Source organism: Paenibacillus sp. Paensp111, assembly GCF_059492195.1.
On sequence record NZ_CP168527.1, the window covers coordinates 752501 to 810171 of the forward strand.

Below are 57671 nucleotides of genomic sequence, written 5' to 3' on the forward strand. Positions count from 1 at the left end.
ATCCCTCCGAGACGGATCCCGAGTAGTGCGGGGCACGTGAAACCCCGTATGAATCCAGCAGGACCATCTGCTAAGGCTAAATACTCCCTAGCGACCGATAGTGAAGCAGTACCGTGAGGGAAAGGTGAAAAGCACCCCGGAAGGGGAGTGAAAGAGATCCTGAAACCGTGTGCTTACAAGAAGTCAGAGCCCTCTATATGGGTGATGGCGTGCCTTTTGTAGAATGAACCGGCGAGTTACGTTCCCGTGCAAGGTTAAGGTGAAGAGCCGTAGCCGCAGCGAAAGCGAGTCTGAATAGGGCGACTTATAGTACGTGGACGTAGACCCGAAACCGTGTGATCTACCCCTGTCCAGGGTGAAGGTGCGGTAACACGCACTGGAGGCCCGAACCCACGTATGTTGAAAAATGCGGGGATGAGGTGGGGGTAGCGGAGAAATTCCAATCGAACTCGGAGATAGCTGGTTCTCCCCGAAATAGCTTTAGGGCTAGCCTCGGAATTAAGAGTTGTGGAGGTAGAGCACTGATTGGGTGCGGGGCCCGCCAAGGGTTACCAAGCTCAGTCAAACTCCGAATGCCATAAACTTGTATCCGGGAGTCAGACAGTGAGTGCTAAGATCCATTGTCAAAAGGGAAACAGCCCAGACCATCAGCTAAGGTCCCCAAGTGTGTGTTAAGTGGGAAAGGATGTGGAGTTGCACAGACAACCAGGATGTTGGCTTAGAAGCAGCCACCATTTAAAGAGTGCGTAATAGCTCACTGGTCGAGTGACTCTGCGCCGAAAATGTAACGGGGCTAAACACACCACCGAAGCTATGGCTTGATGCATTGCATCAGGGGTAGGGGAGCGTTGTATGTAGGTTGAAGGTGTACCGTAAGGAGCGCTGGACAGCATACAAGTGAGAATGCCGGTATGAGTAACGAAAAGATCAGTGAGAATCTGATCCGCCGAAAGCCTAAGGGTTCCTGAGGAAGGTTCGTCCGCTCAGGGTAAGTCGGGACCTAAGGCGAGGCCGAAAGGCGTAGTCGAAGGACAACAGGTTGAAATTCCTGTACCACCGTAATCCGTTATGAGCGATGGGGTGACGCAGTAGGGTAGTGACGCGGACTGATGGATGTCCGTCTAAGCAGTGAGGCTGGTGTGTAGGCAAATCCGCACACCGTAAGGCTGGGCTGTGATGGGGAGCGAAAATTATAGTAGCGAAGGTCATGATCTCACACTGCCAAGAAAAGCCTCTAGTCAGGAGAAGGTGCCCGTACCGCAAACCGACACAGGTAGGCGAGAAGAGAATTCTAAGGCGCGCGGAAGAACTCTCGTTAAGGAACTCGGCAAAATGACCCCGTAACTTCGGGAGAAGGGGTGCCCCGGTAGTGTGAATAGCACGAGGGGGCCGCAGTGAAAAGGCCCAAGCGACTGTTTAGCAAAAACACAGGTCTGTGCGAAGCCGCAAGGCGAAGTATACGGGCTGACGCCTGCCCGGTGCTGGAAGGTTAAGGGGAGTGGTTAGGGGTAACCCGAAGCTATGAACCGAAGCCCCAGTAAACGGCGGCCGTAACTATAACGGTCCTAAGGTAGCGAAATTCCTTGTCAGGTAAATTCTGACCCGCACGAATGGCGTAACGACTTGGGCGCTGTCTCAACGAGAGATCCGGTGAAATTTTAATACCTGTGAAGATGCAGGTTACCCGCGACAAGACGGAAAGACCCCATGGAGCTTTACTGCAGCTTGATATTGGACTTTGATACGATTTGTACAGGATAGGTGGGAGCCTAAGAAGCAGGAGCGCCAGCTTCTGTGGAGGCAACGTTGGGATACCACCCTGATCGTATCGGAGTTCTAACCTGGTACCGTAATCCGGTATGGGGACAGTGTCAGGTGGGCAGTTTGACTGGGGCGGTCGCCTCCTAAAGAGTAACGGAGGCGCCCCAAGGTTCCCTCAGAATGGTTGGAAATCATTCGAAGAGTGCAAAGGCATAAGGGAGCTTGACTGCGAGACTGACAAGTCGAGCAGGGACGAAAGTCGGGCTTAGTGATCCGGTGGTACCGCATGGAAGGGCCATCGCTCAACGGATAAAAGCTACCCTGGGGATAACAGGCTTATCTCCCCCAAGAGTCCACATCGACGGGGAGGTTTGGCACCTCGATGTCGGCTCATCGCATCCTGGGGCTGAAGTAGGTCCCAAGGGTTGGGCTGTTCGCCCATTAAAGCGGTACGCGAGCTGGGTTCAGAACGTCGTGAGACAGTTCGGTCCCTATCTGTCGTGGGCGTAGGAAATTTGAGAGGAGCTGTCCTTAGTACGAGAGGACCGGGATGGACGCACCGCTGGTGCACCAGTTGTTCCGCCAGGAGCATAGCTGGGTAGCTAAGTGCGGAAGGGATAAGCGCTGAAAGCATCTAAGCGTGAAGCCCCCCTCAAGATGAGATTTCCCAATTAGTAAGACCCCTTGAAGACGACGAGGTAGATAGGCTGGGGGTGGAAGTGCAGCAATGCATGGAGCTGACCAGTACTAATCGGTCGAGGGCTTATCCAACAAGCTCGGAAGGACGCAGTCCAAGAAGAGCATACGCAGATTCGTTTCGTATCTAGTTTTCAGGCGATCAAGCCTGAAGAGAAATCCGTTTGGTGGCGATGGCGGAGGGGTTCCACGCGTACCCATCCCGAACACGACCGTTAAGCCCTCCAGCGCCAATGGTACTTGGACCGCAGGGTCCTGGGAGAGTAGGACGCCGCCAAGCAATTACAAAAAAGCACTGCCTCATAGGCAGTGCTTTTTTGTACCCACAAGAGTACCCACAAGAGTACCCACAAGAGTACCCACAAGAGTACCCACAAGAGTACCCACAAGAGTACCCACAAGAGTACCCACAAGAGTACCCACAAGAGTACCCACAAGAGTACCCACAAGAGTACCCACAAGAGTACCCACAAGAGTACCCACAAGAGTACCCACAAGAGTACCCACAAGAGTACCCACAAGAGGGTGAAATATCAACAAAGCAAGGCAAGAACTGTTAGTAACTGAATAACTTAGTTTGTTTCCATACCAAGAAATCCACAATTTATTAAGATATGAACAAAGAAAAACACCTGAGTAGAACTCAGGTGTTTTTCCAAGGGTTAGTTATCAATTAAGAGCGGCTGCGACCAAATGAACGAAGCAGCAGGCTCACGATAAATACCAGAACTACTGCACCAATCAACGCTGGAATGATGTAGAAGTCACCGATTTCAGGTCCCCAGTTACCGAGGATTAACGAACCGAGCCATGCACCAATGAAACCAGCGATAATATTACCAATTACGCCGCCTGGAATGTCTCTGCCCATAACCAGACCTGCCAACCAACCGATGATACCACCAATAATCAATGACCATAAGAATCCCATGCTTGTCAACTCCTTAATATTGATTGTTTGTTGTTGTTGATTACTATTAACCGCTCTGGCTCTGTTTAAACACCCTAAGTTACTTATTTACGAAAAATTGTTGCCAGCTTGCTTAAAGTGAACAACCAACCAGAGCAGTTAGTACGTTATCAACAGTTAATTAACTGCAGCCATCCATGCACATTCATGCATTAAGGAACTTGAGTACGTCCTCACAAATTTATCAGACAAACTCAACACTGCTTTTATTAATACCCAAGAATTTAAGAATTGATGCATATAAAGAAAGAAGCCATCCCCCATTTACTACTTTGGTAGGTGACTTCTTTAATTATTTGAATATTCTTCAATCCAAATTTTATTAGGTTCTAATGTTAGGAAAACGGGTTAGTCCAGTACTCCCCATCTTAACAGCAGTCCTGCATAAGTTAATCCTGCACCGAAGCCGAATAGAATTAGCCGGTCCCCATATTTTAGAGTTCCGTTGCGCTGTGCGAGCTGAAGGGAGAGCGGAATTGTGGCACTGGATGTATTTCCATAGTACTCGGCGCTGGTGAGGGTCTTCTGAACAGGAATGTTGGTCTTCTCACAAATCGACTCAATCATCTTAAGGTTCGCGCTGTGAGGTACGAACCAATCCACCTCATCGATCCCAACGGCAGATGCCTCGAGAAGGCGTGTGATCCCTTCAGGTACGGTACGGACAGCCCATTTGTACACTTCGCGGCCATTTTGATAAATCTTGCCTTCGCCTTCGAGCGGCATTCCTTCTATAGAGGCAGCGAGGCCAGAGCGGTAGACATGCTTTCCTCCTGATCCCTCACTTCCAAGAACAGCACCTTCAAAGCTTGGACTGTCAGCATCATATTCCACGAGAGCGGCCCCAGCACCATCTCCAAAAAGAATACAGGTATTGCGGTCCGCATAATTGGTGACCTTAGACATGGTCTCTCCAGCGATCACCAGGATCTTTCGGTGGAGTCCTGCTGTGATAAGGCCATTTGCAAGGTGCAGGCCATAGGCAAATCCCGCACAGGTTGCATTGATATCCAGAGCTCCGGCCTGCTGCAGTCCGAAATGGTTCTGAACTAGACAAGCTACACTGGGGTAGGGATAGTCGGGAGTTGTGGTGGCCACGATGACCATTTCAACATCATCAAGGGTTCCTTTATAAGAGGCTGCCAAATCTTCAACAGCACGAATACATAAGTGGGAAGTGAATTCTTCCTCCGCAGCAATTCTGCGTTCACGAATACCTGTGCGCTGTACAATCCATTCATCGTTGGTATCAACCAGCTTTTCCAAGTCCTCATTCGTCAAAATACGTTCAGGCACATAAGAGCCAATTCCGGTTATACGAGCTGCAGAAGAATTCATTGTATCACTCCTTAAATTATTCTAAACGTATTATATCACAAGGTACTAGTACCTGGTGCTATAACTTGAATAATTATTTACGACTTATGTTCATTAAACTTTCCAGTTCAATGAATCTTAGTCGCTAACGCCCATGTCGAACTCTGTTCATGCCTCCATTCGGCAGTGCTATAATAAGACATAGAAGAAAGGGGAGCACTAACTTACTATGAAGATTCTGGTACTGGCTGAGAAGCCGTCGGTAGCAAGAGAGATTGCCCGTGTTATGGGAAGTCGTGAGAAGCATAAAAGTCATTTTGAGGGACCTAAATACGTAGTAACCTGGGCGCTTGGGCATTTGGTGGGTCTGGCTGAGCCCGAGGACTATGATCATAAATTTCAAACCTGGAATTTGGAGGATCTGCCGATTCTTCCGCAGAAAATGAAGCTGAAGGTTCTCCGCGAGACGAATCATCAATTTAAGGCCGTTCAGCACTTGATGAAGCGATCGGATATCGGTGAGCTTATCGTTGCCACTGATGCTGCCCGTGAAGGCGAATTGTTGGCAAGATGGATCATGGACATGGTGAATTGGAACAAGCCGTTCAAGCGGCTGTGGATATCTTCGCAGACTGATAAGGCGATTAAGGAAGGTTTTGCTTCGCTGAGGCCAGGCAGCCAGTTCGATCGTCTATACCAGTCTGCACGTTGCCGTGCTGAGGCTGACTGGATGGTCGGTCTTAATGTAACACGGGCTTTGACTGTGAAATTTAACGCCCAGCTGTCAGCTGGACGGGTTCAGACACCTACCCTGGGAATGATTATGTACCGCGAGAATGAGATTCTGAATTTCCGCTCGGAGACTTATGGTCAGCTGCGCGTTGATCTGGGATCTTTTGAAGCGATGTGGAGGGCGCCTGGGGGCGACTCGAGGATTTTTGATGAAGAGAAGACGAATCGATTGAAGAGTAAGCTTGAAGGACGCATGGGTAAGATCACCAAGTTAACAAAAAGCGAGAAGGTTGTTCCGTATCCACTCGCGTACGACCTGACTGAGTTACAGAGGGATGCCAACCGCAGATACGGCTTCTCGGCCAAGCAGACTTCGAATGTGCTTCAGCGTCTGTATGAACAGCACAAGTTGGTGACTTATCCGCGTACAGATTCAAGGTACCTAACATCGGATATGACGGATACGCTTAAAGAGCGTCTGGAAAGTGTGGCCGTCGGGCCTTATGCGGCTATAGCAAGACCTTTACTTCGTAAAGCGCTGCCGCTGACCAAGCGCATCGTAGATGACAGCAAGGTAACCGATCACCACGCCATTATTCCTACTGAGCAGACGGTGATCCTTAGTGCGCTGACTGCAGAGGAGCGGAAGCTGTATGACCTGATTGTAAGAAGATTCATCAGTCTCTTCTATCCTGCCGCCAGATATGACCATGTGAATGTTGTGGTTGAGGTCGACAATGAACTGCTGTACGCAAAAGGCACGACGATTAAAGACCCGGGCTGGCACGCAGTCTATGATGGACAGGGGTTTGACGAGATGGATTCGGATGAGAATAACGAGAATGAGGCTGATGAATCAGACAAGGTGCTGCCAGAACTTAGGGTAGGTCAAAGCGTAGAGGTGAATCGCTGCGTGATTCAAAATGGTCGCACGCTTCCTCCCAAGCGCTATACCGAAGCGGCGCTCTTGTCCCAAATGGAGAAGCACGGACTGGGTACGCCAGCCACCCGTGCGGATATTATTGAGAAGCTGGTTAATTCCGATACGATTGACCGCCAGGGAAATGCTCTGCATCCAACCGGGAAGGGTAAACAGCTGATTGATCTGGTCTCGGCTGACCTTCGGACTCCCGATCTGACCGCGAAGTGGGAAAGTGAGCTGGAGCGAATAGCTAAGGGACAAGGTCAGCCGGAACCTTTTCTCAAAGGAATCCGGGAGATGGCAGAGCGGTTGGTGCATGAAGTCAAGGCAAGCGGAGCCTCCTACAAGCCGCACAACGTATCAAGCAGTCACTGCCCGGACTGCGGCACGCGTCTGCTCGAGAAGAAGAGTAAGCGGGGACTGATGCTGGTATGTCCTAGTGAGGACTGCGGGTATAAGCGTTCCGGAGAGAAGCGGCTGTCCAACCGGCGCTGCCCGCAATGCCACAAGAAGATGGAAATGAAAGAAGGCAAGGCCGGTCTATTCGTGCAGTGTCTGGCTTGCGGGATCACCGAGACGATGAATAAAGACAGCAAGCATGTGAATAAGCGCGAGACCCAAAAGCTGGTTAAGCAGTATGCCAAACAGGAGTCCTTGGGCTCTAATTTGGGTGAACTGTTAAAGGCTGCACTGGAACAAAAGGCAGATCAATAGCTGACTTTCTCAGGATGATCTTCACTTGACTCCCGCATAAAACGGTCTCCCCACAGGCACATTAAGGGTGGAGGTGCTTCGAATGCCAAAGCATAAATCGCGTAAAATCAACAATCAGAAGAATAACTCAAGTATCCTTGAGGAGCCCATAACGGCGCAGTTAAAGAAGCAGGAAGAGCGTGTGCCGAGCTTGAATGGGATTTCGAAACAATAAGCGTATGGCACGAATAGTTACCGAAGGGCAGTAGTTGGTGAATGATCGTAGTGGAGCAGTTATAGGATGAAAAAGAACTGAACTGAAATTAATCAATTAGCGGTAGTAATAGCAATAGTAATTAAAAGCAGAAGCAGAGCCCCCTTAATTGGGGGTTTTTTGATAATGTGCTTATTACCGGGGAATATGAGCTAAGTCGTTTGTTTTTAAATAGACATAAGTTCTATAATATAAGAAGATACAGCGTGGACTTCAGCGCGTTAGATTGGGGGACTGTGGGCCGGCATGACCTTGGCGATAGGACTATGGTTCGTGATTATTAATTTAATAGGTTATTTTGTAATGTCCGAGGATAAGAAGAAGGCAAGGCGAAGGCAGGAAAGGACACCAGAGCGAACGCTGTTCATGTTGGCTTTTATCGGGGGGGCACTAGGGGTGCTGATCGCCATGTACAGGTGCCATCATAAGACCAAGCACATCAGCTTTATCATCGGGATTCCGGCGCTGCTGTTCCTGAATGCCATTCTGTACGGGTATTTTCTCAGATAGTGTGCAGCTGGCTTTCTTATGGGAATTCATGAGGTTTCGGCAGGTATGATTAGGGTTATTTAGTTCTTATTTGGATTACATACAATAGTAGGAGAGGTGTTGTTATTATGCTGTTCAACAAAATTCTTGTTGCGTATGATGGCTCTAAATCATCTAATAAAGCTCTGGACAAGGCGATTGAGCTGGCCCAATTATCCTCGGATTCTGAGCTTGTTGTACTGCACGTGTATGATTTTCCACGGTTCTATATTGCCGAGGGCTTTGCACCTGTTCCCGATTCAGTCAATCTGGAGTTCTATCAGCTGGCTGAGAAGACATCGGATGAGGCGAAAAGCCGTCTAGCTGAGAGTGGTATTACCAACGGTAGGGTAGAATTGGCCCAGGGAGCAGCCGCGGAAGTGATTTTGGAGTATGCGGCCAAACAGGGGTTCGATGCGATCGTGATCGGCAGCCGCGGGATTGGCGGTATTCGTGAATTCGTACTCGGCAGTGTCAGTCATAATGTAGTGCAGCATGCGAGGATTCCGGTGTTGGTTGTTAAATAAGTTAGAAGAGAGTGCTGGGAACAGCATTCTCTTTTTTATATATGAGAGAGGAGGAAGCTCTCGTAAGAACGCATTATAATTTTGAAAAAGACGAACGTTCGGTTTTTACTAGTTTTTATTGTTCGTGTTTAGGTTGACAGCCCTGTGTAAGGGTTGTTAAACTAGGAGAGAAGAAGGCGCTTATGGCGCATATAAAGCTCTCGTATATCGCCGGGGATATGGCCCGGAAGTTTCTACCTGAGAACCGTTAAATTTTCAGACTACGAGGGACGTGATGGGAAAGGTCAGTACATAAGACCTTCTTTTGTTTTGTGGGTAGTGTATATGCCACAGGATGGAAGCTCTTCCTGTAACGTATCCCCGTGGTCCGGTGTCCAGAGAAAATACTTGTATTTTCGCGGATAGCCGGATTTTTGCTTAAATGTGGATCGACGCTTCATTCTATATATTACTTAAGAAAGCGGGTTGGAGCATGACAGCGCAGGTGTCAGTAATTATGGGAAGTAAGTCAGACTGGGAGACCATGTCCCACGCATGTGAAGTGTTGGACGAGCTGGGAATTCCCTATGAGAAGAAAGTGATATCGGCTCACCGTACGCCGGATTTGATGTTTGAATTCGCAGAGAACGCCGCTTCCCGCGGGGTAAAGGTCATCATTGCCGGAGCTGGCGGTGCAGCGCATCTGCCGGGCATGGTAGCCGCGAAGACGATTCTGCCGGTGATCGGCGTTCCCGTCAAATCGGCTGCCCTGAATGGACTCGACTCGCTGCTATCCATTGTGCAGATGCCGGGCGGAATTCCAGTGGCTACCGTAGCCATTGGCAAAGCTGGGGCAACCAACGCAGGCCTTCTCGCTGCCCAGATCCTTGGGGCTTTCGATACGGAAGTAGCCAGCCGGGTACAGGCTCGAAGAGACAGTATCCGCGAAGAGGTACTGGAGAGCGGCAGACATCTGGGAGAGAACGAATAATGAGTGAAATCAAGGTGATTGCGCCAGGTTCCACAATTGGGATTCTCGGTGGTGGACAGCTTGGCCGGATGATGGCCCTGGCAGGGACGAACTTGGGATATCGCTTCGTGACTTTGGAGCCGACGCCTGACTCGCCCTGCGGACAGGTAACCGATCAGATTACAGCCTCCTATAGTGATAAGCTTGCGGCGAGAGAACTGGCTTCACGTTCGGATGTCATCACTTATGAATTTGAAAATGTGGATTCAGAGGTTGCAGCTCTACTTGAGGATTTATCCTATGTACCCCAGGGGAGCCGCTTGTTATATACAACCCAGCACAGGATTCGGGAGAAGCAAGCGATTGAAGCTGCTGGTGTTCCGGTAGCTCCATACCGGGAGATTCGAAGCGTAGAAGAATTGAGAGATGCTGTAGAGAGCTTGGGTATTCCTTCCGTATTGAAGACAGCTACAGGCGGTTACGACGGGAAGGGACAGTGGGTAATCCGTTCAGTTGAGGAAATTGCGGAGGCTTACGAGACACTAAGCAAGGCCGGTACGGAACTGGTGCTTGAGAAATTCATTCGTTTTGAGAAGGAATTATCTGTTGTGGCTGCCCGGAGTCCTCGCGGGGAGATCAAAACGTTCCCCGTTGCAGAAAATATCCATGTGGATAACATCCTGCACGCCTCTATCGTTCCGGCTCGGATCGATGACAGCATCCAGGAAGAGGCCGAGCGCCTTGCCGCCCGGATTGCAGAATCGCTTGAAGCTGTTGGGTTGCTTGCAGTGGAGTTATTTCTAACCGAGAGCGGAGAGCTCTTCGTGAATGAGCTTGCGCCAAGACCGCACAATTCAGGTCACTATACGATGGAAGCCTGCAAGACTTCACAGTTCGAGCAGCATGTCAGAGCCATTTGTAATCTGCCGCTGGGCGATACATTCCTGCTGAGCCCGGTGGTTATGGTCAATGTCCTGGGTGAGCATATGGACGAGGTCGTTCAGGGACTTATGAGCGGAGCTTGGATAGAGGGGAACGATCAGAACGCCGCCCCGGACGTGGTTCCGAAGGTTCATTTGTACGGAAAGAGCGGATCAGCAGCCAAACGGAAGATGGGACATATCAACCTCTTATGCGATAATGTGCAAGAAGGCATGAACTTTATACAGCAAACCAAAATTTGGAGGAATCAACAATCATGATCGAACGTTACAGCAGACCTGAGATGAGAGCCATTTGGACGGAAGAGAATAAATTCAAGGCTTGGCTCGAAGTTGAAATTTGTGCAGCCGAGGCTTGGGCGGAACTCGGCGTAATTCCCAAGGAAGACGTAGCGCTGCTTCGTCAAAATGCTTCTTTTGATATCGACCGGATCTATGAAATTGAGCAAGAGACACGCCATGATGTAATTGCCTTCACACGTGCGGTGTCCGAGAGCCTTGGGCAGGAGCGTAAATGGGTGCATTACGGGCTGACCTCCACAGATGTTGTGGATACCGCACTTGGATATCTGCTCAAGCAGGCCAATGAGATTCTCGAGAAGGACATTATTAATTTCATTGCGATTCTGAAAGATAAAGCCGTGGCCTACAAGGATACACCGATGATGGGACGTACGCACGGTGTGCATGCAGAGCCTACAACTTTCGGACTCAAGATGGCACTGTGGTATGAGGAAATGAAGCGGAATCTGGAGCGTTTCCGTCATGCGGCCGATAATGTACAATTCGGCAAAATCTCGGGTGCTGTCGGCACTTACGCCAACATTGACCCGTTCGTGGAGCAGTTCGTCTGCGATAAGCTTGGCACTTCTGCCGCGCCGATCTCGACACAAACGCTGCAGCGTGACCGTCACGCTGAATATATGGCCACACTGGCGCTGGTTGCTACATCGCTGGACAAATTCGCAACTGAAATTCGCGCTTTGCAGAAGAGTGAGTTCCGTGAGGTGGAGGAAGCTTTTGCGAAAGGTCAAAAGGGTTCATCGGCCATGCCGCATAAGCGCAACCCGATCGGCTGCGAGAACATCTCCGGCTTGTCGCGCGTCATCCGCGGACATATGATCACGGCCTATGAGAACGTGACCTTGTGGCATGAACGTGACATTTCCCACTCCGGTGCGGAGCGCGTGATTCTTCCGGATGCAACGATGCTGCTCAATTACATGCTCAATCGTCTCGGTAACATCATCAAGAACTTGACGGTGTTCCCTGAGAATATGAAGCGTAACATGGGCCGTACGTTCGGGGTTCCTTTCTCCGGCCGTGTATTGACCAAGCTGATCGACAAAGGCTTCAGCCGTGAAGAGGCTTATGATACTGTACAGCCCCGCGCGATGCTGGCTTGGGAGACGCAGCGTCAATTCCGCGACATTATCGAGGAGACACCTGAGATTACGGCGGTGCTGAGCAAGGAAGAGATTGAGGATGCTTTTAACCCTTCATGGCATTTGAAGCATGTGGATACGATTTTCAAAAAGCTTAGACTTATAGATTAATTAACGATCAGGGGAAGAGGAGGACGGCAAAAATGTCATCACAGGCTGTGTCCACAGCAGTGGATTATGTTGATGCACCGCTGCTCTATAAAGGAAAGGTTCGCGAGCTGTATGACTTGGGAGAGCATTACCTCATCGTAGTTACCGACCGCATCTCCGCGTTCGACTATGTACTGGACCCGCCGGTTCCGGAAAAGGGCAATGTGCTTAATCAACTGAGCGCTTACTGGTTCAAGCTGACGACCGATTTGATCCAGAATCACGTGGTGCACACGGATGTGGAGAAGCTAGGTACGGTCATTAAGAACAAGGAGCTGCTGAAGGACCGAATCATGGTCACTCTCAAAGCAGAGCGTATTGATATCGAGTGTGTGGTTCGCGGATATATTACTGGCGGCGGATGGCGCCAATACGAGCAGAACGGAGCCATCAACGGCATTTCACTGCCGGAGGGACTCCGCAAGAATGACAAGCTGCCGGAACCGATCTTCACCCCGGCTGCTAAGAACGATGTGGGCCACGATGAGGATATTCCGTTCGAGCGGATGCAGGAACTTGTCGGTGGTGAATTGGCCGAACTGCTTAAAGCGAAGAGCCTTGAGCTGTATGCCTTCGCCAGAGACTACTGCGCTGAGCGCGGCATCATTCTGGCGGACTGCAAGCTGGAGTTCGGTCTGATCGACGGGGAGCTTATCCTGATCGACGAGATCTTCACCCCGGATGCTTCCCGCTTCTGGGCGAAGGAGAACTACGCGCTCGACATCGAGATCGACAGCATGGATAAAGAGCCTGTTCGCTCTTACCTGGCCGGCACGGATTGGGACAAGAACAGCCAGCCGGCTCCGCTTCCAGCGCATGTAGTGGAGGAGACCACTCGCCGCTACCAAAACATTTATCACCGTCTCACGGATTAATCGGGCTTCGTAGGGGCCATAAAATGCACTTGTAATTTCAACATAGGAGGCAGGTCGTAACTACGGGGAATGCTTGGACTTCCGGCCGCTGTTGTCTCCAGATTTCTTGATTAATACCGCTCATAGCGGTGGAAATCCGGAGACAAAGGCGGTCGCTGGCGCTCCTGCAGTTCCAAGCTTCCCCTACGTTACTCCATCCCTATGTCACTTATTCAAGTGCCGATTATATAGCGGTCCTACGAAGCGAGCGAGTTCCTGCCGGAGAGCGTTCTCTCCGGCAGGGGTGAGAGCCAGAAAAAAAAGGTTTATTGCAGGAGCACCAAAAGCAAAGTGGGTCCCACAAGGGACGGCAAGCGGCTCCTTCACCATAGCAGCACAGGAACAGCCAAGCAGCAGTCCCCACCAAGCTTCAGGGTGTCCAGAGGTGAAAGTTTTCCAAAGGAAAACTACCTCGAAAGCATAAGCTTAGCCCTTGGGGCCCTCCCTTCTAGGGAGGGTTTGGGAGGGTAAACTGCTGGTTTGGGAGGGGAAGAAATTAAAGGAGTACAGAGGACGAAGTCCTTTGTCAAAACCTTGGTTTTATTAAAATTTTCGGGTACCCATAGGGCAAAGCCCTTGGCAGATACCCTTCCGGAGGGAATCAAGTGAAAGCAATCGTCTATGTTACCATCAAGCAAAGCGTACTCGATCCACAAGGTGTAGCCGTTCAAGGCGCACTGCATTCTGTAGGTTTTCAAGAGGTAGAAAGTCTGCGTATCGGAAAATATATCGAAATCGAGCTGAACACGGATGATCGTGCAGAAGCAGAGAAACGGGTAGCGGCTATGTGCGAGAAGCTGCTGGCGAATACCGTCGTGGAAGAATACCGTTTTGAATTGGAGGGCTAACCAACATGAGATTCGCAGTACTGGTATTTCCGGGCTCCAACTGTGATATTGACTGCTACAAGGCAGTAGAAGATACGATTGGCGAACCTGTTGATTATGTATGGCATACAGCGACCGATCTGTCGGCCTATGATTGCATCCTAGTTCCGGGCGGGTTCTCCTATGGGGACTATCTGCGCTGCGGCGCGATTTCAAGATTCGCTCCGGTCATGGCTGAAGTAGCCAAGGCTGCTGAGCAGGGCAAATATATCTTGGGAATCTGCAATGGATTCCAGATTCTTACCGAAGCCGGACTGCTACCAGGCACGCTGCGCCGGAATATGTCGCTTAAGTTCCTCTGTCATGATACCGTGCTTCGTGTGGAGAACAATGAGACTCCTTTTACAAGTGATTATGCCAAGGGTGAAGAAATTATTGTTCCGATTGCACACGGTGAGGGCAATTACTACTGTGACGAAGAGACGATGGCTAAGCTGAAGGCGAATAATCAGATTATTTTCACATATGCAAGCAACCCGAACGGGTCGCTGAATGATATTGCAGGTATTTCCAACGAGCAGGGCAACGTGGTAGGTATGATGCCTCACCCAGAGCGTGCTGTGGATAGTCTGCTTGGATCGGAAGATGGCAAAAGAATGTTTACATCCATTTTGAAGGCATGGAGGGATCGACATGACGCAGCAGTTGTCCGCTAAAGAACCGACGGCGGAGCAAATCGCCGAACAGCAAATTTACAAACAAATGGGTGTATCTGACAGCGAGTATGAGCTGATCTGCGGTTTTCTCGGCCGTAAACCGAATTATACGGAAATTGGCGTGTTCAGCGTAATGTGGTCCGAGCACTGTGCCTACAAGAATTCGAAGCCGCTGCTTCGCCGCTTCCCGGTAACAGGCCCGCGTGTCCTGATGGGACCGGGTGAAGGCGCAGGTATTGTGGATATCGGCGACAATCAGGCCGTCGTGTTCAAGATTGAAAGTCATAACCATCCATCTGCCGTTGAGCCATATCAAGGCGCAGCTACAGGCGTGGGCGGGATTATCCGTGATATTTTCTCCATGGGTGCTAGACCTGTGGCTGTTCTGAATTCTCTGCGGTTCGGTAAGCTTGAGAGCGACCGTGTAAAATACTTGTTCGAGCATGTGGTGTCCGGTATTGCGGGATACGGTAACTGTATCGGAATTCCAACCGTCGGCGGCGAAGTGATGTTCGATGACAGTTATGATGGCAATCCGCTGGTTAACGCGATGTGTGTCGGTCTGATCGACCATGACAAAATCCAGCGTGGTGTCGCCAAGGGTGTAGGTAACCCAGTGTTCTACGTAGGTCCTCCAACAGGACGTGATGGAATCCATGGTGCGACATTTGCATCCGAAGAGCTTACAGAAGAGTCTGAAGCGAAGCGTACAGCCGTGCAAGTCGGCGATCCATTCATGGAGAAGCTCGTGATGGAATCCTGTCTGGAGCTAATTGATTCCGGTATTGTACTCGGAATTCAGGACATGGGCGCAGCAGGTCTTACGTGCTCCAGTGCAGAGATGGCAAGTAAAGCCGGCAACGGACTTGAGCTGTATCTGGATCAGGTACCACAGCGTGAAGAAGGCATGACGCCTTACGAGATGATGCTGTCTGAGTCTCAAGAGCGGATGCTGTTCGTGGTAGAGCCGAAGGATGAAGCGCAGGCTCAAGAGATTTTTGACCGCTGGGGCGTAATTTGTGCCAAAGTGGGTAAAGTGACGGACGACGGACGTCTGAAATTGTTCCATCACGGCGAAGTAGTTGGCGATATGCCGGTAACTGCGCTCGTGGATGAGTGCCCGATCTACGACAAGCCATCTGCAGTTCCAGCTTATTATGAAGAGAATGCGAATGTAGATACCCTGCGTTACCCTGAAGTTACGGATCTTGGCGGAGCCTTGGAAACGGTTCTTGCTTCCCCAACTGTAGCCAGCAAAGCATGGATCTATGAGCAGTATGACTATATGGTTCGGACAAGCACTGCTGTACGTCCGGGATCTGATGCGGCCGTGGTTACAATTCGCGGTACACGCAAAGGTCTTGCAATGACTACAGACTGTAATGGACGTTATGTATATCTGGATCCGGAAGTTGGCGGACGGATCGCGGTAAGTGAGGCAGCGCGTAATATCGTATGTTCCGGTGCTGAGCCGCTGGCGATTACGGACAACCTGAACTTCGGAAGCCCGGAGAAGCCGGATATTTTCTGGCAGATGGAAAAAGCGGTTGACGGCATGGCCGAAGCCTGCCGCGTCCTGGATGCTCCGGTTATCGGCGGTAACGTCAGCCTGTATAACGAGAATGCCAAAGGTGCCATTTACCCGACTCCTGTCGTAGGAATGGTAGGTCTCGTTCATGATGTAGACCACATCACAACACAAGGATTCAAGAAAGAAGGAGATGTGATTCTTCTTCTGGGTAACACCAAGGCTGAGCTTGGCGGAAGTGAGTTCCAAAGTGCGGTTCATGGTGTGACTGAAGGGCGTCCGCCTGAACTGGATCTGACTGTGGAGCGTACCTTGCTGGATACGGTTCTTGCCGCTATTCAACAAGGACTGGTTCAGTCCGCGCATGACTTGTCTGAGGGCGGCCTTGCTGTGGCTCTTGCAGAATCCTGCATTAGCGGCGGCATCGGAGCCCAAGTCAATATAGATACTGAGCTTCGTCACGATGTGGCCTTGTTCAGTGAATCGCAGTCTCGTATCCTGCTGTCGGCAGGGCCTGAGAAGGCCGCCGAGCTTGAGAAATTTATATCGGAACGCAATGTTCCTGTTAACGTGATCGGCCGTGTGGAAGGAACAAGTCTTGTAATTGACATCAACCGCGCTTCGGCCTTGAACAAACCGGTGGAGGGCTTGAAGCAGGTCTGGGAGGAAGCTATTCCATGTCTGATGAAGTAATACCGCAAGGGTTATGGACAGGAGACTATTTTAACGAAGGCTCAGGACGGGATGGAATCTTTGATAAGCTCAAAGAGGAATGCGGCGTGTTCGGAGTCTTCGGACATCCGGATGCCGCAAGCCTGTCTTATTACGGGCTCCACGCGCTCCAGCACCGCGGAGAGGAAAGTGCCGGACTTTGTGTAACGAATGGCGGCGACTTCAACTACCACCGCGGTATGGGTCTGGTCAAGGAAGTATTCGATAAGGACCGCCTGGCTTCATTGATCGGTGACCGTTCAATCGGACACGTCCGGTATTCCACCAGCGGGGACAGTAAGCTAACAAATGCTCAGCCGCTGGTCTTCAAATACCGCGATGGGGACTTGGCTGTGGCGACGAACGGCAATATCGTCAATGCGCCGAAGATCCGCCGTGAGCTGGAGCAGAGCGGGTCGATCTTCCAGACGACAAGTGACACCGAGGTCATCGCGCATCTGATCGCTCGTTCTTCCAAGGACTTTGTCGAAGCAGCCAAAGATGCGCTTCAGCAGATTGTCGGCGGTTATGCCTTCCTGCTGATGACGAACGATAAGATGCTTGTCGCATCCGATCCGAATGGACTGCGTCCGATCTCGATGGCGCGTCTAGGGGATGCCTACTTGTTCTCCTCCGAGACTTGCGCATTTGAGACGATTGGGGCGGAGATTATCCGTGATATCGAGCCTGGCGAAATGCTCGTGCTGGACAAGAATGGACTGCGTGAGGATCGTTTTGCAGAGCCGCAGCGCAAGGCACTCTGCGCGATGGAATATATTTATTTTGCGAGACCTGACAGTGAACTGAATGGTTCTAACCTGCATTCTTCCCGCAAAAGAATGGGCCGCCGTATGGCCCAGGAATCCTTCGTGGATGCGGACGTCGTTACTGGCGTACCCGATTCGAGTATCTCGGCGGCGATTGGTTATGCGGAGCAGACGGGTATTCCTTATGAGCTTGGGCTCATTAAGAACAAGTACACCGGACGCACGTTCATCCAGCCGAGTCAGGAGCTGCGCGAGCAGGGTGTGAAGATGAAGCTTAGCGCCGTGCGCCGAGTGGTTGAAGGTATGAGAGTCGTCATGATCGATGACTCGATCGTCCGCGGGACAACATCCCGCCGGATCGTTAACCTGCTGCGTGAAGCTGGGGCAACTGAGGTGCATGTACGGATTACCTCACCGCCTTTCAAGAACCCGTGCTTCTACGGGATTGATACCCCGGACAGCAGAGAGCTGATTGCTTCATCGAAGTCGATCGAAGAGATCCGCAAGGAGATCAACGCCGACTCGCTTGAATTCATCAGCCCAGAAGGCTTGATTGAAGCCGTGGCCGGCAATAACGTGAATGATTACAAAGGCGGCCTGTGCATGGCCTGCTTCGATAACGACTACCCAACCCGTACGGATTTCAACGGAGAAGAGCAGTTTGGGTGCAGCTGCTAATATCTGCTTTGTTCTTGATTTAGCATAGATGTAAAAGTCGAAACTTCCTTTTGTTCTACAATGTTGCTGGGAGAATTGCTCTTATATTTAGAGTGGTTTCAGGCCTTCTTGTACATCCCAGCGGAGAGGACGGAATCGTCCTGAAGAAGCGCCAGCGTTCGCCTTTGCCTTCGGATTTCTACCGCTATGGCGGTTCAAATCAAGAAATCGGGAGGCAACAGCGATCGTAAGGATGATCCGTCTGCGGAGCGGGCATGAGCTTTAAAGGTTTGCCGTGATCCGTCCGCCCAGCGGGCCGTAAGGCTTTTTCCGCGTTAATACTTCACCCTCTTAACTATTAACACAAACGGCATTAATCATATAGCGAGTGTATCTATATAGAACCTTAATAAACCATAAGGAGCGTGTCCTTACGTGTCTGAAGCATACAAAAGCGCCGGCGTCGATATCGCGGCAGGCAATGAAGCAGTAGAACGGATGAAGAAACACGTCAAGCGGACTTTCCGTCCGGAAGTGATGACGGATCTTGGAGGCTTCGGCGCCTTGTTCGGTCTGAACAAGGATAAATATGAGGAGCCCGTGCTGGTATCCGGTACCGATGGAGTGGGAACCAAGCTGAAGCTTGCTTTTGCGATGGACAAGCATGATACGATCGGCATTGATGCCGTGGCGATGTGTGTGAACGACATCATTGTTCAGGGTGCGGAGCCGCTCTTTTTCCTCGATTATCTGGCATGCGACAAAGTCATTCCTGCCAAGATTGAAGCTATTGTAGCTGGTATTGCTGAAGGCTGTGCCCAGTCAGGGTGCGCACTCATCGGCGGCGAGACGGCTGAAATGCCGGGCATGTACAGTGAAGGGGAATATGACATCGCCGGGTTCACCGTAGGTGTTGTCGATAAAAGCAAAATTATTAACGGAAGATCCATTCAGGCTGGAGATACGGTGATTGGTCTTGCGTCCAGCGGTGTGCACAGCAACGGCTTCTCTCTAGTACGCAAAGTGCTGCTTGAGCAGGCCGGATACAGCTTGCAGGACAAGCTGGCTGAACTGGATGGAGCTGTTCTTGGCGACGTGCTGCTTGAGCCAACCAAGCTGTATGTGAAGCCAGTTCTTGAACTGATTCAGCAGGTTGAAGTTAAAGGCATGGCTCATATTACGGGCGGTGGCTTTATCGAGAATATCCCACGGGTGCTTCCGGAAGGCGTGAATGTCGATATCGAGCATGGATCGTGGCCGATTCTGCCGATTTTCAACCTTCTCCAAGAGAAGGGCAGTGTAAGTAACCGCGACATGTTCACCACGTTCAACATGGGAATTGGCTTGGTGATTGTAGTCGGTGCAGACCAGGCTGAGCAAGCGGTTAAGGTACTTCAAGAACAAGGTGAGAAACCTTATATTATCGGAAAAGTTACCGAGGGTGAGCAGGTCGTCACTTTCACAGGGGCTGAAGTGTAATGAGTTCCTACCGTATAGCGGTGTTTGCTTCGGGCCAAGGGACAAACTTTCAGTCCCTTGTAGATGCGGCGGGGCGCGGAGAACTGGGCAGTGCGGAGATCGCACTGCTCGTCTGCGACAAGCCTCAAGCTCCGGTGGTGAAGCGGGCAGAACAGGCGGGTGTCGAGCACTTCCTGTTCCAGCCCAAACAATATGCGAGCCGGGAAGAATACGAACGCGAGATTGCTGCTGAACTGGAAAAGCGAAGCATTGACCTCATCGTACTTGCCGGTTATATGCGTCTGCTTACCGCGGTGCTTGTCGAGCCCTATGAAGGACGAATGATTAATATTCATCCTTCACTGCTCCCTGCTTTTCCCGGGGTGAATGCGATCGGGCAGGCTTATGATTACGGCGTGAAGGTTACCGGTGCAACGGTTCACTTTGTGGATGGCGGTATGGATACAGGGGCTGTAATTGCCCAGCGAACCGTTGATATTCGTGAAGGCGAGAGTATCGAGTCTGTTGAAGAGCGGATCCACGCTGTCGAAAAGGAAATCTATCCGCAGGTAGTTCGTTTGCTCGCTGAGGGCCGGGTTAAGCTGGAAGGCCGCAAGGTGGTTTTGACCTGATTCCTGTCGAGATCGTAAGTCAATAGTTATGGATTTGGTCCAAAATGTATATTGAGCAAGAACGATGATACCAGACGTGATAAGGAATCGACGCTTTTATCGTTTTCGATATTTCCCGAGAAATATTGCCGCATATTGGAAATCAAACGCACTTGCAGATCAAGTATTCATACATGCTGTTGAAATGTGTTTAGCGCCAAATTTTCAGACAAAATGTGTTGTCAAAATAAGGAGGAGCCAATCGTGAGTATCAAAAGAGCGCTGGTCAGCGTTTCGGACAAAACAGGGATCGTGGAATTTTGCCGCGAGCTGTCTAAGCTGGGTGTAGAGATTATTTCAACAGGGGGAACCAAGAACCTCTTGGCCCAAGAAGGGGTACCGGTTATCGGAATTTCCGACGTAACAGGATTCCCCGAGATTCTGGATGGCCGTGTGAAGACTCTTCACCCTGCAGTGCACAGCGGTCTGCTGGCTGTACGTGATAGCGAAGAGCACCAGGCTCAAATGAAAGAGCTGGGTCTTGACTACATCGACATGGTTGTCGTAAACCTGTATCCATTCCAGGAGACCATTGCGAAGCCGAATGTGGAGTACGAGGATGCTATTGAGAATATTGATATCGGTGGACCAACCATGCTTCGCTCGGCAGCCAAGAACCATGCTTTCGTCAGCGTTGTCGTCGATTCTTCGGATTATGCGGGCCTGCTTGAGGAAATCCGTGCACAAGGCGACACCACTCTCGAGACACGCAAGCGGCTTGCGGCAAAAGTATTCCGTCACACGGCAGCTTACGACGCGCTGATCTCTGATTATTTGTCGAACGTAACAGGCGATCCGCTTCCAGAGCGTTTCACGGTAACTTACGAGAAGATCCAGGATCTTCGTTATGGCGAGAATCCGCACCAGAAGGCGGCTTTCTACCGCAAGCCATTGGCTGCGGCCGACACGCTTACCAGTGCTGAGCAGCTGCACGGCAAGGAGCTTTCTTACAACAACATTAACGATGCGAACGCTGCCCTTCAGATTGTAAAAGAGTTCGAAGAGCCTGCTGTTGTCGCAGTCAAGCATATGAACCCATGCGGCGTAGGAATTGGACGCAGTGTGCTGGAAGCTTTCCAAAAGGCACATGCAGCAGATCCAACCTCAATCTTCGGCGGAATCGTTGCAGCTAACCGCATCATTGATGAGGATACTGCTCTACTGCTCAAGGAGATCTTCCTCGAGATTATCCTTGCTCCAGGCTTCACCGACGAAGCACTTGAAGTATTAACGAAGAAGAAGAACATTCGTCTTCTTAAAGTAGGAGAACTGCAGTCCGGTCAGAACAGAAAGAGCCAGTTCGTGGTGACTTCGATTGACGGCGGTATGGTCGTTCAAGAGAGCGATGTTCATTCTGTGGACGCTGCTGATCTGAAGGTCGTTACGGATCGTCAGCCTACAGAAGAAGAATTGAAGCAGCTTCTGTTCGGATGGAAAGTAGTTAAGCATGTGAAGTCTAATGCGATTCTGATTGCAAAAGATAGCATGACAGTAGGTGTCGGTGCAGGGCAAATGAACCGCGTCGGCGCTGCGAAGATTGCGATTGAACAAGCGGGAGAGAAAGCCAAAGGTAGCGTACTGGCTTCGGATGCCTTCTTCCCGATGGGAGATACCGTGGAAGAAGCCGCTAAAGCCGGCATTACAGCAATCATCCAGCCGGGCGGATCGGTTAAGGACGAAGAGTCGATCAAGGCCGCGAATGAGCATGGGATTGCCATGGTATTCACAGGCGTTCGTCACTTCAAACACTAGAATAATGAACAATTAATATCAGAAATTAGCTTTATAATCATTCAACTGATTAACAATTCGGAGAGGGGGACATTCCTTGGATATATTGGTGATTGGCGGAGGCGGTCGTGAACACGCGATCTGCTGGGCGCTTGCGAAGAGCCCGAAGGCAGGTAAGATCTTCTGCGCGCCGGGAAATGCAGGAATCGGCGAGGTCGCCGAGATCGTGCCAATTCAGGTCAGCGAGTTCGATCGTCTGACGGCTTTTGCACAGGAAAAGCAGGTAGGGCTTGTCGTCGTTGGACCCGATGATCCGCTTGCGGACGGAATCGTGGATGCTTTTGAAGCGAAGAATATTCCGGTATTCGGTCCTCGCAAGAATGCGGCTCACATTGAGGGCAGCAAGACCTTCATGAAGGATCTTCTGCGCAAATATAACATCCCTACTGCTGCTTACGAGAAGTTCGATAACTATGAAGCGGCGCTGGAGTATCTGCGCAGCCAGCCTGTCCCTATCGTGATCAAAGCGGACGGACTGGCCGCGGGTAAAGGGGTAACCGTAGCCTTTACCCGTGAAGAAGCGGAGAAGGCGCTTGCGGACATTATGGTAACTCAGGTATTTGGATCCGCAGGAAGCCAGGTAGTTATTGAAGAGTTCATGACTGGTCAGGAGATGTCCATTCTGGCTTTTGTCGATGGAGAGACAGTACGTCCGATGTCGGCTGCTCAGGACCATAAGCAGGTCTATGATGGAGATAAGGGCCCGAATACAGGCGGAATGGGAACGTATTCCCCGCTGCCGCATATCGCGGATTCCATTATTGAAGAGGCCATTGAGACGATTATCAAGCCTACGGCTAAAGCAATGGTGTCCGAGGGGCGCTCGTTCCGTGGCGTATTGTTCGCAGGGCTCATGATCACGCCAGACGGCAAGCCGAAGACGATTGAGTTCAACGCCCGCTTCGGTGACCCGGAGACTCAAGTCGTGCTGCCGAGGCTGAAGAGCGATCTGCTGGAGATTTTCCTCTCTGCAGTGAACGGGACTTTGGATCAAGTAGAGATTGAGTGGAGCGATGAAGCTGCGGTCTGCGTCGTACTCGCTTCTCCTGGATATCCGGCTTCCTATCCGAAGGGCCTTGTAATTAGCGGTCTGGATCAGGTACAGGATGCGCTTGTATTCCATGCAGGAACCGCCAAGAACGCGGATGGGGAATGGGTAACGAATGGTGGACGTGTACTCGGCGTAGTTGGCCTTGGGCGCGATATTGCGGAAGCAAGAAGCAAGGCCTATGCAGAGGCGGAGCGAATTGCTTTTGAGGGCAAGCATAACCGTACGGATATTGCAGCCAAAGCACTGGTGTAATTCAGGTAATATGGGGGAACAAGTGGTTGTGAACTTGATCTGATAGTTCATGCCATGCGGAGCATAATTAGAAATAGACGATTCTAGAGATCTACTCTAGCAATAAGAATAAGAAAGCTATGGGCGCCATTCTTCGGTACAACGGGGAGTGGCGTTCTTGCATTTGAAGTCCTGCGGGTAGAGGTACGTTAACCAGAGGGCGGTTGGGATGGAAGAAAGATGAAATTGACTAATGTCGTCTTTTATAATGTATACATAGACTTATATCCGAACTAGGAGGAAGCGCTGTGCCGATTACGATGGGAATTCATCATATCACGGCTTTCGTTAGCGATGTGCAGGCGAATGTGGATTTTTATACGGGCGTACTGGGGTTAAGGCTGGTAAAGAAAACAATTAATTACGATGTGCCGGATGTCTATCATCTGTATTTCGGCAATGAGACCGGCAGTCCGGGAACGGTCATGACCTTCTTCCCTCAGGAGGATGCCCATGTGGGAACGATCGGTGGAGGGCAAGTAGGGGTCACTGTGTTTGCTGTGCCTCCCCGGAGCCTGTTGTATTGGCGGGAGAGACTCGGGAAGTATGGGATTCAGACGATGGAGAACACAAGATTTGGCGAGGAGTACATCCGGTTCACGGACAATTCAGGTCTTCTCATCGATCTGGTGGAACGAATAGAAGGCAGACCGAGCGGCTGGACGGAGGGAGGGGTGCCAATCCCCTATGCAATCAAGGGCTTTGGGGGTGCGATGCTGTTCAGTACGGCGGTTAGCAGAACACAGTCTGTGCTGGAGGATGTGTTAGGCCTAACTCGGTTTGGGGAAGATGAAGGACTGGTGCGGTTCAAGGCGGCTGGCAATCTGGGCAACTGGATCGATATCAGCACGACAAGCATTCCTCGGGGGGAGATGGGAGCAGGGACCGTGCATCACATCGCCTGGCGTGCAAAGGACGAGCAGGAGCAGCAGCAGTGGCGCGAGGTGATCGAGAGGTATGGTATGCGCGCCACAGATGTGAAGGACAGGCAGTACTTCAAAGCCATGTATTTCCGGGAGCCAGGCGGGATTCTGTTCGAGATTGCGACAGATTCGCCGGGATTTGATGTGGACGAGCCGGAGGCGCTGCTGGGCAGTACGCTAAAGCTACCTGACTGGCTTGAGCCGCAGCGGGAGCAGATTGAGCGGCAGCTGAAGCCTTTTGAAGTGCGGCCCCTTGAGAGTTGAGAGGGGTAATCTAATGTGATTAATGACAGGACGAGCCAGCACTCAGCACATGGGAATCGTACGCTCAGGCCCACCAGCCAAAACTTTTCAATAGTGCAGGGCTTGAACTAAGCGGAATATAGGTGTATTTTAGACAACAAAGTGATAGGTATGGCTTGAACGAGAGAGACGCATGCCATAGCTGGCGAAGAAATGAGGAGAGAGAAATGACACAAGGAGAGAACCCTACTGTAGGGATGGAAGATATCATACGTGCGCATCATGTCCTCAAGGAGGTCGTAGTCCGTACACCGCTTCAGCTGGACCGGGCTTTATCTGCAAGATATGACTGCCAGGTGTATTTGAAAAGAGAGGATCTGCAGGTGGTCCGCTCCTTCAAAATCCGCGGTTCTTACAATATGATCCGTAATCTGACGGAAGAGCAGCGTGAGCGGGGCATTGTGTGCGCTAGCGCGGGTAATCACGCCCAGGGCTTCGCCCTATCCTGCCATGCCTTGGGCATCCGGGGGCATATCTATATGCCGAGCACAACACCGAATCAGAAGGTGAGGCAGGTCAAGCGCTTTGGCGGTTCCGATGTCGAAGTCATATTGACGGGCGATACGTACGATGATGCCTATGCAGAAGCGATGAAGGCATGCCATGAGCACGGCATGACTTTTGTACACCCCTTCGATGATCCCAAGATCATTGCCGGTAATGGCACAATCGGAATGGAGATCATGGAGGGCCTCAGTAGCCCTGCTGACTATGTTTTTGTGACAATTGGAGGGGGAGGCCTTGCAGCGGGAGTAGGCTCTTATGTCAAAATGGTCAATCCGCAGACCAAAGTCATCGGAGTTGAGCCGCTTGGCGCGGCTTCCATGAGTGAAGCACTCAAGGAGAAGCAGGTTGTTACGCTTGAGACGATTGACAAGTTCGTGGACGGTGCCGCGGTAAAGCGTGTAGGTGATTTGACCTACCAAATTTGCTCCAGCGTGCTTGATGATATTTTAATGGTTCCTGAGGGCAAGGCTTGCACCTCCATTCTTGAGCTGTATAACGATAATGCGATTGTTGTTGAACCGGCAGGAGCACTGCCTGTAGCGGCACTGGACCTCTACCGGGAAGAGATACGGGGCAAGACGGTGGTATGCGTCATCAGCGGCGGGAACAACGATATTGACCGGATGCAGGAGATTAAAGAGCGCTCGCTGATCTACGAGGGTCTGAAGCATTACTTCCTGATTAACTTTCCTCAGCGCGCAGGGGCTCTCCGTGAGTTCCTGCAGGATGTGCTCGGCCCGAATGACGACATTGCCCGCTTTGAGTATACGAAGAAGCATAACAAGGAGAATGGCCCTGCCCTGGTTGGCATAGAACTGTCTTACCAAGAGGATTATGTGCCGCTGATCGAACGGATGAGGGCGAAGGGGATTGCTTTTACGGAGCTGAACCGGGATTTGAATTTGTTCAATCTGCTGATCTGATAGTATAGAAAAAAGCTTGGCTGCCGATTGGAGTGCTGGGATGCACGTGATCGGAGTCAGGCTTTTTATTTTGATAAAAAGTATAATTTTACAATATAATGAAATTAAAGGAAAACTTTTCTCGTTTCATATTGTTTTTATTTTTGAAGGAGGATGAAATCATACCATAATAAATTAAGGGAGTGAGTTCATGAACAAATTAAGACTAATTTCGATCGCAGGCCTTATCTTGCTTCTGCTCGGTTTCTTTGGCTCATATGTAGGCATAGACTTAGGCAAGGCAGCTGTTAATACCATCATGCTGCTTGGAGTATTACTTCTGTTGGTAACGGAATACTCAATACGAAGAAGCAGGTGAAAGGGGTAGGGCGATCATTCTCTTGATTTTAGATAGAGGAGGGTCGTCTTTTTTATGCGAAAATTATGCAGGTCATAAAGATTTCTATGCGGTACAACACCAAAAGCAGTTCATAGGAGAACTTCCTTCTCCATACGAACTGCCAGGGAGCTGCTTAAGAATAGATTTAGTTATGGGCGACCTGCTTGGGTCCCCTTGGCTTGCGGAGGAAAAAGAATCTCTGGCCAGCGAGGCCAACGATGAAGATGACCAGGCTGTCCCACGGCGATACGACGAAGGCGGGGAGGAAGATCACGAGCAGCACGCCGATGACCACGATGGCTGCCATAATGCCGATGTAGATCCCCATCTCCTTAGATGTGGCTTTGACCGGTTCAGCAGGTCTTCCCTTCTTGGATTCCGGCTTGAGGAACCGGGTCATCAGCTCAATCAGCAGAATCGAACCTAGTGAGATGATCAGCAGGGTAGCGGTACTGATGCGGGTATAGGTCAGATCACCGCCGAACCATTTGCTGAAGAAGCCGGTAAGCATCATGATGAAGAATACCCAAGTCAGCGCTACCCATGGGATCATGGTGTAGTACTTCACTTTGTCCTTCATGCTGCGCGGTTGTCTGATCGACATATCAGCCACGAGCTGGGAGCAATAGGCCTTTGGACTTTCTCCGTACAGCTCCTGGATAGGACGGTTATTATTCTGAGCGGTCAGGATATCCTGTGCCAGACCCAGAAGAACCTCTTCGCCCTTCGCTTCACCTAGTGAGCTTGCCCGCAGGCTGCGCACCATCTCGCCGAAAAATGTATCATTCTCGGGAGTCATATAATCTCTTAGTCGATTCGTTTCTTTAATCATTTCATGGATGTACATGGCTTTTATTATTCTCCTCTTCGTGTATGTATATAGCATATACACTTTGTTTCTAGGGTGTTTCGCTATGAAATCCTATTTTTTCCATTCAGAACACGACATAAAAAAAGGACAGAACCAGATACCCCGGCCAGCAAGCTTATCGGGAAATTTGGTATTAATCTTGCCCAAAGTATACTTAAGCTTATGCAACCGCGCAAGGGACCAGGGAAGTGTTCTTCACCCGGCCATCCCGGGATATCAAGCTGGACGAATAGGACGATCTGTCCCTTATAGCGGTGATAGCTGCTTCCGGGAAGCAGAATAAATTGGCCTCTTCTCTCCCACACTATATGAAATGATCCAGGCCTAAAAGGCATGGTGATTGGTGATATCATCCCAAGGGACAAGGAGAGATTGACATGAGCAAATTCAAATCGGAATTAACCCGGCGTTATCTGCTGAACAGCAATTCTCGTGAAGTTAAGGATGAGGTAGTCAAGGAAGGCCAGGATGTAGAGCTGGGTCAGGATATTGAAGCAGTAAGTGATGTCCGTTCAGTCCGGGGAGCGGACCATGATCGCAATCTTGTCATTGGGGCGAATGTGGAGTTCGCTTCGGAAGCTGAGGCATCAGGTGAATTGGAGGGGGAGTCCAGTGCTCTCCATAATGATATTTTTCTAAGTAAGTGGGATGGCAAAGAGAAAACCCATGAGTTTTACCGGCGTTCCTACGAATAAAATACAAGGATTGACACCCCTTATCCGTGATGATAAGATGAGTTTAAACTAATTCATATTAAACTTATCGGATTTATATAGTATATCCTCACGGATCAGGGAGATGGAGATTCATGGAGAGACAAATCATTATCCAGCATCAGAATGAAGAGATTACAGCCAGTGTTCACTACCCGGCAGCGGGAATCAAGAAGAGCGGTCCTTGCAAGGAACGGGTTCCGCTTGTCATCATCTGCCACGGGTTCGTGGGAAGCCGGATTGGGGTTGACCGGCTGTTCGTGAAGACTGCCAGGGACCTGGCTGCAGAAGGATATCTTGTGATTCGCTTCGATTATATCGGCTGCGGGGAAAGCACAGGCTCATACGGGAAGGAAGGCCTTGAATCAATGGTCAACCAGACCCGCACGGTACTGAATTATGGGGAGACTATTAGCGATGTCGATCCTACCCGGATCACCCTGATCGGTCATAGTCTGGGCGGGGCCGTAGCACTGCTGACCGCGGTTCGTGACCGCCGGGTGAAGAATCTGGTGATGTGGTCTTCGGTGGGTTATCCGTTCAATGATATTGTGAAAATCACGGATCGCAAGGTATACGATGATGCCATGAAATACGGGCATTCGGATTACCTCGGATATGAATTCACTCCCGTGTTTTTTGAGTCCCTGGGTACTTCACAGCCCTTCCAGGAAGCCACCAAGTTCACGGGGAATGTGCTTGTCATCCATGGAACCTCGGATGACGAGATTCCAGTTGACTATGCGTTCCTCTTCCAGAAGGTGTTTTGGATGCGTGCAGAAGGGCGCTGCGACAAGGAGATTATTTTCCAGGCAGACCATACCTTCTCTGTAGGCGAGCATCGTAATCAGCTGATCAAACGAACAAAGGACTGGCTCAATGAGCAGGAGTCCGTTCAGACAGATTGGCAGCACTGGATGATATGAGATAGGTTAGTTCAGTCCATACAGATTGAATCCTAAGCGTGTATCGGGGTAGAGTACCGGTACACGCTTATTTGTTTTGTGTGGGGAATAAAGCGATATTTGCGGCAGACTCGTATTTCTCAGCCAAATTTCAGATTATTAGGGTATGCTCATGTTATCAACTTTATTAGCAAAGGAGCCGTAATCTAGTTATGAACAAGAGCCGTAAAGTATTCATTCCAGCTATTCTGCTCACCTTAGCCGCACTGATCCTCATTCTGTATGGCCAGTTCGGTATACAGAAGCAGCTTCCGCCTGATAGAGAGGCGAACTATTCAGGACAAGGCACCGTAACAGGACAAGATTCAGGAACCGGCTCCCGCCCGGAACGGGGAGAACGTGAGGAGGGACCTGAGGAGATCTTCACGACTCTCGGGACGATTGCCGTATTCTCTGCTGCCGCGAGCTATGCCTGGGTCACCTTGAAGAATAAGCGTAGATCCGCATCCATGATCGTTCGGAGAGGGGTCAAACTCTTCTATGCCGTGCACACCTATACGGGTTACTTAGCTCTGCTCCTGATTGCTATCCATGGTGTGTACTTCTTAATCCAGGGCACGAAGCAGGATTCGATTCTTACAGGAATAGCTGCATTTGCCCTGCTGCTCACTACGGGTGTCTACGGCTTTCTGATCAAAAGGGTACGTAACAAGTACATGCGGACTGTCCATTTAGGACTGGGGTCTGCCTTTCTGGCAGCTGGACTGGTACATGCCGGGGGCTCGGCCATTCTGGCTGTCCTATGTGTGATAGGTCTGTGGGTATTGGTCCGGATCTTGGAACGGACGGCTTCTGGAACACCAGCCAAGACAGCTTAAGCTGGACCTGCGGCATGTAAGCTGGATAAGACGCTATCATATCCCAGTCTGCATAGGTGCGGGGCTTACGGGATATATGGTATTCTGCTGCAGGAAGCGATACAATACAAGTGTACCTATTATTTGGCGCATGGAGGTGGCTTTCTCGTGACATTACCTGCATTTTTTGTTGCACACGGTTCGCCTACACTGGCCTTGGAAGACAGTGAATACACCCGGTTTCTTCAGAAATTAGGACAATCGCTGCCTGCGCCGAAAGCCGTTGTCGTCTTCTCCGCCCACTTTGATTCACCGGACCAGCTGGTCACAGGTGACGAGGTCCTGAATACGATACATGACTTCTACGGATTCCCGGACGAGATGTATGAACTCACTTATCCGGCAAAAGGTCACACGGAGCTCACGGAGGAGATTGGAAGCTTGTTCAGGAGAGGAAATCTTCCTTACAAGATTATCGCAGACAGAGGACTGGACCATGGGGCTTGGGTGATCCTTAGGCTGATGTATCCTGACGCTAATGTGCCTGTAATCAGTCTTTCCGTGGATTCCAAGCGGTCTCCGAAGGAACAGTACGAGATTGGCCAAATGCTGCAGAGTCTGCGTGAACAGGACGTTCTGATTATCGGAAGCGGAGGAACGGTTCACAATCTACGTCTGCTGGGTTCGGGCAAGCCTGCTGCCTGGGCGGCTGAATTCGATAACTGGATCGGTTCCCGTCTGGAGGATTGGAATCTTAGAGATCTGTTCGATTATGAGAAAAGAGCCCCGCACGCCCGCGAGGCTGTGCCAGAGTATGGAACGGAGCACTTCATTCCTCTATTCTATGCGATGGGTGCGGCGGATAACGACCGGCAGGCCCATAGACTGTTCCAGGATTACCAATACGGAACGCTCAGTCTGAACTGCTGGCAGTTCGGAAGCTCAGATTTATCTTCAGACCCCAATTCAGATAAAGCTTCAGATGCAGCATCAGCTTCAGAGGTAGACTCAGTTGCAGACACGGGCGATTAATTCCCCAGGCACGCATTCTTCGGGCATATTACGTTCTGGGTCAATTATGTTCTAACCCTTACATTTATAATTCTTCAGGCGCAGACCCAATCGGGGCTGTGCCTTATTTAATTTTCTTAACATCATTCAGATGCCGAGGAGTTTATTTCTTCCACAGGGGCAACATTACAATTATAATGGTGACAAAAAGAACTCACGGGAGGACTACGATGACTCTTCGTTCCCTAAATAAATTGCTCCTTACCCTGGCTGCAGCCTCCATGCTGCTGGCCGGGTGCCAGTCCGGTGATACGGCGGCTCCGGCGCCGCCTGTCAAGACGGGGGAGACCCCGGCTCCGGTGGATCAGCCGGTGACTGCACAGCCGTCCTCGTACATCTCCCCGCTGACCGGGGAGCCGCTGGATGCTCCGATGCAGAACAGGCCGCTCGCCGTGATGATCAACAATGCCCCGGCGGCACGCCCGCAGTCCGGGCTGCTGAGCGCGGACATCGTGTATGAGGTGCTGGCTGAAGGCGGAATTACCCGCCTGGTCGCCATCTTCCAGAGCGCCGAGAATGCAGCGAAGATCGGGCCGGTGCGCAGTATCCGGCCTTATCTGATCGATCTCGGCGAGAGCTATCACGGCGTGCTGGTGCATGCCGGCGGCAGCACCGATGCCTATGCGCTGATCCAGAGCCTTCACAAGGAGGATCTGGATGAGATCTCGAATGCAGGCGCTTACTTCTGGCGGGACAAGTCCCGCAAAGCGCCGCATAATCTATATTCGAGCGGGGACAAGCTTATAGCGGGTGCACGCAAGCGCGGGTACTCGCTGCAGGACAGCGCAGTTCCCGCGTACACTTTTCACAAGAAGGATGACCCGGCTGCCGGCGACCCGGCCTCCAAGGTAGAGATCAAATTCCTGCTGGACAGCTATCATGTCTCCTATATTTACAACGCCAAGACCAAGGTGTATGAACGCTTCATTGGCAAGAAGGCCCATAAGGACAAGGATTCCGGGACCCAGCTGTCTGCGGAGAATGTTGTGATTCTTGGCGCAGATCATCAAATTCTGGACAAGGTTGGCCGCCTTAGCGTGGACCTGAATTCTGGCGGCAAGGCGATCCTGCTCCAGCGGGGCAGAGTCATTCATGGACAGTGGGTGCGGAAGAAGAATGATGTAATCCGGTTCGTGAAAGACGGAGCGGAAGTCCCCTTTTACCCGGGAAAGACCTACTTCAGCATCGTGCCGAATAGCCCAAGCTTTGACAGCCATGTGACCATTACGAAGTAAGATCAGGCCTTGCTTTAAGCTTTTCTGTAAGATATAGGTTAAGTAAGGATGACCGTGGAAAAAATGGGGCAAAACATATAAATGATGTGAGAAAAATGTTTGCTGTAAATATTACATTTACTTTACAATCGGATATAGAGATATGGTAAGATAACAAAGGTTATCTTATGGTGACCTGAAGCGGGACTTTGGACAGGCGTCCGGGTTCAATTTTGGGTCCGGCAGACTTTTTGAAAAGGGGACTTCACATGCGGGTGAAAAAGAAGGATATCTTTTTCCAGACTTTAGAAAATATGGCCGAAGCGGTCGTACAGGCGGCAGATTATTTTGCCGAGAAAGTGTCTAACTTTAATGATGTAGAAGCTTTTGCCAAAGAAATGAAAGCCTTCGAGAATCAATGTGACAATTACACGCACACGATTATTATCGAACTGAACAAGACGTTCATTACGCCGATCGAACGGGACGACATTATGAACCTGACGACGACGCTGGATGATGTGCTGGACGGCCTTGAAGCTACGGCTTCACGCTTCTATATGTACCATTTGGATGAGCCGGATGAGCATATTGTGAACTTTGCCGAAATTCTCCGGAATTCTGCTTATGAGATCCAGAAGGCAATCCGCCTGCTGTCCCAGAAGAAGCTGCTGGCGATCCGTGAACACACGATTCGTCTTAACGATCTCGAGAACCAGGGAGATGAGCTGCTCCGCATTGCAATCAAGGAGCTGTTCGTGAAAGTAACCGATCCGATTGAATTGATCAAGAAAAAAGAAATATATGAACGCCTGGAGACGACCACAGATGCCTGCGAGCATGTAGCGAATATGCTGGAATCGATCATCATGCGCAATTCTTAATACGAAACAGGTGGAGGAGGTTGGAATTGCGCGGATATCTAATGTCTATCCGGATGGGTTCAAGATCACAGGGATATTCCTGGACCAGCTGGATAATAGCAGCCTCTGTGCAATGATATAACCATGGATACAATGTTTATTGTAACGCTAATTGTCATTATCTTGGCGCTCGCTTTCGACTTCATTAATGGATTCCACGATACGGCGAATGCGATAGCTACCTCTGTGTCCACACGTGCACTCAAGCCAAGAACCGCGATTCTGATGGCGGCTGTGATGAACTTCGCTGGAGCGTTGGTCTTCACGGGTGTGGCCAAGACCATTGGCGGCAAAGTCGCCAATCCCGCGGAGCTCAGCAACGGCCTTGAAATTCTGATCGCTACGCTGCTCGCGGCGATTATCTGGAATCTAGTCACCTGGTGGTTCGGGATTCCATCCTCGTCATCCCACGCCCTGATCGGAGCCTTGGCAGGAGCCGTGTATATGGGAGCTGGACATGACAAGGTCAACTGGAGCGGATTCGGAACCATTATCGAAGGACTTATTTTCTCACCGCTGATCGCGTTTGCTCTTGGATTTGTGGTGATGACTATTCTGAAATGGATATTCGCCAAACGGAGTCCGCACACCGTGAATCAAGGCTTCCGGACCATGCAGATCATTACGGCGGCCCTGCAGTCCTTTACACACGGAACGAATGATGCACAGAAGGCGATGGGGATCATTACCTTTGCGCTTGTGACCGCCAAGTATCAAAGTACGATGGATGTGCCGCTGTGGGTTAAGGTTGCCGCTGCTACCGCAATGGCGCTGGGCACCTCGATCGGAGGCTGGAAGATTATCAAGACGATGGGCACGAAGATCTTCAAGATCGAGCCGATTAACGGCTTCGCAGCAGATATATCTGCAGCATCAGTTATCTTCGGCGCAACCTGGCTCAGTCTGCCGGCAAGTACGACGCATGCCATTACTTCCGCCATTCTCGGCGTTGGTTCAGCCAAGCGGTTCTCCGCGGTGAAATGGGGCGTAGCTGGTACGATTGTCGTCTCTTGGATAATTACTATACCGATCTCTGCTATCCTGGCAGGATTGATCGTCAAGCTGTTTGTCTAACAATTGAATCGGGCCAAGTGCAGCACTAGTCCGGATTACAGCACGAATGTACAAGGAGAGCCAACTGATGAAGTTGGCTTTTTGCGTGCTCTAAGGTATCCAGGAACAGCAGCTAAGCTGCTCTGAGCAGGGGAATATGCACAACAAGTAAAGGGGAAACGTACCATGATACGTACACTTGGCATTACACATGAACATGAGGTTGAGGAGGATATCCCGCTGGAGCAGCTGGATAATCCACGGTATGCCTGGGTGTGGACCGACTTCAGCGAGCCAACCAAGGAGGAATCTGCACTGCTCGAGACCTTCTTCCATTTCCACCCGCTGGCAATTGAAGATTGTCTCCATGTGCTGCAAAGACCAAAGATGGACTATTACGAGAATATGGAGTTCCTGGTTGTCCACGCGCTGGATGCGGATACACTGGATACGACCGAACTCGACCTGTTCATTGGACACAGAAGTCTTGTGACTTATCACCATAAGGAGCTGCAGGAAGTGAAAGGGGCATGGACTAAGGTCAAGCAGCGGGTACATAACCGGAAAATATGGGCCAGAGGCCCCATGGCGGCAGCCTATCTGGTCATCGACGAGCTTGTCGATCTGTACTTCCCCTGCGTCTTCGCGATCGAGGATGAGCTGGACGAGCTGGAGAGCAAGGGAGGCAGCGAATCGGTTGAAGACCTGATGAACCAGGTGTTCGACCTCCGCAGCCGGCTGCTTAAGCTTAGAAGGACGATCGTCCCGATGAGGGATCTGATGTACCGGATGGTCAATTCCGAGCATGTTCAGGGTGAACGGGAGCAGAAGGCATATTTTACCGACATTTACGATCATCTGCTCAAGCTGACGGACATGATTGAAGCCGATCGGGAGATGACGGCCGACCTAAGGGACTCCTATATTTCCCTGAACTCGAACCGGATGAACGGCATTATGAAGACGCTGACCGTCATCACCACGATCTTCATGCCCCTGACGCTGATCGCTGGCATTTACGGCATGAACTTCATCAATATGCCTGAACTGAATACAAAGTATGGATATTTCGTAGTGCTTGGAGTGATGCTGGCTTTGAGCGCTGGGATGATCCTCTGGTTCCAAAGACGCGGCTGGTTCAAATAAATAAATAAACTGAATATATTACAGGTAGATTCTCTACTGTATGTTCGGGAAGGCAGGAAGCCCGCCGATCCTTGCTTATCGGCGGGTCTTCTTCTTGACGGTCTTCTTCTTCAGGGAAGAACGGGAGCCTGGTGCGGACTTTTTCTTCTTGGTGCCGGACTTGGCTTTCTTGGAGGATCGTCTCTTCGGCCTGAACTCATCCAGCTTGGTGGCGGAGTTCGTCTTGCCTTTGCCGCCGGGGAGCAGGCCTCCCATGACCAGCTTCGCCATCGGAGCGAACTGCTGGATGCCCTGCATCACCTTCTGGACCTGGCCCATCGTGGCCACAACCCCGTCGATTCCGCCCATGCGGTCGATGATCCCTTTAAGGTCTCCAAGCTTGGGGATGGAGAGTCCGCCGCTCTTCGCGGCCGACGCGGCGGGGGTCACAACCGTAGGCGCTGCACTCTGTACCGGGGAGCCATAGGGTACGAGGGCCGACGTCTCGAACGGGATGGGGGCTTCGTAAGGGCTAAGCCCCGGATAGTGGGGACCATAAGGGTAGCCGGGCGGGGTAACACTCCTCTGTGAATATTGATAATGTGGCATGGAGATCACATTCCTTTATTGTTTTTTCACAAATCTTACTAACAATGTATGTGCTGGGCGAACATAAGGTATAGACGAATGTCCCGGATATAGGGGACAAATGCGGATTTGGGCAGCCGCCTCTGCAGCGCGATAAACCGTTAATGCTTGAAAAGGATACGCCCGCAAAGTACAATGAGGTTACAGTAACAGTAGGGGATGATAAATCAGTGCAGCTTAAGAAGTTGAATGATAAAAGTATCGATCAATTATTCGAAGCAATACTTACACTCAAGAATATCGAGGAATGTTATGTGTTCTTCGATGACTTGTGTACGGTGAACGAGATTCAGTCGCTGTCGCAGCGCCTGGAAGTCGCCCGTATGCTTGGCAAGGGATGCACTTATAATCAGATTGAAGCAGAGACCGGCGCAAGTACGGCGACTATTTCCCGTGTGAAGAGATGTTTGAACTATGGCAACGACGGGTATAAAATGTCGCTGGAACGTTTGGGACGTTAAGTCTTATGAAGCCTGGAGTGCTTGTTATAAGTCACGGCTCTCCCGACGCCGCTTGGGTGCGGCTCGTGGATGAATCTGTAGCGAAGCTTGAACTGCCGGCAGAAATGCCGGTTGCGGCTTCGTTTCTTGAGGTTGTAGAGGGAAGATTAATTCAAGACGGCATTGATCTTCTGGAGGAGGCCGGGGTGACGGACATGATCGTTATTCCGTTATTTGTCTCGTCCGGAAGTACACATATAGATGAGATCGCTTATGCACTGGGAGTCAAGGCGGCACCCGACAAGGAGACGGATCTTGAGCCTTTCCGGGTTCAGAGCCGTGTTCATTTCGGGGAACCGATCGATGATGATCCTCTGGTAGCGCGCATGGTCTGGGACAAGATTAAGTCTAAGTCTGCGAATCCTGACCAGGAGGTAGTGCTCCTGATCGGTCATGGCAGTGTCCATGACGGATTCCGCCAGCGCTGGGAGCGGGGGATTAGCGCACTCGCCCAGCATGTAGGGGAGCTCGGCGGGGTGAAGCATGCGGATTATGCGCTGCTGAATCCGGACAGCGTAGCGGACAAGGTAAGGTACTGGCATGAAGAGCGGGGCATGGATGTGCTTGTGGCGCCGCTGTTCCTCAGCGCGGGATATTTCACGAAGAAGACGATTAGGGCCCGGCTTGAAGGGCTGGAATGCCGTTATACCGGGGAAGCGCTGCTGCCACATCCGCTCTTGACCGACTGGATTAACAGGCAAATATTGACTATAATGAATTCATTGACATTATCATAAACGGGTGGCGTTACAATATATGAAGAAAGCAAGGCTGATCTATAACCCGTCCTCGGGACGAGAGGAAATGCGTCGCCTGTTACCTGATGTGCTGCACCGGCTGGACCGCGCAGGAATTGAGACCTCCTGCTTCGCCACGGAAGGCGAAGGGGATGCAACCCGCGAGGCTGGAGATGCGGTAGAGCGCGGGTACGACATCATTATCGCGGCCGGCGGAGACGGTACGCTCAATGAGGTCGTGAACGGCATGGCCGGCCGGGAGAACCTGCCGCCGCTTGGCGTGTTCCCGCTGGGGACGACCAACGACTTCGCCCGCGCGATGGGCATCTCCAAGCGCTGGGAGGAATACTGCGATCTGGTCATTGAGAACAAGACCAGGTACATCGATATCGGCCGGGTGAACGGCCGCCACTTCGTGAACATCGCGGGCGGAGGCTCCCTGACGGAGCTGACTTACGAAGTGCCAAGCCGCCTGAAGACGCGCATAGGCCAGCTGGCCTACTACATGAAGGGCATCGAGAAGGTGGCCAGCCTGTCACCGACCGAGCTCGTCATCAAGGCCGACGGCCAGCCCCAGATGCACGGCGAGTTCATGCTCTTCCTGATCGCCAACAGCAACTCGGTGGGCGGGTTCGAGAAGCTCGCGCCAGGCGCGGTCATCGACGATGGCCTGTTCGACGTCATTGCCGTCAAGAAGTGCAACCTTGGCGAGTTCCTGCGCCTGCTGACGCTCGCGCTGCGCGGAGAGCACTTTAATGATCCGCACGTCGTCTACTTCAAGACGAACCGGATGGAAGTGACCTCACCGGCGAGCCTGGTGCAGCTGAACCTGGACGGCGAGCTCGGAGGCGAGCTGCCGGGCGTGTTCGAGATGCTGCCGCAGCATATGCGGATTTTTGCCTGATTGGCGTGGTTGTGCGGGTCGAGCTTGTTTTGTAAGGCATGGCTGATTTGTTCAGGCGGAGCATGGTTTGGAACGGATACAGATAGATAGGTATTCTGGAGCATTGAGTCATGCCGTACGGAATAGGGCTGTCATGAAATGGCCGTGGTGGGTGGACGATTATTGCTAAGGTGCGTCTCACTGCCATAAGAGAAGGCCTTAAAGGATTCACGAAGTATGGGGATAATTAGCTTTCTTTATCTTAGGATTTATTGATGTTACTCATGATAGATGAATGAAATGACCGGGATAGAAGAGAACGCCTCTTAGCTGGCCTTGGCGGCAGCGGGATGGTTGTTCTTTCTTTCGTTTTACCGGGCTGATATAGATGATATAGATTTCAACCTATGAGAAAGAAGTGAACAAGCGGGATGAACAAGCAGCGGGGCGGAAAATCTGAGAATGGAAGAGGAAGCAGGCGAGGAGGTGCGACCGGGGCGAGAGGAAATGGGGGAAGGAGATCTGAGCAAGGACGAGGCTCAGCAGCGGTATCGGCTGACATTGCTGGCCTGCCGGTAGCGAAGAACGATGAGCTCGAGATCGAGATCATCGGGATGAACCATGACGGTGAAGGCGTTGGCCGTGCGGACGGTTACACCTTGTTCGTCCCTGGAGCCCTGCCCGGCGAGAAAGCCCGGGTCAAGGTGCTCAAGACGAAGAAGCAGTATGGCTATGCCAAGCTGCTTGACGTCGTACGGGCCAGCGCGGACCGCGTAGCCGCACCGTGCGCGATCTACGACAAGTGCGGCGGCTGCCAGCTGCAGCACCTAAGCTACGAAGGCCAGCTGGCCTGGAAGCGCCAGCATGTGGTCGATGCGCTGGAGCGGATCGGGAAGCTGCGGGTGAGCGGGAGTGAAACGGGTGATGGAAGAAGGACAGAGGCAAGATCGGAAGCTGGAGAAGGAGCGTTAGAAGCAGTATCTGGATCAGTAGCAGGAGCGGGGACAGAAGCAAGACCAGTACCAGGGGCTGGAGCCGTTAATGGTGCCAATGGAATCTTTGGGGTTAATGCTGGTGCAGGACAAGCTAGTCATGAGGATTTCGTTAATGACTCGAACGAGGGTATTGTCGTTCTACCTACACTGGGCATGTCCGACCCATGGCGCTACCGCAACAAGGCACAGGTGCCTGTCGGTGTGCTGGATGGCGCTCTAGTGGGGGGCTTTTACTCCAAGGGTAGTCACCGTATCGTCGATATGGAGACTTGCCTGATCCAGCATGAGCACAACGATGATGTAGTGAACAGAGTCAAAGAGATCGGCAGCAGCCTCGGGATCAGTGCCTATAACGAAGAGACAGGCCGTGGCCTGCTTCGCCATGTTGTAGTGAAGAAGGCATTTTGGACGGGCGAAATGATGCTTGTTCTTGTTACCAACGGACGGGACATTCCGCACGCCGATGCCTGGATCGGAAGTATCCGGGAGCAGATTCCTCATGTCGCAAGCATCTGCCAGAATGTGAACACGAAGCAGACTAACGTTATTTTTGGGGATGAAACCCGTACCCTCTGGGGACGCGATGTAATCTACGATTACATTGGGGACGTGCAGTTCGCGATCTCAGCCAGATCGTTCTACCAGGTGAACCCGGTACAGACCGAAGTGCTGTACGGCAAGACCGTGGAGTACGCTGGACTCACGGGCAAGGAGACCGTAATCGATGCCTATTGCGGCATCGGGACTATTTCACTGTTCCTTGCGCAGCATGCGGATCAGGTGTACGGGGTCGAGATCGTGAAGGAAGCGATCGAGGATGCACGTATTAATGCCGAGCTTAACGGCATGCGCAATGTGAAGTTTGAGGTGGGAGCATCTGAGGTAGTCATTCCCCGCTGGAAAGAGCAGGGCATTGAGGCGGATGTGATCGTGGTTGACCCGCCACGTAAGGGTTGCGATCCGCAGCTGCTGGACACGATCCTGGCGATGAAGCCTGAACGGGTGGTGTATGTGACCTGTAACCCGTCCACCTTGGCGAGGGATTTGAGGGTGCTGGAGGACGGCGGGTACCGGACAGTTGAGGTGCAGCCGGTGGATATGTTTCCGCATACCGTTCACGTAGAATCTGTGGCTTTGTTGGTGAGGGATGGTACAGAGGGATGAGATTGCAGTGGTGGAGCGGGTTTTGTGAGTAGTACAGATAGGATTGGAATGTGAAACAGAGCCAAGAATATAGTAGAGTTGACTGATTGTTGACGAAATACTCTCTTAGTTTGGAACCGCCTAGATTGTTGAAATAGGCGGTTCTTTGTATGTAAACCTAACTGGTTCAAGGTTTTTGGAAAAAAGGGGGTAACTTAAACCTTGATAACCAGCGACAATCATACTTATCCATATTAATTCAATATGGTATTATGAGGTTACTGTTGATGATAATAGGCCAATATGATCATTACTGGAAACACAAAAAGATACGACCATGCTGAATGACTGTCTTAATGATAAAAATAATTGATACCTAAAAGGTGGGTCTAATATTGGACAAAGAGTATAAAAACATAACTATTTATTCCGAAGTGGAGAAAAAGATTAACACCTTGAACAAAACTCGCAATAACAGAATAGCAATGAGTAAGAGACTTAAAGGTTATGCCGAGAAGTGGAATTTCATGTTTCTTTTTCTTAATATTGAGGCTGTAATATTTGTTTTGCTTTCCCTTGGAGGAAAAGAAGTGAATAGTGTATTTGAAAGTAAGAGTTACAGCGTATTCGCAGGTATTTTCTCGATTTATGTTATCCTGCTACAATACTTTATTGCAGGTATTAACTTTAATGAAAGAGCTCTAAAAATGCACTATCACCAGCTTGATATTGAGGACTTAATATTGAAGCTAAAGGAACTTATTATTAAGAGAAATAGTTCCAATAATAATTCTGATGAAATACAGGTTTTGTCAGACTTCAAGATAATTATGGATGAGTATCAGGTCCTATTAAAAAATAATGAAAACCATGATCCTATTGATAATGAGCGAGGAGCACAAGACTTACAAAACAGCGAAGATACTGACATTGCCGAACAGATGGGCCAAAGAGAACCAATAATGAAGAGTAAGAAAAGAAGACAGAAGGAAATTAAGGATTTCACACTACATAACTTATTATGGTACTTTAATCTAATAGTAATGTTATTTTCAGCAATAGCAATTATAAGATATATATTTTAAGGATGAATTATGTGAATAAAAACAAAGTTATCGGACTTGCATACATATATACCTTGTCAATGTCAAAAAAGAAAGGGTATAATCCACAAACCATTGCGAATGTAAACGAATTAAGCAAGTACAGTAGGAAAGAGATAATTGAAATAATTTCAATGCCAATTGAAACGTTTTGTGATGTATATGACGTTTCAAAGGTTAGGGATTTTATATATAAAAATGATTACTTTACACCTAGAGATATGTATTTAATACACCCGTTACATTATCTGTATTATAATTATCTGGTATTCACAATTGGATACTTATATGCGAATAGAAAAGATGTATTAAACTTTTCAAGAGATCGAATTACTTCGTTTTATTCAGGTCAACTAGTTCATGATGCCCCAATAAATAAAATTAAAATGAATTCTTCTTATAATGAAAGTTATAATAAGTTCCAAAATGAACGTGAGAGGTACTTTGACAAATCCGCATTAAAGATTGATCTTAAAAACTTTTTTGATTCGATTAAGATTTCCTCGCTCATTAGCAAATTGAGGGGGATTCTAGGTTCACAGACAATAGTCAGTGATTTAGAGTATTTTTTTAAAAATGCTGGATTTGACAGTTTGCCTCAGATTCATTATTCAATTGCATCCTCTATACTATCCCAATTCTTCTTAATTGATTTTGATAATAAAGTTGAACACATGCTTATTAGAGAGAACCTGCAGTTACTGCGGTATGTTGATGATATGTACTTCATTCATTTAGATGGGTCTGCAGATAGGAAGAAAAATAATTCAATACTCAATGAAATAAGTTATTTTTTATGGGAAGATTCACTAACAATTAATACATCCAAAACCAAGATGCTGTCACCAGATGAGTATAGATCCTTGTACGAATTTGCTAGGGCTGAGTATGGGGGTTCTTTTTCCAATGAAAAGGTGATAGATGAAAGGGTAGAGGAGATTATTGCAAACGGTCATTTAATAGCATTGATACGAGATCTTTGTCGAACCCAAAAGAAATATGGTATCGACCTAGAAATGTATAAGATTTTGGTTGATAAATATATATCATTGAACGGTGAGGATTCGTCGAAGATTTTTAATCATATCATTTTTTCAGGGAAGTGGAAGGACATAGATAGAAAGAATTTGTTCGAATTCATAAAAAACTGGAATTATATTTTTTTCAATCCTTCACAATTCACTGTACTTTATCTTATGGTTTATAGACATATGGAGGCTAAAAAACTTATTCCTAGCGATGGAACAAAAATCAGGCAACTATTGAATTATTTATTTAAAAATGAAGTATTTACTTTCCGTGACACACTAGTCGCTGTTTCTTATTTATTTCAAAGTAAGATAAAAAATAGGGATTTAATTACTAGAATCGAGGCTGTAAATCCAGAATACATTAAGTATGTAAATAGTTTTATTTCAGACGGTTAAGGTTGCTAATGAGGTGAGAACACTTATGAATATCGCTGTCTTTATACTGGTGTTAACTAGCCTGTAGATATAGGTTCCATAAAGGGCAGGGATGTGGAAGGAGGAACTCAGCAAACACCCTCATGATCGAGGTACATGATTTATAGAAAACGAAAGTGGGTAGCGGACCCTGTGTCTCTAACGAGTTTTTCTAACAGGATAACGGACAGCTCGTGTTTTTTAGCGAAGTTAGGGAGGTAGATCACTTGTATAACCAGCCTTTCCCATATTGTAATATAGATTTGGTTTGAGAGTTTACACAGAATATTTTACAGACTCTATAAAAACGTACCGGAGGTATAATGAGCATTTAATCCAGTAGTCATCCTTGATGACAAGAACTCCCCTACCCGGCGATATTATTACCAAGAATCTTGGGAACTTGGTAGTAAACCAATGCTTGGTTATTTGCTCTTAAACCCGGCAACCGCCGATAACAATGATCCTACCACAAAGTTTCTTCGATCTTTTGCCGAAGTCAAGGGCTTCGGTGGCATAATTATCGTCAATGTGATCTCTAAGATTGAACCCAAATCCAGAGAACTTGATATCCATGATTACAGGCATGACCCGGAAAACCTACAGTATATCCAGAGGATGGTTGAACGGAGCCCCAGGGTGATGGTCGGGTGGGGCAAAAACGGGAAAAAAGCAGCTTCCAGGCTACGTCATCTACTGCAGGAGCATAAGGGGAGGCTGCACTGCTTTCGGGATAACAATGACAAAAGCCCAACGCAGCCAACCTATATGATTCGATATATGAATGAAAATAAGTTGAGCATAGCTCAGCTTGAGATGCCCTTGTTTACTGCGATCCCAAAACGTATATATCGATAAGAAAGGATATGAAAATATTGTTTAAAGGACGTTTAGCATGACCAAGGAGTTCACAGGTGCAGCCGAACCGTTGCAGTTCACAGTAATCTTATCCGGGGAAAAATCGAGGTAGAGCCTAATGCCGTAATCCTAAGAATTGGTCTTAGCTTTTTCATCTACAGTAAAATAACCATTCAAACGAAGGTTTTTGCCTAGTTGTCAGTGTAGTTAACACCAATCTTCAACGAACAGGAGTTTTTACGTTTGCGTTCGTTAAATCGAATTATTCCTGAAAAACATATACTTTCATCCCGGATTAACAATCTGCCCACTTTCTTCCTAGTTACCAAGGATAACGTCAGTATCTTTAGATTCGTCTTGATGACGATTCTGATGGTACTGACGCTTTTTTACAGAGGGAACTCGCCTTGAATATTGGTTGGCGGTGAATTCTTAATAATCATTTCGTTAAATATCTTTCTATGCGTGGACATGTAACTACATTGCTGTCTTATTAGAGAAATTTTAGTTTTTGGGGTAATGTTAAATGCGTTTTGGAGATCGCTATCTAACTGTGGAGATATCAAGACTACCCCATTATCTTCAAATGATATGTATCCTTTATCAAAAATTGTATCATGTATTGTGCACAATAAAAGGCCATTATTTGGATCCAGACGTTCCTTGTGACTGGACTCACTCCATGGCTTTATGTGACTAGCTATTAGGAAGGCCTCGTGGGAAATGCCGCCAACTACACACTTCTTATCACGCTTTAAAAGGACTTTTCGGAATTCAGATTGTCCGATTCGCGACTTGATAAGCTGTTCCATTTCTGTATGAGTTACTTCTTTAGAAAAGAAAGAAGAATTGTTTGATATTTCGGGTAAAGGTACCTTCTCATTTGCAGATCGAGAGTTAGTGTCGTACATCGAAATAAACTCTACCCCTTCTTGAATCCACTTTTTCATCTGAACTTCACTAAAACCAATGTTTACTGTTGGAGGTTTCTGCTGATGTCCCCATTTTAAAATGAGTCGATCAAGCAATGGGAAGGGGACCTTAACGAAGTAAGAGAGATCTTTTCTTATCTTGCTGCTTTCCCTAAATCCTCGAGCAATTAGTACAAAGCCACGCGAAATATTTAGTGTCCTAAATTGTTTGTCAATCGAAATTACATCTTTGAGTTGCAAAGTGACAGTTTCATAAGGTTTCGAAGCAATTCGATGATCACGTGCAATAACGAAAATACCAAACCTTTCTTTATTTCTGATGCCATAAAAAGTGCTGTTATACATCTTTTTTTCAAAATATCCATGAGCAGTAAACCAATTTTTCGTCCAAGTAATACCTTTTTCGCGTAGAATCCCTGTCTGTGTCATTGAATACCAGCCCTTCATATACAAATTATTTGAAGTGAAGCTTTCCTCCTTTTATATGATAACACTGGAAGAGAATATAAGCGTAAAGTGTTTACAATGGCAATGAAGGAAGGATTGGATTAATTAAATCATAATTTCAGTGGGAAAAGGGTTCGATACGTACTAGTTCAAACCGAGCACTCCTATGCTAGTATCTTCAATTACGGCTTGAAGGCGTTTCTGACTGTACTGACTCTTTTTGAATTGTTGCAGCAAGATTCATTTTCTTTGTGTCATTACAAGAAACGTAAAGAAATTAATGGAGTCAAAGGAATTAATTAAATAAGCCTTATCAAATGGATAAAGAATCTAATAGGTTCAATTCGAGGATACGTGAGTTCCAATGGTGGAGCCGATCCATCGATTATTTTGCTTACGGTACGGGCGTTGAACTAAGCGGATAGTTTAATAAGATATCGAATGTTGGAGCGTGGAAGAAATTTGATTGAAGTTCACAACGAAAAGTAAGGTTATTCGCCCGAGTTCCTTTTGCCGTAATGGGTGGTCTATCCTGAGCATCATCTCTTGACGCTTACGTTGTCTCTCGGGCAGAATGGAAAACGAAAAAATACAAGCTGGCTCGAAAAATAAAAATTATGAAGGCTCAAAAAAAGGGGGGGGACTTTGTACTAATCAGTAATTAGAGATGGTAAGTTTCTTGTTCTAGTAGTAGATGGCATTTTCGATAGTGAATTAATAGAATTACCGAGTGAAGAGCTTGCGGATAAAATAGCATATGAGCTCCAAAGTGCTTGGGAGCAAGGTGTTGGATGGGGATATTAGCACAAGCAGAAGGAGATTAATGGTGGGTACGATAAAGATATTAATGAGACAATTCAAAAACTCAAGACAATGAGTCTCGAGGAGCAAGAAGCTTATCATCAAAGGGTAAATCAGCGTAATAAAAGAGATCAAAAGGTTGAAGAAGCCAGAAGATGGAGAAACGTTTTAAGCTGGAAGAAAAGTAAATGAGGAAAAAGAATCAACTCAATATCTTATTGAGTATTTTGAAATCTATGGATCGCGGAGTAGAATGTATGTTTCTTAACGGAGTAGAATGTCTGGAAGCAAGTAATACATGGATAACGATGGACCCAAATTGAACACTTAAGTAGAGATTCCAAGCTTCGCGACTGTAGTTTCTTACAATCTTTTATAACGGGAAGCGCCTCTTTGATTCAGGGTTATGTCTTCTTAATATAACTTTCAATATATTTGGATGCCTCTAGAAAATCGTCAAACTTGATACCATCAATTAATAGGGTTGTGACAAATAGATTACTAAAAAAGCGATAATGATTGCGATCGGCCTCACAGTATTCTTGTGATTCCATTGAACCGTATCCGTCATCCATGTATAGGGGTCCGCAGCATATAGGGCAAATAGTATCCTCAAGAAATATGCTCTTTTTAACCTGCTTTTTTTCATTTTGAGGTTCCATGTTACGATCTTCCTTTCTGAAACATTCTTAACTCTGCGATATTCTCTTTATTTGTTCAGCACCTACCTCCCTTCTGCTAATTCTTCGAACAAAATGGAAGGGGCACCAAAAGCATAGGATCGCTTGTGAAATCTCAGCCTCCGCTAACTGAAATATTTCCACAACTGAAGGTATTGATGTAATGTCTTGTTTTAGACTCTACTATGTCATTTCATATTAATCAACGTATATCACTGCCTATAATTTGAAATTTACGGGAGTATGCTCCTTTCCATTGATTTATTAAGCATTTTTAGCTGCAAATCGCGAGGCATCACTCGTTGTATAACTATCTCGGCTCCCAAGAGCAAAATGGTGACCAGTGTAGATTATAGCTGTATGATTGATGGCGGTGATTTCGCTCTAGTTATCTCGAACGATTCGGCTTGGGTATCCCAAGTATTCGGTGCTAAACAGGTGGCCAAACAAGTACAGATGTTGGCGAGAGCTTCTCTGGGCCCATGCCGACCGTTATATCTGAAATATGCCCTTATGGTATATTAATAGTGAAATGCTGGCAAATGATTTCTATGTAGGAAATAATTGAAAATAAATGTAGTAAACAAAGTGGTTTGAGCAATTCACGCTAAATAAAGCTTAAGCCCAACTTTTGGAAAGGGCAAACTTCTTAGCTTCCGAAGTGCGCACAAAAAAAGCGCTTAAGCAGCGTATTGTTGGAAACATGCCAAGAAAATAGATCGGTCTTGTATTTTGATGAATTCAAGCGTATGGTAAGCATAGGTACAGCACTAGTTGGTTGTACTTATCTCTACAGCGGAAGTAATCCATCAACTTGTCGAGGTATGTTGGGGTGGATTTCTTCAGACAAAAAAGCCGGAGCTTTAATTCCGGCTTTTTTTACTCTGGAACTGAAATTCAGTTGGAGTTCTAAAACAACAGGGTGAAGAAGATGCCGATTTCAAATTCTGTGTAGCAACGATTTCCTTCATCGTCACGGGGGATGCGTAGGACTTCTTCAAAGTTAGTTTCCCAGGTTCGTAGTGTGCCGGTTGTAACGCCTAGTAATTTGGATAGCTTATTGATAGATATTGCCCTACTAAAGATAGTGTCTTCATAGAATTTTTGAGCTTCATTCGTTAAGGGTTTAAGAAATTCTAGTATCCCGTCCAGTAATCCACATTGCTACCACCGAAATGGGCTTGGGAGAGTGCCCTCTTTTCCACCCTTCCAGAATTTTAATACTCTGGAGTTTCGATTTGTTCTCCCAAGCGATATAAATAGATTCCTCCAATACCACCAGGCCTCTTTGTATATCTTCGGTATTGTGTCTGCCTGTTAGGCGTTGCAATTCACTCATGAAAGACAAGCCTGAATCGTCCGCAGAGTATTTTAGCTAATGGTCATTGACCCGAATTGCCGAAGCCATGAATGAAGAAGATTTGACTACGCAACAAGGTAGTTTGTTTTCCAAAGTCCAAAGGTTGTACGTTAACAACTGCTTGAATACTTTCCGTCCATGGAATTACACTTTCTGGCGAGAGCTATTTTCCCATTTTTCGGACTCCTTCGGCACATTAATTTCAGCTTAAGAAACGCTTATCCACGCGCAGTTCCCCGACCGCGTACTCTGGACCTTTGCCATAGCTATATTTTTTATCCACAGGCTGCTACAAACGATGTATGTAGTTCACCCGATCGACCCTGCTTAGCCAGCTAACTATTGTTGACAACGTAAAAACACCTCCAAAATTTGTCCATACATCTTACGATGTAGAAGGATTCTCTTGGAGGTGTTTTGATTTGTTTTACGCTAGGGGGGCAGTCCCCAGTCCGATCTCAGCTAACCATTCCTTTTTTCTTTTTTAGGTGGAACCAGCGAATCAAGTTTATTAGCGGCATCCTTGTCTGCTGATTGCAGCGCATGGCCGTAGACGTTCATTGTGGTCGAGATATTCGAATGGCCCAAGCGCTCAGATATAAGTTTTGCATGTACGCCTTTGTTGATTAGCAGGGTGGCGCTCGTATGGCGAAGATCGTGGAATCTAATATATTTTAACCCATGCTTCTTAAGAAATGAACGAAACCATAGATAAGGTGTCTCAGGGTAATAGGCGTTTCCTTCATCGTTACTGAACACAAAAAAATGATCTCCGCCTTTCCATGCATCACCTAAAGCTAGGCGCTTTTTCCGTGACTCCAAGTAATACTCCTTAAGATGTTCAATCACAGTGTCCGATAGACTTACTTTGCGTTTAGACTTATCCGTTTTAGGTTCGGAGATGATTCTCTGACCGTTAATGGAATGAGAAATACTATGTTTAACCTCAAGAATCCCTTTATTAAGGTCAACGTGTGCCCACTCCAAACCAACTAGCTCGCCACGACGAAGTGCTGTTGTAATTGCGAGCATGATCATGATACGCCATTTCATTGATTCATTTTCTAATAGTTCGAACAACAATGCTACCTCATCTTCATCGTATACTTCGATCTCTTTTCGTTTGACCTTGGGCTTTTTGATATCTGCAGCAGGATTGCTTTTGATAAGTTTCCACTCCACTGCGCGGGAGAATATATTTTTTAAGATTCTATGAGTATATTGTACGGTGCCCGAGGATAGTTGGCCCTTTTTGCCGTCCTGCCGGCTGCCCTCCTTGCTGAGTTCTGAAATAAAGTTGACTACTTGAAAGGTCTGAATTTTATCTAACCGCATGTGACCAAAGACCGGAAGGATCCGGTTCTTCAAGAAGCGGGAATAGATATCTAAAGTCTTAATTCCAAGCTCGTGCTGAGCATATTTTTCTTTCCACTCTTCTACAAATGCTGCAAAAGTCATTTTCTCAGGAGCGATATATTGGCCTGACTCAACCTCGGTTTCAAATTCTGCGAGTATCTTCCTTGCTTCCCGAATGCCTTTCGCTTTAATGGACTTTGTTCGTCTAATCCTTTTTCCATCAGCTCCAATACCGGCTTCCACAACCAAAAGCCAAGAATCGTTACCGCGTTTTTGTAAACTTGCCATGGGAATACCTCCTATTATGCATGGGATTCAATCTCGTAAGAACAATAGTTTTTTGCCTCTTGTTCGTGGAACCAGGTAAGCAAAGTATCTCTTCGAAAGAGGATCTTTGACCCGACACGAGTATGTGGAATTCTTTTTGCTCTGACTTCTGCGTAAAGTTTATCCATAGAGACCTGGCATTCGAAAACCTCTTTCCAGGCCTCCTTAAGGGTTAAAGTATTGCGTTTGGTAGCAGGAATATAATCAACGGATTGCTTATGAGAATTACGCATGTGAATACCTCCTTATTTAGAGAGTACGGCTTATTGAGATTACCAGCAATTTTTGGACAACCCAAATTGCACTTATGTTATGGATAGGGAATTCTCTTTTTCTTGTAACCGACCTCCATATATCAAATGTTTGTATTCCCTTGTTATAAGCCGCCATTCGGACGATGGGGGAACCCGGCTGATGATGTTATCTATTGAAAAAAACGCAAAAAAGCCCTTTTCAGTAGGAAATAAACATACTACCTGAAAAGGGCTTTATATTATTGACGAAGAAATTCGTCCATTTGAATTTATGCACATAATTAAAAAGAATAGAATGATTCCCAGACCGTTTGGAGGGAATAAAAGTAAAGGTTGAAGACTAAGTGGTATAATCTAATATTAGATACTTCGATAAGTCTTGTCAAGATAAAGGAGTGAGAATAGACATGGCTCGTTTAGCCAGAGATGAATTGATGCAGGTTATCAAAAAAGTAAGGAAATCAGTTCGTCAGAAGGCAAAAGAAGCAGAGGCCCCATTATTCTACGTGCAAAACGGCCAATACATACGTGAAGAGCCAAATGGTGAAAAAGTCATATTGGATAAAAGTGAAAGTGAGAATGATTTTTATTAGAGAAAGTAAAAAAAACAGCAATAGGCTAGTTAGACGCCTCATTTCCTACTAGACAAGCAGTCAAGGGTGGTATAACTTCAAGAACTTTAATAACTTTTCTTTCTCTGTATTATCCATGCCGACTAATTTTGTTCGAATCAGGACATTCGTTACACCAGAGTCTTTTTCCTCTTTGGAAAACACCTGGAAGAAATCAACCAATTGTAATTCTAAAACACTTATGATTTTTTCTAAATTTTCGATTGATGGACTTATTTCTCCACGTTCAATTTTACCAATATGCGTAGAATGAAGACCGGATAAATGAGCAAGTTCTTCTATAGAATGGCCGCGCTGCTTTCTAATCGACCTAATTACACTGCCAACCGTTTTCTTAGAAATATTCATATGCTACACCTCAAAACAAACATAGCGCAGCAGGTATACGCAACCAAGATTAAATTTGGTATGTAAACATACCAAAAAAGGTTCATTTTTGGTATGCTATTTCTAGTAGACTTGGTTACGTTTTGTATCATACCCCAGAAGCCAAGAAAGTCTTTTACCTGTAGGAGGTTTCATGATCAGAAGACCAGTAAATACAATAATACTAATGGACAAAAATGGCGAACAGAAATCATTTCGGTTCCATAAATTGTGCAAAGATGATCAAGGAATGGCTTTGGACCTAGTTCAGGATAATGTTTATGTTCGATTCTCACTAGCAGTAACTGATGCGGGTATTGTTGAATTGATCAAAGACCAAGAAAGATTTCGGGTTTCTGGAATCTCATTCAGAGTGGAAGGTTGTAAATTGAATAACGAAGATCATAAGTTCCTGATTGCTGCATCATTTGATCAACCCATTAACTTAATGGAATTCATAAATTGAAAAGGGAAATTAAAGTATGAAGATTGCTTTAGAAAACATTCCGGGTTCAGCTGTGCTAGACAAAAACAAATCGGAGGTTTCTGAGAAATTTGAGGTTCTTGTAGAATTTGATGTTAATGGGAGAGTAATAGATCCTGTTCTCTGCAGGCCTTTAGGATCGAAAGATTCTTATATCGAAGTTGATCGTTATTACGAGGAGATTTTACCTTTTGTGGAAATATCTTATAAGAGGTTGTTGTTAATGAGCCTTATCATTGACTGTGAAATGGATATCGAGAGTTATAAGGAAGCAATAAAATACTCACCCCCCGAAGAACTTGCTAAGAAGTGGGGGGAGCCTGAGCCTGGGAAGTGGTGGACGTACCTTTACCCTACGAAAGAAGAGTTATATGTTGGCAATATGAAAGAAGAGATGAGAGAACTGAAAAAATATCAGGACATGTTAAATAATCTTAACATAGGTAATCTAGAACAAGCTTTGTAAAATAAAGTGGGCTAACCTGAGAGGTTAGCCCACTTTATTTAATTTTTATATCTGATTTGCATGCTCATTTCATATAAGAATAGTTTTTCCCGGTATAAACATCAATGACACTTGTTCTTTCATGACCTATTTCGGAGGAAAGGATCCTTTTAAATTCTTGTTCCGCAACCCCTTCAATCAAGAAATTCTGGACTCGGTCCTGAATATAAGAATAGCGTAATCCATGCCAGGTAAGAGGATTATATTTGGTTTTCTTGCCTGCCTTAAGGGATCGCCCCTTTTTTCCTTCTGCTGTTTCAATTCTGCTCCTAACACTAGAGAGAAACTTTTCAAAAGCCTGTATTTTGTTATGCGTTTTTTCTTGCTCACCGATGAACAACTTGTCCCCACGTTTAACTAAAGAAAGACGCATGCGGAACATGTCCCTCACCTCAGGGGCTAGAGGTACACATCTGGCCTTTCCGTTTTTCGCTTCGGAACCCACGATATAAATCTCCGTACGGAGTGAATGTTCCGCCTGGGCTCTCTTACATGCAGCTGCTTCAGTGATGCGGAGTCCCATGTAACGACATAGATAAGCTAAATCAACAACATCTTTACGATCCTTCTGTTCAGCAAGTTGAATTAATTTTTCAAATTCTACATCCGTCCATGCCCGATTACCTACAGAAGTTGTATGATCAATAACAAGTTCATACAACTTAAACAATTCATTATTTGAAGAAAGCTTATACCTAGGTGCATCGAATTTTTGATGAAGGAAGCGGATCGCACTAAGGTCATTTTTTACGGTTTTGGCCTTAATCCCATTGTCTAAACGATGCTTCGCATAGGCAACAAGATGTTTATCGGAGATGTTATTGATATTCTGGACTTTGAAAGCTTGATGTAGAAAGTCTGCAAAAACTAAACATGATGTTTTATATCGATCGCGGGACTTGTAGCTGAGCTGTCGCACGTGCTTGAAACATTTTTCAATCTGTACCTGAATTGATGTTTTCCCCATACAATAATTCCTCCAACTTATCTCTAATTTGATTAGCCGATTTAAGGCTTGAAATGACAAGTAACTGATTATTTTTGAACAACTCTTGGTTGGACTCAATGAACCTTAAACAATTTGTCAGGGTCTCCATGGTATTTCTAGAAATATCTGTACTGTCAATTAAGGGTGGGGAAAGGTGGAAATTGCCTTCTGCTTCTGAGCTAACTGTTTCAACTTTCTCTGGCCCTCCAGATAACAAATTATCGATTAAGTTTTCCCAAAGGTTTGTATTCATCTTTTTGCCTAGAGATGCTAAATACAGTTCGTACTGCTGATGCTCGTTAAGATTGAGGTTTGCAATTTTAGCCCCTGTTTTTATTCCGAGTTTCTTTTTTCTGACTTGCTCTTGAAGGTGGGGAATCAAATCAAGTAATTTAATGTATTTTGGGCAGTAAGCTTGAATCCAACCCTATTTTTTTGGCGAGTTGCTCGGCTGTTAACTTTTCTCCATTGTGGGTCTTTTGATATCGACCGGGAGATATTCCATTCAATTCGTATAAGGTTTTAATATTTTTCGCGCGGAGAATTGGATCTTCAATCCCTTTGCTATGTGCAAATTTGTTTCTTAGAAAAAAATAAAGTAGATCCTCCTCTGGTTTGTCCATTACAGTTACCTCGACTTGGCTCAGTCCTAAAAGTTTGAGGGCTTCGTATCGGCAGTGACCGTCCAAAATTTCACCTGAAGGGCTTATGTCGAGAGGGGGATAACCAAACTGCCTAATATGACAGGAGCAGTTTTCGATATCCGATTTAGTGATCTTGGATCGATACTCGTGGAAACCTTGAAAGGGATGAAGTGTGTCGATGTTTCTGATTTCAGTAGGCTGCATGTTAAAGTGATCTCCTTTGAAGATTTTTTGGACATACCTATAGCAAGGTCGACCAGAAAGGCATCCTCGCGCTTTCTCGGTTAATATGATTTATGTTAAGCTCCGCAAACTGAAGCGGGACGCGGCATTTCAACCATTAGCCTAGTTCCATCTCTTTTCAGTTGGAGTCGTATTTTCAAAGAAGCAGTATAATGAGTAGAAAATGAGCATTAGCTCGCAAACCCGGTTGTTAGAACCACGGTAATCGTGCCAAGACAAGTGTCTTCGCTCCTGAGGGTAGGCCAACCCGAGGGTAACTTTATATGAAAGTCAGGCCTTCTCGTGTGCTCCGCTTTTTCCAGCCATCCACGATCGCAAGCGATCATTGGGGGGAGCATATGACTATCTCGACTTGCTGTGCCCGTTTTCCGGTTAATCAGATCTATATAAAAAGCCAAGGAGGCTTTGATTTTCATCAAAAGGATCCTTGGCTTTGAAAATGAAAAAAGCCCGATTTAGGAAGTGAGAAATTATCACTACCCAAATTGGGCTATATATGGTTTTGCAGAAATTTCGGATTAGAAAAGAGCAGACTCGTAGTCTCAAATAGTAAATAAACAATAAGAATTTATCGCTTAGAATGGCCTGTACCGCGCATGCATCAGGCAATAGAAAAAGGAATTAACGTTGTTATGCCTTGATTATAGTAGGGAATGTTTGAGCTGTCAACAGGATCAATTGCAGATTGAGTTGAGACTGAGATAGGGTGACTCTATCTCACATAAAGTCACCTTTGGGTAACCCTATCTTTGTATAAAAGTTAGAGTTTTTTATATGTTTACGTCCAATTCTTCCATTTATTAAAGTGAATTAAAAGGCTGATCTAGCAAGGATGCTGATCGAGTAGGGAAGACTTATTCTAAGTTTATGTTTCTGAAATAAGAAAAGGCTGCTCTTACAAAAATGGAAAGTGAAGAAAAACTACCCAATAAGTTAATTAGAAGTGTTGCATAAATGCCTGTACCAATAGAGAAAGAGGGAGGTTATCACTAACCTAAGCTTCACTTTATTGTTGGATCCGGTTGCGTGATATAATTTGAAGATTTAGTTTCTTTATGTCATAAAATTAACGGTGATTCAGAAAAGGAACAAAGATTATTTTCTTTAAGGTTTAATGGACAATTGAAAGCCAAGAGCTACACCTTCCTACATTTTACTCGGTTAGTAATCGTCTTCATCGAAATGTGTGGTATTTGGGAATAGTACAGGGGGAGATGAGACTGAGAAAAGTAATGATAACTAAATTAAAACAAGTTAGGCCGTTACTAGATAGAAAGTCTTTGATGAGCAATCAAACAAGTGATTATAGTGTGTTTATTAACAGTTGCAATTACCTGGGGATAGTATGGTTGGCGGAAGTGTTTCGCATACGTTGTATGGAATTAAGATAAATTTATGTCCAGTGTGTGGGACAAGGCTGTAAATTCGATGAGATACAGATTTGTTAAAAAATGTAGATGTTTAACTTAGAATTCCAACTGTTAATTTAACTTTATTCACAGATTCTATAATTAAGAATGATAACTGTCTTGCTTGATCTATTCAAGAACCCACGATAGTATGTTGAAAGGAGCTCCTAAAATATACCAAAAAAGGTAGGTTGTTTAATTTGAAATCTAAATTTAAACTTAGTTTATCATTATTAATCTCTTTGTCCAGTATAATGGCGTTTAGTTTGTCTGCTACTGCAGCTCCAGCGGAGAAGATTACACCTGTAAAGAATACACCTGTGAAGGTGGTTTTTGAAGCGGAAGGGATCAAAGTTACAACGGGTGGATCTAAACCTCAACTAGATGAAAATAAAATATCTGCTAATAGTTTGAATACTACTTATACAACAAATAATACTTGGAAAACTTATAATTCAAGTACTAAGGATACGAGATATACTGGTGGAACAATGACAGCAGTCGGTTACGACCATCTTAAGGTTAATCATTATATGTTTGCTGGGAATGATGATGTTCTAAACGCCTATGGGGATTCGACTGCCTATTGGTCAGGAACATCACCTGCGAATGCAAGCAATATAACAAATTACCCAGAACAAACCGTGGACGCCTCACAGTTGATTTATAGCGTAGGAGTACCAGGTGGAGTTTCTGTTACTAATTCATCCACTTCAGTGATTTGCAAGTGGGTTCCAAGCTCAGTGAAAAATGAATCCATGCAAGACTACTATTGGGCGAATGCCTCATCACCTCTTACTTTAAAGACGGCAGGTCATTTTACTTCTATAAACATGGCAAGCAATGTGAAGTTTACTTTTGGTGCTGCAGCTTATAGTTTTGCTAATAGTAATTACGTGTCCATTTCACTTTAATTATTATTTAGTATTAATCACCGAGTGTGTAAATGTCTCCTCGGTGATTAATACTTGAATAGAGGGGAAGTAATTTGAAAACTAAGATGTTATTTGTGTTTATTATATTAGCTGTAATATGTTCTTCATGTCTTACTACTAATAATGAAATTACTCCAAACTCAGAAAGTCAAGTAGACTGGAGACAGAAAACATTTAAATTGATAAAAGACTCCGTTGACTACGATGGGGGATATTCGCTTTTAACCGAGGAAAGACCAACTAGCTACACAGAGACGCTTAATTCCTTATTCATTTTAGGAGAAATTGATGGAATAAAGCATAATTCAAAGTTAATCAAAACTTTAAAAGACAGTTTAAATGGTGTAAACAACTATACACCAAATATAAAAAATTATAATGAATTGTTAGAATTAAAAAGCTTTTTAGAACTTTGTAAAAGCGGCGATATTGCCATTCCAGATAAATATAAAAATTCGGTAGTTAAAAATTTGGAACAAATTCATCAAAACAATGGCATGTATGGCTTTAATGGTGAAAAAGACTCGCCAGTAGAATATATAATAAATACCGAGCTTTCTTTGCAAATACTAAAGGAATTGGGGAACGAAAGTTCTGATCAAAGAATCGACAAATTTATAAAGGTGAAATTTCTCAATTTGCCAGATACAAAGTGGGATGAAAATTACAAATGGTCTATATATAACTCGTTAGCTAAAATAATTAATTTAAACGGTGCAAACCAAAATAATCTTAACTTTATAAAAAATAAATTAATAAATATTACGCCCGAATATTTTCATGAGCTTAGTTCAATAGGCGACATGGTTAACTTAAAGGCAATTGTAGAACTTGATAATATTTTTAGTTTTGAAAGAAAATTGCCCAAAAATCTAAGTGAAAGATTAAAAGAATGGCAATTAGAAGATGGTGGTTTTAGTCTTATTTCCAAATATGTTTCTGATACTAAATTCTCTAAAGAAATAGTAGAATTATTCCCTTCTAGTGTTATACCAGATCTTTCTAAATTTAAACAAAATATTAGTAAATATGAATTGCCAAATGGTTTATATACTAAAAGGGGCGAAATAACTTCAAATATATATTCAAGTTATTATGCTCAAATTATTTACGATGAATTAGGGGAAAAACCCCCAGAATCTTTAAATAATTATTTTAGGAACATTGACATTAAAAGTCTCAATAATTTGGAGACAATATATTACTATGTCGAAGCTTCCAAACTAAGCAATATTTCAAAAACTATTACTGTACCTCTTGACACGACAATTAAAGACGATAAAGAAATACTTTATGCTATTCTTTTAGGAAAATACGATTCAAATGAAACTTATTTGTTTTTAAAAAAGATAATTAACGAGAAACCAGATTTTGTTATCGCGAATATAATTCCTATTTCTAGTATTTTTAATAACTATAAAGATAAAAATTTAAGCGAGTTAAAGGGAGCACTCAAACTTAAAGTCAATAGATTGTTTGAAAAAGGCAAAACCAAAGATTTTGATTTGATCGACAAATACAAGTTTTTTGTCTTTAAGAAAAATTTTGATAAAATAACTTCTACTGAAAAAAAATATTTGGAGAAATACTTGGAATCACTCAAAGATTCAAATGGTGGTTATAAAATAACCGAAGGTTCTCTAAACCATTCTACTCTCATATCTACTTATTGTGGGCTAAGGATGGAGAAAGAATTAAAAACATTAAAATAATTACTAAGGGATGTGTAGATAATTAAAAAAGTATACTCAGTGCTGCTAATAGTTTTAATTATTTTTTTATCGTCTGGATGTTCAAAGAAAGGTGAGGAACCATCGAAAGAAAAAAATACAGCAAATGTAACAATATCAACGTCTGCAAGTTCCCCCGAATGGAAAATTATTGTGGAAGAGAATGCAGATCTTAAAAGTTACAACTTTAAATTTGAATATCTAGGAAAAGC

Annotated in this window: 53 protein-coding genes, 2 rRNA genes and 1 riboswitch (2 of these 56 running past the window's edge); of the genes, 42 read left to right on the forward strand and 13 right to left on the reverse strand. The window is 46.8% G+C overall.

Features of this window, described 5'->3' with window-relative positions; genetic code table 11:
- Nucleotides 1–2532: ribosomal RNA gene (locus tag ACEN86_RS03550) — 23S ribosomal RNA — on the forward strand (it extends 397 nt beyond the left edge of the window).
- An 88-nt stretch (nucleotides 2533–2620) separates the two neighbouring features.
- Nucleotides 2621–2737: ribosomal RNA gene (gene rrf / locus ACEN86_RS03555) — 5S ribosomal RNA — on the forward strand.
- Nucleotides 2738–2757: 20 nt separating this feature from the next.
- Here the strand turns inward: rrf and ACEN86_RS03560 are convergent.
- From ACEN86_RS03560 to ACEN86_RS03570, 3 genes are all read right to left on the reverse strand, one after another.
- Nucleotides 2758–2997, reverse strand: a complete 240-nt coding sequence (locus tag ACEN86_RS03560; protein ID WP_495632992.1) for a hypothetical protein — start codon at nucleotides 2995–2997, stop codon at nucleotides 2758–2760.
- Between the two features lie 133 nt (nucleotides 2998–3130).
- Nucleotides 3131–3388 carry a GlsB/YeaQ/YmgE family stress response membrane protein gene (locus ACEN86_RS03565; protein WP_495632993.1) on the reverse strand — a complete coding sequence of 86 codons (258 nt, stop codon included), beginning with the start codon at nucleotides 3386–3388 and terminating at the stop codon, nucleotides 3131–3133.
- A gap of 387 nt (nucleotides 3389–3775) precedes the next feature.
- Nucleotides 3776–4765 carry a ketoacyl-ACP synthase III gene (locus ACEN86_RS03570; RefSeq protein ID WP_495632994.1) on the reverse strand — a complete coding sequence of 330 codons (990 nt, stop codon included), beginning with the start codon at nucleotides 4763–4765 and terminating at the stop codon, nucleotides 3776–3778.
- Between the two features lie 208 nt (nucleotides 4766–4973).
- On the opposite strand from ACEN86_RS03570, the gene ACEN86_RS03575 reads away from it, so the two are divergent.
- The 19 genes from ACEN86_RS03575 (at nucleotide 4974) to ACEN86_RS03665 (ending at nucleotide 26301) form a co-directional block, all read left to right on the forward strand.
- Entirely contained in the window at nucleotides 4974–7112 is a 2139-nt protein-coding gene (locus ACEN86_RS03575) for a DNA topoisomerase III (protein WP_495632995.1), read from the forward strand.
- Nucleotides 7113–7194: 82 nt separating this feature from the next.
- Nucleotides 7195–7326 carry a hypothetical protein gene (locus ACEN86_RS03580; RefSeq protein ID WP_495632996.1) on the forward strand — a complete coding sequence of 44 codons (132 nt, stop codon included), beginning with the start codon at nucleotides 7195–7197 and terminating at the stop codon, nucleotides 7324–7326.
- Nucleotides 7327–7611: 285 nt separating this feature from the next.
- A complete protein-coding gene (locus tag ACEN86_RS03585; protein ID WP_495632997.1) occupies nucleotides 7612–7875 on the forward strand; it encodes a DUF1294 domain-containing protein in 264 nt (87 codons plus the stop codon).
- 107 nt (nucleotides 7876–7982) lie between these two features.
- Nucleotides 7983–8420 (forward strand): universal stress protein, encoded by a 438-nt coding sequence (locus tag ACEN86_RS03590; RefSeq protein WP_495632998.1) that lies wholly within the window; start codon nucleotides 7983–7985, stop codon nucleotides 8418–8420.
- A 180-nt stretch (nucleotides 8421–8600) separates the two neighbouring features.
- Nucleotides 8601–8703, forward strand: a riboswitch (purine riboswitch).
- 189 nt (nucleotides 8704–8892) lie between these two features.
- Nucleotides 8893–9390, forward strand: coding sequence for a 5-(carboxyamino)imidazole ribonucleotide mutase (gene purE / locus ACEN86_RS03595; RefSeq protein ID WP_495632999.1), 498 nt, complete (start codon nucleotides 8893–8895; stop codon nucleotides 9388–9390).
- Nucleotides 9390–10571 (forward strand): 5-(carboxyamino)imidazole ribonucleotide synthase, encoded by a 1182-nt coding sequence (gene purK / locus ACEN86_RS03600; protein ID WP_495633000.1) that lies wholly within the window; start codon nucleotides 9390–9392, stop codon nucleotides 10569–10571. The genes purE and purK overlap by 1 nt, the downstream gene beginning before the upstream one ends.
- The gene (gene purB / locus ACEN86_RS03605; RefSeq protein ID WP_127199386.1) at nucleotides 10568–11866 is read left to right on the forward strand and encodes an adenylosuccinate lyase; all 1299 of its coding nucleotides are present in this window, start codon (nucleotides 10568–10570) and stop codon (nucleotides 11864–11866) included. The genes purK and purB overlap by 4 nt, the downstream gene beginning before the upstream one ends.
- Before the next feature lie 32 nt (nucleotides 11867–11898).
- Nucleotides 11899–12780 carry a phosphoribosylaminoimidazolesuccinocarboxamide synthase gene (locus ACEN86_RS03610; RefSeq protein ID WP_495633001.1) on the forward strand — a complete coding sequence of 294 codons (882 nt, stop codon included), beginning with the start codon at nucleotides 11899–11901 and terminating at the stop codon, nucleotides 12778–12780.
- Between the two features lie 644 nt (nucleotides 12781–13424).
- Nucleotides 13425–13667, forward strand: coding sequence for a phosphoribosylformylglycinamidine synthase subunit PurS (gene purS / locus ACEN86_RS03615; RefSeq protein ID WP_127199388.1), 243 nt, complete (start codon nucleotides 13425–13427; stop codon nucleotides 13665–13667).
- A gap of 5 nt (nucleotides 13668–13672) precedes the next feature.
- Nucleotides 13673–14362: a phosphoribosylformylglycinamidine synthase subunit PurQ gene (gene purQ, locus ACEN86_RS03620; protein WP_495633002.1), complete on the forward strand. Its 690-nt coding sequence runs from the start codon at nucleotides 13673–13675 to the stop codon at nucleotides 14360–14362.
- Entirely contained in the window at nucleotides 14340–16583 is a 2244-nt protein-coding gene (purL, locus tag ACEN86_RS03625; RefSeq protein ID WP_495633003.1) for a phosphoribosylformylglycinamidine synthase subunit PurL, read from the forward strand. Before purQ ends, purL begins: the two co-directional genes overlap by 23 nt.
- The gene (gene purF / locus ACEN86_RS03630; RefSeq protein ID WP_495633004.1) at nucleotides 16568–18046 is read left to right on the forward strand and encodes an amidophosphoribosyltransferase; all 1479 of its coding nucleotides are present in this window, start codon (nucleotides 16568–16570) and stop codon (nucleotides 18044–18046) included. Before purL ends, purF begins: the two co-directional genes overlap by 16 nt.
- 414 nt (nucleotides 18047–18460) lie before the next feature.
- The gene (purM, locus tag ACEN86_RS03635) at nucleotides 18461–19504 is read left to right on the forward strand and encodes a phosphoribosylformylglycinamidine cyclo-ligase (protein ID WP_495633005.1); all 1044 of its coding nucleotides are present in this window, start codon (nucleotides 18461–18463) and stop codon (nucleotides 19502–19504) included.
- Complete coding sequence (purN, locus tag ACEN86_RS03640) at nucleotides 19504–20115, forward strand: phosphoribosylglycinamide formyltransferase (protein WP_495633006.1); 612 nt, start codon at nucleotides 19504–19506, stop codon at nucleotides 20113–20115. The genes purM and purN overlap by 1 nt, the downstream gene beginning before the upstream one ends.
- A 243-nt stretch (nucleotides 20116–20358) precedes the next feature.
- Nucleotides 20359–21906: a bifunctional phosphoribosylaminoimidazolecarboxamide formyltransferase/IMP cyclohydrolase gene (purH, locus tag ACEN86_RS03645; RefSeq protein WP_495633007.1), complete on the forward strand. Its 1548-nt coding sequence runs from the start codon at nucleotides 20359–20361 to the stop codon at nucleotides 21904–21906.
- A gap of 76 nt (nucleotides 21907–21982) precedes the next feature.
- Nucleotides 21983–23248, forward strand: a complete 1266-nt coding sequence (gene purD, locus ACEN86_RS03650; RefSeq protein WP_495633008.1) for a phosphoribosylamine--glycine ligase — start codon at nucleotides 21983–21985, stop codon at nucleotides 23246–23248.
- 299 nt (nucleotides 23249–23547) lie between these two features.
- Nucleotides 23548–24474, forward strand: a complete 927-nt coding sequence (locus ACEN86_RS03655; RefSeq protein WP_495634207.1) for a ring-cleaving dioxygenase — start codon at nucleotides 23548–23550, stop codon at nucleotides 24472–24474.
- 206 nt (nucleotides 24475–24680) lie between these two features.
- The gene (ilvA, locus tag ACEN86_RS03660; protein WP_495633009.1) at nucleotides 24681–25943 is read left to right on the forward strand and encodes a threonine ammonia-lyase IlvA; all 1263 of its coding nucleotides are present in this window, start codon (nucleotides 24681–24683) and stop codon (nucleotides 25941–25943) included.
- Nucleotides 25944–26133: 190 nt separating this feature from the next.
- The gene (locus ACEN86_RS03665; protein WP_495633010.1) at nucleotides 26134–26301 is read left to right on the forward strand and encodes a hypothetical protein; all 168 of its coding nucleotides are present in this window, start codon (nucleotides 26134–26136) and stop codon (nucleotides 26299–26301) included.
- A gap of 166 nt (nucleotides 26302–26467) precedes the next feature.
- On the opposite strand, the gene ACEN86_RS03670 is transcribed toward ACEN86_RS03665, so the two are convergent.
- The gene (locus ACEN86_RS03670; protein WP_495633011.1) at nucleotides 26468–27169 is read right to left on the reverse strand and encodes a DUF1129 family protein; all 702 of its coding nucleotides are present in this window, start codon (nucleotides 27167–27169) and stop codon (nucleotides 26468–26470) included.
- Nucleotides 27170–27570: 401 nt separating this feature from the next.
- On the opposite strand from ACEN86_RS03670, the gene ACEN86_RS03675 reads away from it, so the two are divergent.
- The 8 genes from ACEN86_RS03675 (at nucleotide 27571) to corA (ending at nucleotide 35075) form a co-directional block, all read left to right on the forward strand.
- Entirely contained in the window at nucleotides 27571–27888 is a 318-nt protein-coding gene (locus ACEN86_RS03675; RefSeq protein ID WP_495633012.1) for a hypothetical protein, read from the forward strand.
- Between the two features lie 113 nt (nucleotides 27889–28001).
- Entirely contained in the window at nucleotides 28002–28832 is an 831-nt protein-coding gene (locus ACEN86_RS03680) for an alpha/beta hydrolase (protein WP_495633013.1), read from the forward strand.
- A 191-nt stretch (nucleotides 28833–29023) separates the two neighbouring features.
- Entirely contained in the window at nucleotides 29024–29689 is a 666-nt protein-coding gene (locus ACEN86_RS03685; protein WP_495633014.1) for a hypothetical protein, read from the forward strand.
- Nucleotides 29690–29836: 147 nt separating this feature from the next.
- Nucleotides 29837–30700 carry a DODA-type extradiol aromatic ring-opening family dioxygenase gene (locus ACEN86_RS03690; protein WP_495633015.1) on the forward strand — a complete coding sequence of 288 codons (864 nt, stop codon included), beginning with the start codon at nucleotides 29837–29839 and terminating at the stop codon, nucleotides 30698–30700.
- A 209-nt stretch (nucleotides 30701–30909) separates the two neighbouring features.
- Nucleotides 30910–31974: a DUF3048 domain-containing protein gene (locus ACEN86_RS03695; protein ID WP_495633016.1), complete on the forward strand. Its 1065-nt coding sequence runs from the start codon at nucleotides 30910–30912 to the stop codon at nucleotides 31972–31974.
- 248 nt (nucleotides 31975–32222) lie between these two features.
- On the forward strand, nucleotides 32223–32837 hold the full coding sequence (locus ACEN86_RS03700; protein WP_495633017.1) for a DUF47 domain-containing protein: 615 nt from the start codon (nucleotides 32223–32225) through the stop codon (nucleotides 32835–32837).
- Between the two features lie 123 nt (nucleotides 32838–32960).
- Entirely contained in the window at nucleotides 32961–33950 is a 990-nt protein-coding gene (locus ACEN86_RS03705; RefSeq protein ID WP_495633018.1) for an inorganic phosphate transporter, read from the forward strand.
- A 165-nt stretch (nucleotides 33951–34115) separates the two neighbouring features.
- Entirely contained in the window at nucleotides 34116–35075 is a 960-nt protein-coding gene (gene corA, locus ACEN86_RS03710) for a magnesium/cobalt transporter CorA (RefSeq protein WP_495633019.1), read from the forward strand.
- A 75-nt stretch (nucleotides 35076–35150) separates the two neighbouring features.
- Here corA and ACEN86_RS03715 read toward each other — a convergent pair whose 3' ends face one another.
- The gene (locus ACEN86_RS03715) at nucleotides 35151–35663 is read right to left on the reverse strand and encodes a hypothetical protein (RefSeq protein ID WP_495633020.1); all 513 of its coding nucleotides are present in this window, start codon (nucleotides 35661–35663) and stop codon (nucleotides 35151–35153) included.
- Nucleotides 35664–35872: 209 nt separating this feature from the next.
- Here ACEN86_RS03715 and ACEN86_RS03720 point away from each other — a divergent pair, with 209 nt between their 5' ends.
- The 7 genes from ACEN86_RS03720 (at nucleotide 35873) to ACEN86_RS03750 (ending at nucleotide 43366) form a co-directional block, all read left to right on the forward strand.
- Complete coding sequence (locus ACEN86_RS03720) at nucleotides 35873–36163, forward strand: YerC/YecD family TrpR-related protein (protein WP_127199410.1); 291 nt, start codon at nucleotides 35873–35875, stop codon at nucleotides 36161–36163.
- A gap of 5 nt (nucleotides 36164–36168) precedes the next feature.
- Nucleotides 36169–36939, forward strand: coding sequence for a sirohydrochlorin chelatase (locus ACEN86_RS03725; protein ID WP_495633021.1), 771 nt, complete (start codon nucleotides 36169–36171; stop codon nucleotides 36937–36939).
- 19 nt (nucleotides 36940–36958) lie between these two features.
- The gene (locus tag ACEN86_RS03730; protein ID WP_495633022.1) at nucleotides 36959–37843 is read left to right on the forward strand and encodes a diacylglycerol kinase; all 885 of its coding nucleotides are present in this window, start codon (nucleotides 36959–36961) and stop codon (nucleotides 37841–37843) included.
- A 410-nt stretch (nucleotides 37844–38253) separates the two neighbouring features.
- Nucleotides 38254–39981 (forward strand): 23S rRNA (uracil(1939)-C(5))-methyltransferase RlmD, encoded by a 1728-nt coding sequence (rlmD, locus tag ACEN86_RS03735; protein ID WP_495633023.1) that lies wholly within the window; start codon nucleotides 38254–38256, stop codon nucleotides 39979–39981.
- A gap of 374 nt (nucleotides 39982–40355) precedes the next feature.
- Nucleotides 40356–41045, forward strand: a complete 690-nt coding sequence (locus tag ACEN86_RS03740; RefSeq protein WP_495633024.1) for an SLATT domain-containing protein — start codon at nucleotides 40356–40358, stop codon at nucleotides 41043–41045.
- A gap of 2 nt (nucleotides 41046–41047) precedes the next feature.
- Nucleotides 41048–42490 carry a DUF8609 domain-containing protein gene (locus tag ACEN86_RS03745; RefSeq protein ID WP_495633025.1) on the forward strand — a complete coding sequence of 481 codons (1443 nt, stop codon included), beginning with the start codon at nucleotides 41048–41050 and terminating at the stop codon, nucleotides 42488–42490.
- A gap of 363 nt (nucleotides 42491–42853) precedes the next feature.
- Nucleotides 42854–43366: a DUF1643 domain-containing protein gene (locus ACEN86_RS03750; RefSeq protein WP_495634208.1), complete on the forward strand. Its 513-nt coding sequence runs from the start codon at nucleotides 42854–42856 to the stop codon at nucleotides 43364–43366.
- A 389-nt stretch (nucleotides 43367–43755) separates the two neighbouring features.
- Here ACEN86_RS03750 and ACEN86_RS03755 read toward each other — a convergent pair whose 3' ends face one another.
- The 5 genes from ACEN86_RS03755 to ACEN86_RS03775 form a co-directional block, all read right to left on the reverse strand.
- A complete protein-coding gene (locus ACEN86_RS03755; protein WP_495633026.1) occupies nucleotides 43756–44727 on the reverse strand; it encodes an HNH endonuclease in 972 nt (323 codons plus the stop codon).
- A gap of 1223 nt (nucleotides 44728–45950) precedes the next feature.
- A complete protein-coding gene (locus tag ACEN86_RS03760) occupies nucleotides 45951–46208 on the reverse strand; it encodes a hypothetical protein (protein WP_495633027.1) in 258 nt (85 codons plus the stop codon).
- Nucleotides 46209–47135: 927 nt separating this feature from the next.
- Nucleotides 47136–47378 (reverse strand): MerR family transcriptional regulator, encoded by a 243-nt coding sequence (locus ACEN86_RS03765; RefSeq protein WP_495634209.1) that lies wholly within the window; start codon nucleotides 47376–47378, stop codon nucleotides 47136–47138.
- Nucleotides 47379–48048: 670 nt separating this feature from the next.
- Nucleotides 48049–49230 carry a tyrosine-type recombinase/integrase gene (locus tag ACEN86_RS03770; RefSeq protein WP_495633028.1) on the reverse strand — a complete coding sequence of 394 codons (1182 nt, stop codon included), beginning with the start codon at nucleotides 49228–49230 and terminating at the stop codon, nucleotides 48049–48051.
- Between the two features lie 14 nt (nucleotides 49231–49244).
- Complete coding sequence (locus ACEN86_RS03775) at nucleotides 49245–49502, reverse strand: helix-turn-helix domain-containing protein (RefSeq protein WP_495633029.1); 258 nt, start codon at nucleotides 49500–49502, stop codon at nucleotides 49245–49247.
- 428 nt (nucleotides 49503–49930) lie between these two features.
- On the opposite strand from ACEN86_RS03775, the gene ACEN86_RS03780 reads away from it, so the two are divergent.
- Nucleotides 49931–50116 (forward strand): hypothetical protein, encoded by a 186-nt coding sequence (locus ACEN86_RS03780; RefSeq protein WP_495633030.1) that lies wholly within the window; start codon nucleotides 49931–49933, stop codon nucleotides 50114–50116.
- Between the two features lie 60 nt (nucleotides 50117–50176).
- Here ACEN86_RS03780 and ACEN86_RS03785 read toward each other — a convergent pair whose 3' ends face one another.
- Complete coding sequence (locus ACEN86_RS03785; protein ID WP_495633031.1) at nucleotides 50177–50503, reverse strand: helix-turn-helix domain-containing protein; 327 nt, start codon at nucleotides 50501–50503, stop codon at nucleotides 50177–50179.
- A gap of 172 nt (nucleotides 50504–50675) precedes the next feature.
- On the opposite strand from ACEN86_RS03785, the gene ACEN86_RS03790 reads away from it, so the two are divergent.
- Together ACEN86_RS03790 and ACEN86_RS03795 are read left to right on the forward strand one after the other, a co-directional pair.
- Nucleotides 50676–50987 carry a hypothetical protein gene (locus ACEN86_RS03790; protein ID WP_495633032.1) on the forward strand — a complete coding sequence of 104 codons (312 nt, stop codon included), beginning with the start codon at nucleotides 50676–50678 and terminating at the stop codon, nucleotides 50985–50987.
- Nucleotides 50988–51003: 16 nt separating this feature from the next.
- Nucleotides 51004–51471, forward strand: coding sequence for a hypothetical protein (locus tag ACEN86_RS03795; protein WP_495633033.1), 468 nt, complete (start codon nucleotides 51004–51006; stop codon nucleotides 51469–51471).
- A gap of 64 nt (nucleotides 51472–51535) precedes the next feature.
- Here the strand turns inward: ACEN86_RS03795 and ACEN86_RS03800 are convergent, their stop codons facing one another.
- Nucleotides 51536–52477: a tyrosine-type recombinase/integrase gene (locus tag ACEN86_RS03800; protein WP_495633034.1), complete on the reverse strand. Its 942-nt coding sequence runs from the start codon at nucleotides 52475–52477 to the stop codon at nucleotides 51536–51538.
- A gap of 413 nt (nucleotides 52478–52890) precedes the next feature.
- Nucleotides 52891–53346 carry a hypothetical protein gene (locus ACEN86_RS03805; protein ID WP_495633035.1) on the reverse strand — a complete coding sequence of 152 codons (456 nt, stop codon included), beginning with the start codon at nucleotides 53344–53346 and terminating at the stop codon, nucleotides 52891–52893.
- Nucleotides 53347–54994: 1648 nt separating this feature from the next.
- On the opposite strand from ACEN86_RS03805, the gene ACEN86_RS03810 reads away from it, so the two are divergent.
- From ACEN86_RS03810 to ACEN86_RS03820, 3 genes are all read left to right on the forward strand, one after another.
- A complete protein-coding gene (locus tag ACEN86_RS03810; protein WP_495633036.1) occupies nucleotides 54995–55708 on the forward strand; it encodes a hypothetical protein in 714 nt (237 codons plus the stop codon).
- Nucleotides 55709–55782: 74 nt separating this feature from the next.
- Nucleotides 55783–57441, forward strand: coding sequence for a hypothetical protein (locus ACEN86_RS03815; RefSeq protein ID WP_495633037.1), 1659 nt, complete (start codon nucleotides 55783–55785; stop codon nucleotides 57439–57441).
- A 39-nt stretch (nucleotides 57442–57480) separates the two neighbouring features.
- Nucleotides 57481–57671 carry the 5' portion of a hypothetical protein gene (locus tag ACEN86_RS03820; protein ID WP_495633038.1) on the forward strand. 202 nt of this gene lie beyond the right edge of the window, so only the first 191 of its 393 coding nucleotides appear in the window; the start codon lies at nucleotides 57481–57483; its stop codon lies beyond the right edge, outside the window.

Bases quoted from the DNA above. Each gene is read 5' to 3' on its own strand.
- purN (WP_495633006.1), top strand. From the start codon at position 19,504: ATGAGTTCCTACCGTATAGCGGTGTTTGCTTCGGGCCAAGGGACAAAC.
- ACEN86_RS03805 (WP_495633035.1), bottom strand. From the start codon at position 53,346: ATGCAGCCTACTGAAATCAGAAACATCGACACACTTCATCCCTTTCAA.
- ACEN86_RS03575 (WP_495632995.1), top strand. From the start codon at position 4,974: ATGAAGATTCTGGTACTGGCTGAGAAGCCGTCGGTAGCAAGAGAGATT.
- ACEN86_RS03760 (WP_495633027.1), bottom strand. From the start codon at position 46,208: ATGGAACCTCAAAATGAAAAAAAGCAGGTTAAAAAGAGCATATTTCTT.
- ACEN86_RS03695 (WP_495633016.1), top strand. From the start codon at position 30,910: ATGACTCTTCGTTCCCTAAATAAATTGCTCCTTACCCTGGCTGCAGCC.
- ACEN86_RS03715 (WP_495633020.1), bottom strand. From the start codon at position 35,663: ATGCCACATTATCAATATTCACAGAGGAGTGTTACCCCGCCCGGCTAC.
- purF (WP_495633004.1), top strand. From the start codon at position 16,568: ATGTCTGATGAAGTAATACCGCAAGGGTTATGGACAGGAGACTATTTT.
- ACEN86_RS03800 (WP_495633034.1), bottom strand. From the start codon at position 52,477: ATGGGGAAAACATCAATTCAGGTACAGATTGAAAAATGTTTCAAGCAC.
- purB (WP_127199386.1), top strand. From the start codon at position 10,568: ATGATCGAACGTTACAGCAGACCTGAGATGAGAGCCATTTGGACGGAA.
- ACEN86_RS03725 (WP_495633021.1), top strand. From the start codon at position 36,169: ATGAAGCCTGGAGTGCTTGTTATAAGTCACGGCTCTCCCGACGCCGCT.
- ACEN86_RS03700 (WP_495633017.1), top strand. From the start codon at position 32,223: ATGCGGGTGAAAAAGAAGGATATCTTTTTCCAGACTTTAGAAAATATG.
- corA (WP_495633019.1), top strand. From the start codon at position 34,116: ATGATACGTACACTTGGCATTACACATGAACATGAGGTTGAGGAGGAT.
- purL (WP_495633003.1), top strand. From the start codon at position 14,340: ATGACGCAGCAGTTGTCCGCTAAAGAACCGACGGCGGAGCAAATCGCC.
- ACEN86_RS03775 (WP_495633029.1), bottom strand. From the start codon at position 49,502: ATGCGTAATTCTCATAAGCAATCCGTTGATTATATTCCTGCTACCAAA.
- ACEN86_RS03745 (WP_495633025.1), top strand. From the start codon at position 41,048: ATGAATTATGTGAATAAAAACAAAGTTATCGGACTTGCATACATATAT.
- ACEN86_RS03790 (WP_495633032.1), top strand. From the start codon at position 50,676: ATGATCAGAAGACCAGTAAATACAATAATACTAATGGACAAAAATGGC.
- ACEN86_RS03590 (WP_495632998.1), top strand. From the start codon at position 7,983: ATGCTGTTCAACAAAATTCTTGTTGCGTATGATGGCTCTAAATCATCT.
- purE (WP_495632999.1), top strand. From the start codon at position 8,893: ATGACAGCGCAGGTGTCAGTAATTATGGGAAGTAAGTCAGACTGGGAG.
- ACEN86_RS03785 (WP_495633031.1), bottom strand. From the start codon at position 50,503: ATGAATATTTCTAAGAAAACGGTTGGCAGTGTAATTAGGTCGATTAGA.
- ACEN86_RS03570 (WP_495632994.1), bottom strand. From the start codon at position 4,765: ATGAATTCTTCTGCAGCTCGTATAACCGGAATTGGCTCTTATGTGCCT.
- ACEN86_RS03655 (WP_495634207.1), top strand. From the start codon at position 23,548: ATGGGAATTCATCATATCACGGCTTTCGTTAGCGATGTGCAGGCGAAT.
- ACEN86_RS03730 (WP_495633022.1), top strand. From the start codon at position 36,959: ATGAAGAAAGCAAGGCTGATCTATAACCCGTCCTCGGGACGAGAGGAA.
- ACEN86_RS03670 (WP_495633011.1), bottom strand. From the start codon at position 27,169: ATGTACATCCATGAAATGATTAAAGAAACGAATCGACTAAGAGATTAT.
- purQ (WP_495633002.1), top strand. From the start codon at position 13,673: ATGAGATTCGCAGTACTGGTATTTCCGGGCTCCAACTGTGATATTGAC.
- ACEN86_RS03780 (WP_495633030.1), top strand. From the start codon at position 49,931: ATGGCTCGTTTAGCCAGAGATGAATTGATGCAGGTTATCAAAAAAGTA.
- ACEN86_RS03795 (WP_495633033.1), top strand. From the start codon at position 51,004: ATGAAGATTGCTTTAGAAAACATTCCGGGTTCAGCTGTGCTAGACAAA.
- ACEN86_RS03680 (WP_495633013.1), top strand. From the start codon at position 28,002: ATGGAGAGACAAATCATTATCCAGCATCAGAATGAAGAGATTACAGCC.
- ACEN86_RS03675 (WP_495633012.1), top strand. From the start codon at position 27,571: ATGAGCAAATTCAAATCGGAATTAACCCGGCGTTATCTGCTGAACAGC.
- ACEN86_RS03685 (WP_495633014.1), top strand. From the start codon at position 29,024: ATGAACAAGAGCCGTAAAGTATTCATTCCAGCTATTCTGCTCACCTTA.
- ACEN86_RS03705 (WP_495633018.1), top strand. From the start codon at position 32,961: ATGGATACAATGTTTATTGTAACGCTAATTGTCATTATCTTGGCGCTC.
- rlmD (WP_495633023.1), top strand. From the start codon at position 38,254: ATGAACAAGCAGCGGGGCGGAAAATCTGAGAATGGAAGAGGAAGCAGG.
- ACEN86_RS03565 (WP_495632993.1), bottom strand. From the start codon at position 3,388: ATGGGATTCTTATGGTCATTGATTATTGGTGGTATCATCGGTTGGTTG.
- ACEN86_RS03665 (WP_495633010.1), top strand. From the start codon at position 26,134: ATGAACAAATTAAGACTAATTTCGATCGCAGGCCTTATCTTGCTTCTG.
- ACEN86_RS03770 (WP_495633028.1), bottom strand. From the start codon at position 49,230: ATGGCAAGTTTACAAAAACGCGGTAACGATTCTTGGCTTTTGGTTGTG.
- purK (WP_495633000.1), top strand. From the start codon at position 9,390: ATGAGTGAAATCAAGGTGATTGCGCCAGGTTCCACAATTGGGATTCTC.
- ACEN86_RS03755 (WP_495633026.1), bottom strand. From the start codon at position 44,727: ATGACACAGACAGGGATTCTACGCGAAAAAGGTATTACTTGGACGAAA.
- ACEN86_RS03610 (WP_495633001.1), top strand. From the start codon at position 11,899: ATGTCATCACAGGCTGTGTCCACAGCAGTGGATTATGTTGATGCACCG.
- ACEN86_RS03585 (WP_495632997.1), top strand. From the start codon at position 7,612: ATGACCTTGGCGATAGGACTATGGTTCGTGATTATTAATTTAATAGGT.
- ilvA (WP_495633009.1), top strand. From the start codon at position 24,681: ATGACACAAGGAGAGAACCCTACTGTAGGGATGGAAGATATCATACGT.
- ACEN86_RS03580 (WP_495632996.1), top strand. From the start codon at position 7,195: ATGCCAAAGCATAAATCGCGTAAAATCAACAATCAGAAGAATAACTCA.